This window comes from Corallococcus sp. bb12-1 (genome assembly GCF_026626765.1).
Taxonomy (GTDB): domain Bacteria; phylum Myxococcota; class Myxococcia; order Myxococcales; family Myxococcaceae; genus Corallococcus; species Corallococcus terminator.
This window is the reverse complement of the sequence record NZ_JAPNJZ010000007.1, coordinates 688029-743296: the sequence shown is the minus strand read 5'-3', so window position 1 is coordinate 743296 and position 55268 is coordinate 688029. Positions and strand designations below refer to the sequence as shown.

The 55268-nt window shown below is 69.3% G+C and carries 51 protein-coding genes and 1 tRNA gene (1 of these 52 only partly in view); 18 read left to right on the top strand and 34 right to left on the bottom strand.

The window, feature by feature from the left end:
* From OV208_RS13570 to OV208_RS13555, 4 genes are all read left to right on the top strand, one after another.
* Positions 1 to 711 carry the 3' portion of an AHH domain-containing protein gene (locus OV208_RS13570; protein ID WP_267574243.1) on the top strand. It extends 219 nt beyond the left edge of the window, so 711 of the gene's 930 nt are visible here — the last part of the coding sequence; the start codon falls outside the window, past its left edge; its stop codon occupies positions 709 to 711.
* Positions 708 to 1313, top strand: a complete 606-nt coding sequence (locus tag OV208_RS13565; RefSeq protein ID WP_267574242.1) for an imm11 family protein — start codon at positions 708 to 710, stop codon at positions 1311 to 1313. The genes OV208_RS13570 and OV208_RS13565 overlap by 4 nt, the downstream gene beginning before the upstream one ends.
* Positions 1314 to 1322: 9 nt before the next feature.
* Positions 1323 to 2108: an Imm49 family immunity protein gene (locus tag OV208_RS13560; RefSeq protein ID WP_267574241.1), complete on the top strand. Its 786-nt coding sequence runs from the start codon at positions 1323 to 1325 to the stop codon at positions 2106 to 2108.
* Between the two features lie 123 nt (positions 2109 to 2231).
* A complete protein-coding gene (locus tag OV208_RS13555) occupies positions 2232 to 3233 on the top strand; it encodes a hypothetical protein (RefSeq protein ID WP_267574240.1) in 1002 nt (333 codons plus the stop codon).
* Between the two features lie 47 nt (positions 3234 to 3280).
* Here the strand turns inward: OV208_RS13555 and OV208_RS13550 are convergent.
* Positions 3281 to 3356: transfer RNA gene (locus tag OV208_RS13550), tRNA-Thr, on the bottom strand.
* 301 nt (positions 3357 to 3657) lie between these two features.
* Between OV208_RS13550 and OV208_RS13545 the strand changes: the two genes are divergently transcribed.
* A complete protein-coding gene (locus OV208_RS13545; RefSeq protein WP_324291376.1) occupies positions 3658 to 5208 on the top strand; it encodes a Glu/Leu/Phe/Val dehydrogenase in 1551 nt (516 codons plus the stop codon).
* 85 nt (positions 5209 to 5293) lie between these two features.
* Here the strand turns inward: OV208_RS13545 and OV208_RS13540 are convergent, their stop codons facing one another.
* A complete protein-coding gene (locus tag OV208_RS13540; protein WP_120538204.1) occupies positions 5294 to 5653 on the bottom strand; it encodes a PilZ domain-containing protein in 360 nt (119 codons plus the stop codon).
* Positions 5654 to 5842: 189 nt separating this feature from the next.
* Here OV208_RS13540 and OV208_RS13535 point away from each other — a divergent pair, with 189 nt between their 5' ends.
* Complete coding sequence (locus tag OV208_RS13535; RefSeq protein WP_267574238.1) at positions 5843 to 6475, top strand: DUF6066 family protein; 633 nt, start codon at positions 5843 to 5845, stop codon at positions 6473 to 6475.
* 19 nt (positions 6476 to 6494) lie between these two features.
* On the opposite strand, the gene OV208_RS13530 is transcribed toward OV208_RS13535, so the two are convergent.
* The 6 genes from OV208_RS13530 to OV208_RS13505 form a co-directional block, all read right to left on the bottom strand.
* Positions 6495 to 8030 carry a trypsin-like peptidase domain-containing protein gene (locus tag OV208_RS13530; protein ID WP_267574237.1) on the bottom strand — a complete coding sequence of 512 codons (1536 nt, stop codon included), beginning with the start codon at positions 8028 to 8030 and terminating at the stop codon, positions 6495 to 6497.
* Positions 8031 to 8192: 162 nt separating this feature from the next.
* Positions 8193 to 8789 carry a nucleotide exchange factor GrpE gene (locus OV208_RS13525; RefSeq protein ID WP_267574236.1) on the bottom strand — a complete coding sequence of 199 codons (597 nt, stop codon included), beginning with the start codon at positions 8787 to 8789 and terminating at the stop codon, positions 8193 to 8195.
* Between the two features lie 84 nt (positions 8790 to 8873).
* Complete coding sequence (locus tag OV208_RS13520) at positions 8874 to 9122, bottom strand: RNA polymerase sigma factor region1.1 domain-containing protein (RefSeq protein ID WP_267574235.1); 249 nt, start codon at positions 9120 to 9122, stop codon at positions 8874 to 8876.
* Positions 9123 to 9224: 102 nt separating this feature from the next.
* Positions 9225 to 11270 carry an ATP-dependent zinc metalloprotease FtsH gene (gene ftsH, locus OV208_RS13515; protein ID WP_420715019.1) on the bottom strand — a complete coding sequence of 682 codons (2046 nt, stop codon included), beginning with the start codon at positions 11268 to 11270 and terminating at the stop codon, positions 9225 to 9227.
* A 149-nt stretch (positions 11271 to 11419) separates the two neighbouring features.
* On the bottom strand, positions 11420 to 12358 hold the full coding sequence (locus OV208_RS13510) for a hypothetical protein (RefSeq protein WP_267574234.1): 939 nt from the start codon (positions 12356 to 12358) through the stop codon (positions 11420 to 11422).
* A gap of 3 nt (positions 12359 to 12361) precedes the next feature.
* A complete protein-coding gene (locus tag OV208_RS13505) occupies positions 12362 to 12769 on the bottom strand; it encodes a (deoxy)nucleoside triphosphate pyrophosphohydrolase (protein WP_267574233.1) in 408 nt (135 codons plus the stop codon).
* Between the two features lie 375 nt (positions 12770 to 13144).
* Here OV208_RS13505 and OV208_RS13500 point away from each other — a divergent pair, with 375 nt between their 5' ends.
* Positions 13145 to 13381, top strand: coding sequence for a helix-turn-helix domain-containing protein (locus OV208_RS13500; protein ID WP_120533568.1), 237 nt, complete (start codon positions 13145 to 13147; stop codon positions 13379 to 13381).
* A gap of 45 nt (positions 13382 to 13426) precedes the next feature.
* Here OV208_RS13500 and OV208_RS13495 read toward each other — a convergent pair whose 3' ends face one another.
* The 4 genes from OV208_RS13495 to OV208_RS13480 all read right to left on the bottom strand — a co-directional run bounded on the left by OV208_RS13495 (position 13427) and on the right by OV208_RS13480 (position 20572).
* Positions 13427 to 14296 carry a MaoC family dehydratase gene (locus tag OV208_RS13495; RefSeq protein WP_267574232.1) on the bottom strand — a complete coding sequence of 290 codons (870 nt, stop codon included), beginning with the start codon at positions 14294 to 14296 and terminating at the stop codon, positions 13427 to 13429.
* Positions 14297 to 14388: 92 nt separating this feature from the next.
* Positions 14389 to 15576, bottom strand: a complete 1188-nt coding sequence (locus OV208_RS13490; RefSeq protein WP_267574231.1) for a sigma-54 interaction domain-containing protein — start codon at positions 15574 to 15576, stop codon at positions 14389 to 14391.
* Positions 15577 to 15932: 356 nt separating this feature from the next.
* Entirely contained in the window at positions 15933 to 18188 is a 2256-nt protein-coding gene (locus OV208_RS13485) for a hypothetical protein (RefSeq protein WP_267574230.1), read from the bottom strand.
* Positions 18185 to 20572: an FdhF/YdeP family oxidoreductase gene (locus tag OV208_RS13480; RefSeq protein WP_267574229.1), complete on the bottom strand. Its 2388-nt coding sequence runs from the start codon at positions 20570 to 20572 to the stop codon at positions 18185 to 18187. The genes OV208_RS13485 and OV208_RS13480 overlap by 4 nt, the downstream gene beginning before the upstream one ends.
* 204 nt (positions 20573 to 20776) lie before the next feature.
* On the opposite strand from OV208_RS13480, the gene OV208_RS13475 reads away from it, so the two are divergent.
* The 6 genes from OV208_RS13475 to OV208_RS13450 all read left to right on the top strand — a co-directional run bounded on the left by OV208_RS13475 (position 20777) and on the right by OV208_RS13450 (position 26484).
* Positions 20777 to 21205, top strand: a complete 429-nt coding sequence (locus OV208_RS13475; protein ID WP_267574228.1) for a hypothetical protein — start codon at positions 20777 to 20779, stop codon at positions 21203 to 21205.
* A gap of 115 nt (positions 21206 to 21320) precedes the next feature.
* Positions 21321 to 21746 carry a hypothetical protein gene (locus tag OV208_RS13470; RefSeq protein WP_267574227.1) on the top strand — a complete coding sequence of 142 codons (426 nt, stop codon included), beginning with the start codon at positions 21321 to 21323 and terminating at the stop codon, positions 21744 to 21746.
* A gap of 132 nt (positions 21747 to 21878) precedes the next feature.
* On the top strand, positions 21879 to 23534 hold the full coding sequence (hutU, locus tag OV208_RS13465) for a urocanate hydratase (protein WP_267574226.1): 1656 nt from the start codon (positions 21879 to 21881) through the stop codon (positions 23532 to 23534).
* A gap of 37 nt (positions 23535 to 23571) precedes the next feature.
* Positions 23572 to 24270 carry a hypothetical protein gene (locus OV208_RS13460; protein ID WP_267574225.1) on the top strand — a complete coding sequence of 233 codons (699 nt, stop codon included), beginning with the start codon at positions 23572 to 23574 and terminating at the stop codon, positions 24268 to 24270.
* Positions 24271 to 24273: 3 nt separating this feature from the next.
* The gene (gene hutI / locus OV208_RS13455; RefSeq protein ID WP_267574224.1) at positions 24274 to 25542 is read left to right on the top strand and encodes an imidazolonepropionase; all 1269 of its coding nucleotides are present in this window, start codon (positions 24274 to 24276) and stop codon (positions 25540 to 25542) included.
* An 87-nt stretch (positions 25543 to 25629) separates the two neighbouring features.
* Positions 25630 to 26484: a class II glutamine amidotransferase gene (locus OV208_RS13450; protein WP_267574223.1), complete on the top strand. Its 855-nt coding sequence runs from the start codon at positions 25630 to 25632 to the stop codon at positions 26482 to 26484.
* A 10-nt stretch (positions 26485 to 26494) separates the two neighbouring features.
* On the opposite strand, the gene tsaE is transcribed toward OV208_RS13450, so the two are convergent.
* The 8 genes from tsaE to tilS form a co-directional block, all read right to left on the bottom strand.
* Entirely contained in the window at positions 26495 to 26983 is a 489-nt protein-coding gene (gene tsaE, locus OV208_RS13445) for a tRNA (adenosine(37)-N6)-threonylcarbamoyltransferase complex ATPase subunit type 1 TsaE (RefSeq protein ID WP_267574222.1), read from the bottom strand.
* Positions 26980 to 28512, bottom strand: coding sequence for an NAD(P)H-hydrate dehydratase (locus tag OV208_RS13440; RefSeq protein ID WP_267574221.1), 1533 nt, complete (start codon positions 28510 to 28512; stop codon positions 26980 to 26982). The genes tsaE and OV208_RS13440 overlap by 4 nt, the downstream gene beginning before the upstream one ends.
* A 19-nt stretch (positions 28513 to 28531) precedes the next feature.
* Complete coding sequence (gene acpS / locus OV208_RS13435; protein WP_120533555.1) at positions 28532 to 28906, bottom strand: holo-ACP synthase; 375 nt, start codon at positions 28904 to 28906, stop codon at positions 28532 to 28534.
* 5 nt (positions 28907 to 28911) lie between these two features.
* Positions 28912 to 29637, bottom strand: a complete 726-nt coding sequence (locus OV208_RS13430) for a pyridoxine 5'-phosphate synthase (protein WP_120533554.1) — start codon at positions 29635 to 29637, stop codon at positions 28912 to 28914.
* 130 nt (positions 29638 to 29767) lie between these two features.
* Positions 29768 to 31162, bottom strand: coding sequence for a phosphoglucosamine mutase (gene glmM, locus OV208_RS13425; protein ID WP_267574220.1), 1395 nt, complete (start codon positions 31160 to 31162; stop codon positions 29768 to 29770).
* A gap of 168 nt (positions 31163 to 31330) precedes the next feature.
* Positions 31331 to 32551, bottom strand: a complete 1221-nt coding sequence (gene folP / locus OV208_RS13420) for a dihydropteroate synthase (RefSeq protein ID WP_324291378.1) — start codon at positions 32549 to 32551, stop codon at positions 31331 to 31333.
* A gap of 214 nt (positions 32552 to 32765) precedes the next feature.
* On the bottom strand, positions 32766 to 34682 hold the full coding sequence (gene ftsH, locus OV208_RS13415; RefSeq protein ID WP_267574218.1) for an ATP-dependent zinc metalloprotease FtsH: 1917 nt from the start codon (positions 34680 to 34682) through the stop codon (positions 32766 to 32768).
* 182 nt (positions 34683 to 34864) lie between these two features.
* Complete coding sequence (gene tilS / locus OV208_RS13410; RefSeq protein ID WP_267574217.1) at positions 34865 to 36220, bottom strand: tRNA lysidine(34) synthetase TilS; 1356 nt, start codon at positions 36218 to 36220, stop codon at positions 34865 to 34867.
* 470 nt (positions 36221 to 36690) lie between these two features.
* Between tilS and OV208_RS13405 the strand changes: the two genes are divergently transcribed.
* Together OV208_RS13405 and OV208_RS13400 are read left to right on the top strand one after the other, a co-directional pair.
* On the top strand, positions 36691 to 36894 hold the full coding sequence (locus OV208_RS13405) for a TIGR04563 family protein (protein WP_015350409.1): 204 nt from the start codon (positions 36691 to 36693) through the stop codon (positions 36892 to 36894).
* Positions 36895 to 36902: 8 nt separating this feature from the next.
* The gene (locus OV208_RS13400) at positions 36903 to 37184 is read left to right on the top strand and encodes a TIGR04563 family protein (protein ID WP_120544479.1); all 282 of its coding nucleotides are present in this window, start codon (positions 36903 to 36905) and stop codon (positions 37182 to 37184) included.
* A gap of 54 nt (positions 37185 to 37238) precedes the next feature.
* On the opposite strand, the gene OV208_RS13395 is transcribed toward OV208_RS13400, so the two are convergent.
* Both OV208_RS13395 and OV208_RS13390 read right to left on the bottom strand, forming a co-directional pair.
* Entirely contained in the window at positions 37239 to 38069 is an 831-nt protein-coding gene (locus OV208_RS13395) for a 5'-nucleotidase C-terminal domain-containing protein (RefSeq protein ID WP_267574216.1), read from the bottom strand.
* Positions 38069 to 41209 (bottom strand): TonB-dependent receptor domain-containing protein, encoded by a 3141-nt coding sequence (locus tag OV208_RS13390; RefSeq protein WP_420715016.1) that lies wholly within the window; start codon positions 41207 to 41209, stop codon positions 38069 to 38071. Before OV208_RS13390 ends, OV208_RS13395 begins: the two co-directional genes overlap by 1 nt.
* A gap of 104 nt (positions 41210 to 41313) precedes the next feature.
* Here OV208_RS13390 and OV208_RS13385 point away from each other — a divergent pair, with 104 nt between their 5' ends.
* Entirely contained in the window at positions 41314 to 42873 is a 1560-nt protein-coding gene (locus OV208_RS13385; RefSeq protein WP_267574215.1) for a ChaN family lipoprotein, read from the top strand.
* Between the two features lie 117 nt (positions 42874 to 42990).
* Here the strand turns inward: OV208_RS13385 and OV208_RS13380 are convergent, their stop codons facing one another.
* Both OV208_RS13380 and OV208_RS13375 read right to left on the bottom strand, forming a co-directional pair.
* Positions 42991 to 43386 carry a LysM peptidoglycan-binding domain-containing protein gene (locus OV208_RS13380; protein ID WP_267574214.1) on the bottom strand — a complete coding sequence of 132 codons (396 nt, stop codon included), beginning with the start codon at positions 43384 to 43386 and terminating at the stop codon, positions 42991 to 42993.
* 146 nt (positions 43387 to 43532) lie between these two features.
* On the bottom strand, positions 43533 to 44474 hold the full coding sequence (locus OV208_RS13375; protein WP_267574213.1) for a hypothetical protein: 942 nt from the start codon (positions 44472 to 44474) through the stop codon (positions 43533 to 43535).
* Positions 44475 to 44734: 260 nt separating this feature from the next.
* Here OV208_RS13375 and OV208_RS13370 point away from each other — a divergent pair, with 260 nt between their 5' ends.
* Positions 44735 to 45865, top strand: coding sequence for a hypothetical protein (locus OV208_RS13370; protein ID WP_267574212.1), 1131 nt, complete (start codon positions 44735 to 44737; stop codon positions 45863 to 45865).
* Positions 45866 to 45974: 109 nt separating this feature from the next.
* On the opposite strand, the gene OV208_RS13365 is transcribed toward OV208_RS13370, so the two are convergent.
* From OV208_RS13365 to OV208_RS13345, 5 genes are all read right to left on the bottom strand, one after another.
* Positions 45975 to 46379, bottom strand: a complete 405-nt coding sequence (locus tag OV208_RS13365; RefSeq protein ID WP_267574211.1) for a hypothetical protein — start codon at positions 46377 to 46379, stop codon at positions 45975 to 45977.
* A 127-nt stretch (positions 46380 to 46506) separates the two neighbouring features.
* Positions 46507 to 47058: a hypothetical protein gene (locus OV208_RS13360; protein ID WP_267574210.1), complete on the bottom strand. Its 552-nt coding sequence runs from the start codon at positions 47056 to 47058 to the stop codon at positions 46507 to 46509.
* A gap of 89 nt (positions 47059 to 47147) precedes the next feature.
* Complete coding sequence (locus OV208_RS13355; protein ID WP_267574209.1) at positions 47148 to 47942, bottom strand: class I SAM-dependent methyltransferase; 795 nt, start codon at positions 47940 to 47942, stop codon at positions 47148 to 47150.
* Positions 47932 to 48708 carry an SDR family NAD(P)-dependent oxidoreductase gene (locus OV208_RS13350; protein ID WP_267574291.1) on the bottom strand — a complete coding sequence of 259 codons (777 nt, stop codon included), beginning with the start codon at positions 48706 to 48708 and terminating at the stop codon, positions 47932 to 47934. The genes OV208_RS13355 and OV208_RS13350 overlap by 11 nt, the downstream gene beginning before the upstream one ends.
* Positions 48709 to 48944: 236 nt before the next feature.
* A complete protein-coding gene (locus tag OV208_RS13345; protein WP_267574208.1) occupies positions 48945 to 49571 on the bottom strand; it encodes a TetR/AcrR family transcriptional regulator C-terminal domain-containing protein in 627 nt (208 codons plus the stop codon).
* Positions 49572 to 49661: 90 nt separating this feature from the next.
* On the opposite strand from OV208_RS13345, the gene OV208_RS13340 reads away from it, so the two are divergent.
* Positions 49662 to 51125, top strand: a complete 1464-nt coding sequence (locus tag OV208_RS13340) for an FAD-dependent monooxygenase (protein ID WP_267574207.1) — start codon at positions 49662 to 49664, stop codon at positions 51123 to 51125.
* An 81-nt stretch (positions 51126 to 51206) separates the two neighbouring features.
* On the opposite strand, the gene OV208_RS13335 is transcribed toward OV208_RS13340, so the two are convergent.
* The 5 genes from OV208_RS13335 to OV208_RS13315 are packed head-to-tail and all read right to left on the bottom strand — an operon-like array spanning position 51207 to position 55242.
* Positions 51207 to 52034, bottom strand: coding sequence for a 3-keto-5-aminohexanoate cleavage protein (locus OV208_RS13335; RefSeq protein ID WP_267574206.1), 828 nt, complete (start codon positions 52032 to 52034; stop codon positions 51207 to 51209).
* Positions 52031 to 52417: a hotdog fold domain-containing protein gene (locus OV208_RS13330; protein WP_120544137.1), complete on the bottom strand. Its 387-nt coding sequence runs from the start codon at positions 52415 to 52417 to the stop codon at positions 52031 to 52033. Before OV208_RS13330 ends, OV208_RS13335 begins: the two co-directional genes overlap by 4 nt.
* A gap of 8 nt (positions 52418 to 52425) precedes the next feature.
* Positions 52426 to 53211 carry an OAM dimerization domain-containing protein gene (locus tag OV208_RS13325; protein ID WP_120535160.1) on the bottom strand — a complete coding sequence of 262 codons (786 nt, stop codon included), beginning with the start codon at positions 53209 to 53211 and terminating at the stop codon, positions 52426 to 52428.
* A 4-nt stretch (positions 53212 to 53215) separates the two neighbouring features.
* Positions 53216 to 53695, bottom strand: coding sequence for a hypothetical protein (locus OV208_RS13320; RefSeq protein WP_267574205.1), 480 nt, complete (start codon positions 53693 to 53695; stop codon positions 53216 to 53218).
* Positions 53692 to 55242, bottom strand: a complete 1551-nt coding sequence (locus OV208_RS13315; protein WP_267574204.1) for a lysine 5,6-aminomutase subunit alpha — start codon at positions 55240 to 55242, stop codon at positions 53692 to 53694. Before OV208_RS13315 ends, OV208_RS13320 begins: the two co-directional genes overlap by 4 nt.
* Positions 55243 to 55268: the final 26 nt, after the last annotated feature.

Genomic DNA, 55268 nt, shown 5'->3' with positions numbered 1-55268 from the left:
TACAAGCGGGACCATCGCCTCAAGGCGGGCTTCATTCCGACCTCAAGATATCCCACCAATGCCGGAGGTGTGTATCCAGAGGACCGGGACTACGGAGACAGACTCAAGGCGCCCCAACCCGGGGATTGGGATGTGGACGGCCCCAAGCGCGCGGGCGTCAAGGATGGCTCCGGAAAGACAATAGGCATCGGAAAGAACTTCACGGGTGCGTTCTGGCCATACTGGAACAACGCCCACCACATGATTCCGAAAGACACCCTGAATGCCCGCATCACGGCCGCCCACCCCGACGTCAAGATCGTAAACCTCATCCGAGCCGGCCTCCTCAAGGCCAAGTACAACGTCAATCACTACCTGAACATGATCCTGCTGCCGATGGACAAGGAGGTGGGCCGCCTCCTGAAACTACCCCGGCACCTCTCCTTGGAGGAGGGCTCGACCGAGTTCGACGACAACCCCAAGTTCGATCATGAGGCCTACAACTTCAAGGTGACGACCCGGCTCAAGCTCATCATGAAGGGGTTCGCGGAAGAGGCGACGACGACCCGGGCGAAGAAAAAATCCTGCAACATCGCCAAGATGGGCCCTTTATCAAAGAGCAAGCTCGAACTGCTCTCAAAGGACTGCTACGTCTCCATCAAGGTCTTTGGCGTCGCATCGCCTGGCGAGCCGCTCATTGATCTTCCCGGACTGAAGCTCAGAAGCCCATGAACTACTTCATCCTCAATCAGGCCCCCCTGGTCGACAAGACGTATTGCACGCTCGGGGATCTTCCAGCCAACCTCCAGGAACTGAGTCATTTGATGTCGTTTGGCTCGCCCGTGGGATCTGACTACCCCAAGGACGCCCAATGGCGCATGAGTGACGAATTTGGCGGCCTCAAGCTGCCGTCCCTCGTCGCCAACACGGACAGCACCCTCGTGGTCGAACGCAATCTGAAGGAAATCTTCGCTTCGACTGGCGCCCCCCTGGAGTGCCTGCCCTTCGCATTGCTCAACCACAAGGGACGGGTTGCGAGCCGGGACTATTTCATCATCAACCCGCTTGCCATCCTGGACTGCCTCAACCCGACGAAGAGCGAAATCGAGTGGGAGGGCGAAGATGTGGTCGAACTTCGGAAGGCCGTCTTGGATCCGGATAAGATGAAGGACGCCCCGCAGGTGTTTCGCATCAAGGAGGCGCGGGAGCAGATTGTCATCAGCCACTCCCTGGCGGATGCCCTGAAGAAAGCGGCACCCACCAACGTGTATTTGTTCGGTCTGGAACTGGCACCCTCAGGGCAGTCGGCGAAGTCCCGGAAGGCGAAGAACTGAGGCCCCGCCATGGATGTCCCGCTCTGGTTGATCCGGAAGGACCTGGGTATCTCGCTGCAGATGGGGCTTCCACGGGTGCTCGGGCGAAACGTGACGCTCCGGCAAATACTCATCTTCTGCGGCTACTACAGGAGGATGGGGATCGTTGAGCTCTTCTTGACGGGGCGGCCGGAGGGCTTCATCAAGAACCTTGCCAAGAGTGCCCGGGCATTTTCTTTCTACCTGGAGGGAACTCCAGAAGAGGCGAAGGCCACAAGCCAGGCGGAGCCATTCTTCGATGCGGTTGCCTGCGATGATCAGCAGGCGGCCATGACCATCGCTCGGAACTCGCGGGCGACCTGGAACCACCAGGAGGAATACGAGGAAGACTTCCTCTACGCCCGACTGCTGATGGACCTCTTCGGCGTAGGGGCAGAGAAGGACCACCTCCATCGACTCTTGAGCCGATACGAACAGGTCCTGGGGAATGCGGAGGACTCACGTCTGGAGATGTGCCGAGCGCTGATCGAGAAGGACCAGAAGCTCTTCGATGAAACCCTTGAGCGGATGCTGGGGGACCACCGACGCGCTGCGGAGAAGAAGCTGAATGCAGGTCAGATGTCTCCCAACGATGCGGCGACCGTCTCACACGTCTGGGTGGAACTGGTGGCCCTGCTGCGGTTCGCGGAGCAGGCGCGAATGAATCTGGCCCGGAATTACCCGTTGGCCCCCTCGTTGATCCGTCGGGCGAACCCCTCCTGGCTGCCTCCCGAGGAGTCCTGGAGGGACATCCCCTCCTACTTCGAGCTTGAGTAAGGACGCCCCATGCGCATGGCTGTCACAGGATTGGGAATGGTGACATCGCTCGGTTACGGCCGGACCGGGAGCAGTGCCGCCATCCGTGCCGGCCTCACTCGCGCACGCGAGCTGCCTGGGATCATGGTCCCCGATGGAGACGGCGAGGTCACGCCGGCCCGGGGGCATCCCATCGAGGGTTTCGCCGAGGGCTTCTTTCAGGCGGGAGCCTGGGTCCGGCTCGCATCGGGGGCGATGGAAGATCTGCTCTACGAGGGCGACACCCGAGCGCCCCTGCCGGGAGCCTGGCCGCGGACAGGCCTGATGGCGCTGATGCCACTGCTCGATCCAGCGCGCTTCATGTGGGCCATCGACCAGCAACCGGATTCGTTGGCCGAGTACTTCACCGAACCCCTCCGTCAGGTGCTCGGGCTTCCCATCCCCCCTGAAAACATCCGGGCCATCGCCTCGGGGCACACCAGTCTGGCGGAAGGGCTCCAGCGCGCGGAAGCACTGCTCGGCTCCCGTCAGGTGGATCGGGTGGTGCTTGTCGGCGCCGATTCGTATCTGGACGGGCTCACGTTGGACTGGCTTTCCCAGCACGGACGACTGAAGAGTGGGGAGGCCCCCACCGGGCTTCTTCCAGGTCAGGCGGGCGCATGCCTCATGGTGGAGCGAGGTGTGGACCGCGTCCCTGCGTCGGAGTCCGGGTGCCACATCCTCGCGAGTACGGTGAAGTCTCCGCCCCCGGGTGAGTTCCCGGGTGCGACCCAGCGGGGGCAGCTCCTGGCAGAAGCCATCCAGGAAGTCCTTTCGAGTGGCAGCCCCGGAACCTCCTTTCGCGGCGAGTTGGTCCTCGACCTCAACGGCGAGCAGTGGAAGGCCCACGCCTGGGGCCATGCGCAGGTCCTGCTCAGGCAACGGGTGGATTTTGACGGTTGCGGAACGCTGCTTCCCTGCGAGTCCATTGGCGAGGTGGGCGCGGCCAGTGGCCTTCTCGGGGCCGGTCTGGCGCTCACCAGCCTGCTGGATCCAGGGAGCGCCGCCGGAGAAGCCCTGATCTGCGGGCTCGCGGATTCAGGACAGGTGTCGGCGGTCCTGGTGCGTGGAGTGGCCAGGGCTCCGTTCATCGCCAAGCGATCGTGAAAAAGAAAAAGGCCGGCGGTCCCTGAGGACCACCGGCCTTCTTCTTTTGGAGCCGACATCCGGATTTGAACCGGAGACCTACTGATTACGAATCAGTTGCTCTACCAACTGAGCTATGTCGGCGCGACGGCTGAAAGCGGCGCGTAAGTACCATCCGGTTTCGGGCCCCGCAAGCAGAATCTCCACCCCCACCTGCCCACCCAAAGTCACCGCCGCTTCTCCCATCCAGAAGCCCTGACATCCATGACACGGCGCATCTGGCGAAGTGACACACCGCGTCGGCTAAGTGCGCGTCTTTTCTCCACTATTTGGAGAATTGACGAACTCCGCAGCGGTTGACCCCCTGTGGAGCCTGTGCACATAAGGGCCCCGCTTTCCCCTGCGGCCCCCATTCCGGGTGGGCCCTCAAGGAGCACATTCCGTCATGGCCAGCGAAGAGACTTTCATGCGCGCCCCGGCCCCTACGCCCAAGCGCACCATCTACACGGAGGCGATGGAGATCTTCCACTTCGCGGCGGATCTCATCGGCCTGGACAAGCGGGTGCGTCTGGAGCTCGAAGAGCCCGACTACGAGCACATCTTCTACGTCACCGCGAAGCTCAAGGACCGGCTCGTCCCCCTCATCCCCGAGGAGGCGAAGTCCTTCGCCGACCTGTCCGTCACCCAGGTGCGCAACACCGAAGGCCTGGAGCGTCTGGCCAACGGCAACATCATCCTCAACGGCCGCGCCCTGCTGGGCTCCGACGTCGCCATCCGCCACGGCCACCTGCGCCTGCCGGACGGGCTCGTCTACCAGTTGGTCCCCGGTGAGTCGCAGCGCTTCAAGGCCTACCGCGTCCAGCACAACCAGGCCCGTGGCCCCTACAAGGGCGGCCTGCGCTACCACCGCGAGGTGTCCCTGGACCTCTTCAAGGCGCTCGCCGCGGAGATGACCTGGAAGACCGCCATCGCGGAAGTCCCCTTCGGCGGCGGCAAGGGCGGCATCCAGTTGGATCCCCGCGAGTACGGCCGCGAGGAGATTGAAGCCATCACCCTGCGCTTCATGTACCGGCTCAAGAGCCTCATCGGGCCGAACATCGACATCCCGGCGCCGGACGTGGGCACGAACCCGGAGATCATGGCGCTGCTCTACCGCCAGTTCTCCGACGGTGAGCGCGAGCGCCACAACCTGCGCGGCATCGTCACCGGCAAGGACGTGCGCATCGGCGGTTCGGAAGGCCGCGGCAAGGCCACCGGCCAGGGCGTCGCGTTCTGCATCGAGGACTACTACGCCGACCGCGGCGAGAGCGTGAAGGGCAAGACGTTCGTCCTCCAGGGCTTCGGCAACGTGGGCAGCCACGCAGCCATCATCCTGGGCAACATGGGCGCGCGCCTGCTCGCGGTGAACGACGCCGACGGCTCCATCTTCAACGGCGACGGCATCGACGTGAACGCGCTGACCGCCTACGTTCAGGATCCCAAGAACCTCAAGCGCTCCGTCATCGGGTTCCCCGGCGCCCAGCGCATCGAGAAGAAGGACCTCTGGGACGTGCAGGCGGACATCCTCGTCCCCGCCGCCCTGGGTGGCGAAATCACCGCCGAGGTCGCCGAGCGCCTCAAGGTGAAGCTCATCGCCGAAGGCGCCAACGGCCCCACCACCCCGGAAGCCGACCGCGTCCTTCAGAAGCGCGGCATCGAGCTCATCCCGGACATCATCGCCAACGCCGGCGGCGTGACGGTCAGCTACTACGAGTGGATCCAGAACAAGCGCATGGAGCGCTGGAGCGAGGCGGAAGTCGATCAGCGCCTCGAGCGCGCCATGAAGCGCAACTACCGCATCATCCGGGACATCTCGCGCAACCAGCCGCGCAAGACGGAGATGCACGACAGCCGCCCGTACTGCATCGGCAAGAACGTGGACAGCCGCTGCGCCGCGATGATCCTCGCGCTCAAGCGCATCGAGGCCCACTACCTGCTCGAAGGCTTCTCGCAGTAGGCATCCGCTTCAAGCAACTTCGAGTCCCACGCCCGGGGCACGGTGTCTTCCCTCTCTCAGGGGAAGGGCCGTGCCCCGCGGTTTTTCAGTGCATCACCCGCTCGCGGTCCACCAGGAGCAGGGGCGCGTCGTCCATCGTCTCGTACGCCACGATGCGCAGGCCCACGCCGCGGCTGTTGCCCGGACGCCCGTCCTTGCGCCCGAAGGCCAGCGCCACCTGGTAGCGCACCTCGCACAGGCACGTCATCTCCGTGCCGTCCTCGCCCGCGAAAGTCACCTTCAGCTTCTCGCCCAGCCCCAGCGAGTCGCGCACTTCAATGAACATGCCCCGCGCGCTGATGTTGCGGCCAATGCCCCGCATCATCCCGTCCTGCGTGGACAGGTACACGGTGAAGATCTTGTCGAATCGGAGGTGGTTACGACGTTCCTGCGGCTGGGTGTTCATGGCGGGGATGGCCTCCGAAACAGGGGGTGACAGGGACAAACTACATGGTGGCTAGATGTAGGCAACTTATCCACTTACATCTACCCCGCCCCACCAAGCCCCACCCATGGGAAAGCCCTGCCCCCGGCGCGGCCGGAAGTGGCAGCATCCCTGGCGTCTTCATCCCCCCCTTCTTGGGAGTTCCCGCTCGTGAATCGCTTCCTGGCCGCCGCCTTTGCCCTCCTTGTGCCCACGCTCGCCCTGGCCGACGTGGACTCGCGCTTCGCGAAGCTGCGCGACGAGTCCGAGCCCCTGGGGGCGCTGGGGGCCTTCCTGGAGAAGTACGTGGGCGAGTGCGACGGGGCCTTCGTGGACCCTCAGTGCAAGGCCAACGCGGAGGCCTTCCGCAAGAAGTACACGGGCAAGCGCCTCTACATGATCATCACGGAGGACGACGCCACCATGCTGTCCGCGGGTGACTACAACCCGGGCAACAACGACTACACCATCAACATCACGCCCTTCTTCGGGGGCGGGAAGTACGCCCTCACCCACGGGGCGCCGAAGAAGACGGACGCCCAGGGCAACCCGGTGATGAACTACCTCACGGTGAGCGGCACGGCGCCGGACGGGTGGAATGGCGGCGTCTTCAGCCGCCTGTTCTCCACGCGGGGCGTGCGCGCGCAGGTCGTCTTCACGCCGCAGAGCGTGTGGTCGCTGCCCAAGAAGGGTGGCGGGAAGGTCTTCGGCGTCAATGCCCGCGTGGAGGCCGTGGTCCTCACCGAGGGCCGCAGCGGCGGACACATGGGCCTGTGGCTCAACGGCAAGGACGCCCCGAAGTAACCAGGCGCCCGCCCCCGCTTCAGCGGGCGATGGCGATGTACTGGAGCGCGTCGCCCCGCTGGACGCGCAGGAGGATGCTGGCCCCCGCGCTGCCCCGCTCCAGGGCGGCCTTCACCCCGGCGGAGTCCTTCACCCGGCGACGGTTCACCTCGGTGATGACGTCGCCGGCGCGCAGGCCGGACTGCTCCGCCGGGCTGCGCGGGACGACGCCGGACACCAGCGCGCCCAGGAAGGCTTCGTAGCCCAGGGGCGCGGCCACCTCCGGCGTCAAATCCCGGAGCACCAGCCCCAGGTCATTCGCGGTGCTGCCGCCCCGGTTGGACAGGCCCTCGGTGGCCTCCTGCGCCGGGCGCGCCACCAGCCGCACCGACACCTCCTGCGTGCCGCCTTCGCGCAGGAGCGTCAGCTTCGCCTCCGTGCCCGGCGCCAGCAGGGCCACCTTGCGCAAGAGCTGCAGGTAGCTGCCAATGGGCCGGCCATTCACCGCCACCAGCCGGTCTCCGGGGCGGATGTTGGCGGCGGCGGCGGGGCTGCCCCGGTAGACGTCCTTCACCACCGGCGCCGTGGTGGTGGCGGCCACGCCGTCCTCGTTGATGACGACACCCAGCCAGCCGCGCTCCAGCTTGCCGTTCTCCCGCAGGTTGGGCAGCAGGTCCTTCACCAGGTTGATGGGCACCGCGAAGCCGATGCCCTGGCCCTCGCTGATGATGGCGGTGTTCACGCCAATCACCTCGCCGCGCATGTTGAAGAGCGGGCCGCCGGAGTTGCCGGGGTTGATGAGCGCGTCCGTCTGGATGAAGTCGTCGAACTGGCCCACGCCCAGCACGCGCTCCTTCGCCGAAATCATCCCGTGCGCCACCGAGTGGTCCAGGCCGAACGGGTTGCCGATGGCCACCACCCAGTCGCCCACCTCCAACACGTCCGAGTCCCCCAGGTACACCGCCGGCAGGGTCCCCAGTCCCGCGCCGCTCAAGCGCAGGAGCGCCACGTCCGTGGACGCGTCGCGGCCCACCACCTCCGCGGGGAACTCGCGGCCGTCCGCCAGCCGCACGGAGACCTGCTGGAGGGGCACCTCACGCGGGCCGCCCTTGTCGGGGGTGACGCCGGAGCCGGACGGGTTCACCACCGGGCCCTGGGCGTTGGCCACCACGTGGTTGTTGGTGACGACGAGCCCGTCGGCCGTCAGCACGAAGCCGGAGCCTGTGGAGCGCTTCACCGCACCCGGCAGCGCTCCGGGGCCCACCGTGGTGATGTTCACCACGCCCGCCTCCACCGCGCGGATCAGCGGCGCCAGCGACGTGGGGGGCACGAAGTTCGCAACGCCCGCGCTGCCGGCCGGGCGCTCGCGCCACAGGGCGGACCCGCCGGCCGTGCCCTCGGACGCGGGCGACGATGGCGGCGGGGCGGCGAACCAGGCGGTGTGCTCGCGAACCCGGGCCTGGAGCCAGGGCTGGAGCGGATCCTCGGCGGCCCCAGCCACGGGGGCGAGCGTCACCGCGAAAAGAAGGCTGAACAGTCGGACGGACACGGGGCGGCAGCTTACACGGCGGGCCATGGCGTCAGGCCCCAACAGACCGCCCTGCTCCACCCTTCCCGGCGCATGAGAGGCCAGGAAGGGGGCCAGCCCCCGCCAGCCCCAGTCAGGCTCGCAGGGGCGTCAGGAGAAGCGGCGCCAGAGCTTCGCCAGCACTTGGCCCCAGCGCCTGGGGATACCCCTTCAGGCCTGCGCCGGGGCCACGTACCGGGCCACCTTCACCCGGGCCGGGCGGATGATGCGGTCCTTCAGGCGGTAGCCCGCGCGGAACTCGGCCACGACCTTCTGGTCGTCGTCCTGCACGGGGGTGATCTCCATGTCCACCGCCTCGGCGACGTTGGGATCATAGGGACGGCCCACCATCTGGATGCGCTCGATGCCGGTGGCCTGGGCCTTGGCGAGGAGGCTGTCGCGGATCATCCGCACGCCCTGGGCCAGCGGCGAGGTGTCCTGGTGGCTGGAGGCCAGCGCCAGGTCCAGCTCGTCGATGGCTTCCAGGAGCGTGCCGGCGACGTTGCCGCGCTCCACGTCGATCATCCGCTCCCGCTCGCGCGTCAACCGCTGCTTGAACTCCTCGCGGTCCTTGTTCAGGTCCTGGTACGCCCGGGCCAGCTCGTTCACCCGGCGGCGGGCCACCTCCAGTTCCGTCTGGAGCCGCGTCACTTCGCCGTCCGATGCGGCCTCGCGGTCCTCTGGAAGGTCGGTCGAAGGAGCCTCCCCCGCCTCGTTGGCGGGGGACTGCGTCTCCGGGGTCTCGTCGCTGCGGGGCTTACCGTCCATTGTCGAACCTGCGCCAGGGGGTTGAAAGAGCGGACCTTGATACGCGGCGCGAACCTAACCGCGAGGGCGCCCCTGTCAACGCGGCTAGTGGTTGGAAGGAGCAGCCGGTGGGGCCTCGGCCATGAAGCCGTGGTCCACCTGCCCTGTCACCTCATCGATGATCTCCACCTGAGCGGCCCGGAGCGAGTAGTAGAGGAGCCACCGCTCGGCGGCCGTCAGCGTCCCCGGAGGCAGCGCCTCCTCGATTTCCTGCACCGTGAGCCGGCCGTCCTTGAGGCCCTTGGCGAACAACGACTTCCGCGCGACGTAGCTCTTCCCAATGCGGTTCTCCACGGCGACGCCTCCTTGTCTGCCAAAAGTAATTTCGCCCACCGGCCACCGCAGGCTGGCGGTGGATCCGGTGGGCGAAGGTCTGCCCGGAGGGCAGGCAAGCACTCAGGAGTCGTACTTGCCCTGCGTGTGCTGCGTGGGCGGCACGACCGGTTCCGCTTCGTTGGCTCCCACCGGGTGCGCCGAAATCACGGTGCGCGCCTCCGGATGCAACAGGCCCCGCTGCGCCAGCACCTTGGGCCCCAGGATGGTCGTCATCGCTTCCTCCTCGATGACCTCCGTCGCCAGGAGCCGTGCGGCCAGGGCCTCCACCTTCTCGCGGTTCACGCTGAGGACCTCACGGGCGCGGTCGAGCGCCTCGGAGACCATCTTGCGGACCTCGTCGTCGATCATCCGGGCCGTCTGTTCGGAGTAGCTGCGCGACTCCGGCAGGCCCGCGCTCCTCAAGAAGCCCGGACCCTGGTCTCCGCTCAGCGCCACCGGACCCAGGCTGCTCATGCCGTAGTCGCGGACCATCATCTTGGCGATCTCCGTCGCCTGCTTGATGTCGTTGGAGGCGCCCGTGGACACCTCGCCGATGAAGAGCTCCTCCGCGGCACGTCCGCCCATCATCCCCGCCATCTTGTCGCGCAGCTCGTCCACGGACATGAGGTAGCGGTCTTCCAGGGGCAGCGACATCGTGTAGCCCAGCGCCGCCAGGCCTCGCGGGATGATGGACACCTTCGTCACCCGTTCGGCGTACGGCATCATCCAGCCCACCACCGCGTGGCCTGCCTCGTGGTGCGCGACGATCTCCTTCTCGCGCTCGTTCATGCGGCGGTTCTTCTTCTCCAGGCCCGCCACCACGCGCTCGATGGCCTCCTCGAAGTCCGCCCGCATCACCGCGTCGCGGTTCTTGCGCGCGGCCAGCAGCGCCGCTTCGTTCACCACGTTGGCCAGATCCGCGCCGGCGAAGCCCGGCGTGCGGGAGGCGATCTGCCTCAGGTCCACGTCGGTGCCCAGCTTGACGCCCTTGGCGTGGATCTCCAGCACCTGCTCACGGCCGCGCTTGTCCGGACGGTCCACCAGCACCTGCCGGTCGAAGCGGCCCGGGCGCATCAGCGCGCTGTCCAGGATCTCCGGGCGGTTGGTCGCCGCCAGGATGATGAGGCCCGCGCGGCTGTCGAAGCCGTCCATCTCCGCGAGCAACTGGTTCAGCGTCTGCTCACGCTCGTCGTGGCCGCCGGCCACCCCTGAGTTGCGGCTCTTGCCGATGGCGTCCAGCTCATCGATGAAGATGATGCACGGCGCCTTGGCGGTGGCCTGGGCGAAGAGGTCACGGACACGCGCCGCGCCCACGCCGACGAACATCTCCACGAACTCCGAACCGGAGAGGTTGAAGAACGGGACGCCCGCCTCACCGGCGACGGCCCGCGCCAGCAGCGTCTTGCCCGTGCCCGGAGGGCCGACGAGCAACACACCCTTGGGGATGCGGCCACCCAGACGGCGGAACTTCTCCGGCGTCTTGAGGAACTCGACGATTTCGCGCAGCTCGTCCACGGCCTCGTCGACGCCGGCCACGTCCTTGAAGCCCACGCCGGTGTCATTCTCCGCCTGGACCTTCGCGCGCGTCTTGCCAAAGCTCATGACGCTCTGCGGGCCCTGGCCCATGCCGCCGGACATCCGGCGCATCATGAAGCTCCAGAAGAGGATCAGCAGGCCCATGGGAATGAGCCAGATCCACAACACCTCGCTGAAGCTCGACTGCGGCACCGCCTCGAACTGGACGCCCTTCTGCTCCAGCAGCGGAACCAGCCCTTCGTCCCCGGGGACGCGGTAGGCCATCCACGGCAGGGCGCTGGGCTCGCTGCGCAGCGTGCCCTTCTCACCCGGAGGTGGCTGGGCGTTGTCCTTGAGGAAACCCTTCACCCATTCGTTGGAGATCTGCACCCGGCTGAACTGGCCGTTCTCCACCGCGTCGCGCAGCTGGCTGTACGACACCCGGCGAACACCCGCGTCCTGAAACACGTTCCGGAACAGCAGGAACCCCAGGACGAGCAGGAGGATGTAGCCCAGTGGTGAGCCGAACTTGAACCCACCTTTCGTGGGTGCTGGCTTGTCGCTCTTCTTTCCGCGCGGGCCCATCCCCGGCGGCAGGTCCTGTGGCTTCATCGTCGGCACGCTCGCCCTCCCCCTCCCCCGTACACACAGACGACATGTCGTGTGACGGTTCCCTTAGCCGGCCAAAGATGGTCACCCCCGCCAAGCCGTCAACCGCCGGGCGTGACAGGATGATGACTGAGGCGCGCCGAAGTGTTGGATCAGCGGCAATCCACGCGGACCAGGGGCTCCCCCGTGAACTCACTGCCCAGCAGGTAGCCGCGCCCGTCCTGTAGAAAGGTAATGGCTTCGGCCTGGGCCTGGCTCGCGCCGGGCACTTCCACCACCTGGGCGCCGACCAGATCCTCCAGGCGCTTCGCCCCCGGCTTGCGGACCTCCCAGACGCGCGTGTACGTGCGCACCAGCAACCGCTCGCCGGACGGGTGCAGCGAGGCGCCGGTGGCCAGCCGGTCCACGTCCTCCGGCACGCGCAGGCTGCCCAGCTTCGTGGCCCTGCCGGAGCCGCCCTGCTTGAGTCCCTCCACGACGTACAGGTCGCCCAGGGACGCGCGCGTCTTCGTCAGCACCGCGATGCGGCCGGAGCGGGCGTCGATGATCAGCGACTCGGTGTCGTGCGGGCCGTCCACATAGGTGAAGGGCAGCGCCTCCACCGGGAGCGTGGCGTTCGCGATGGACTCCGGCTCCGTCACGCGGAACAGGCGCACTTCCTTGCGACGCTCGAAGTTGTCGCCGGTGTCCGCCAGGAAGACGCAGGTGGCCTTCTGTCCCGGCTCGCACGGCCCCACCGCCACGTCCTCGATGTCGCGGGGATCCGCGCCGGTGAGCGTCAGCGTGGCCTTCACCGTGCCCGTCTCATCCAGGGCGAACAGTTCGAAGGCGTTGTTGGAGTCGTTGTGTCCCCAGAAGATGCCGGGGTGACGCTGGCTGGCGGCCAGGCCCGACAGCTCCGGCACCTGCCGGGGCACGGTGCCCGTCTTGCGGCCATCGGAATAGAGGACGCAGCCTTCCTGGCCCGTGGCGGGCACCTGCTGCATGCCCGCATCCGGGGCGGTGGAGGCGGAAGGGACGGGACGGGAGCTGGAGCAGGCGGACGCCAGCAGGAGGCCCGCGGCGGCGAACAGACACGAAGAGGGGCGCACGGGTCAGTGGTCCAGGTCCAGCAACCGGGCCAGCGTCTTCGCGTCCGCGTCGGGGAAGCGGTACTGCCCCATCTCCTCCAGCGCCACCCAGCGATGGTCATGCACACGCAGGTGGTGGATCTCCGCCCCGCTGTCGCTCAACTGGCAGCGGAACACGCGGAAGTCGATGTCGTAGGTGGGGTACTCGTGGTGGGTGTGCATCACCTGCTCCAGCACCACGATGCGGACGCCCATCTCTTCCTGGAGTTCGCGGGCGAGCGCCGCCGCGTCGTCCTCCCCCTCCTCCACCCGGCCGCCCGGAAACTCCCAGAGCAGGGGCAGCGACGCCTTGGGGGGCCGCTGGGTGATGAGGTAGCGACCCATCTCGTTCTGGAGCATCGCGCCGACGACTCGCACGTGACGACGGGTCATTCACTTCTCCTCAGTTGGTGTCCCAGGGACCCGGGGCAGGGAGCGGCGGCCTAACACAGGCCCTGACTGGCGCCAATGCCGCAGGGACCTTCCTCAAGGCAGCGTGCGCATGGCCCGGACGGGCGTCCACCCCGCCACATCCTTCCCGGAACGACCCGGCGCCCCGGGCCCTGCTCCTCGGGTCCATCTCCGGAGCCCCTCGGCGCAAGGCCGGGGGGAGGCGGCGGGCCGGGGGCGCTCCACCGGGCCCATGGGGGTGGCGTGTTGTTGGGGACTTCACGCCGGGGAGGACAGGTCCCCGGGCGGGCCACCGTCCGGAAGGGGTGCGTGTGGGATTCAAGTGACGGCAGGGCCGGATGGCGCCATGCTCGGGGAATGACACAGAGTCGGAGAGAGCGGGCCGAAGCGCTTGGCGCGGCGCTGAAGACGGCGCGGCAGCAGGCGGGGCTCTCCATGGAGGAAGTCGCCGAACATCTGGAGCTGGGGGTGGAAGTCCTGGCCCGTGTCGAGCGCGGCGTGATGGTGCCCACCATCCCGACGTTGAGCCGTTTGTGCGCCATGATGAAGCTGGATCCGGACAGCCTGCCCGACCTGCCGGAGCTGAGCGACTGACGGTGGGCCGCTCGCCCCCCGGCCCGACGGCAGGTCGCTCGGGCTTCAGTCCAGCCGCCCGAGCAGGTGCGGCTTCCCCTCTTCCGACAGCACGCGAAACGCCACGCCCCCGGACTCGCGGGCCGTCTGGAACGTCACGCGGGCCGGCAGGAGCAGGGGCTTCTTGAAGTCGCAGTCCAGGCGGAGCGCGTCCAGGTGGGCCGCCTCGCCCAGCTCCGCCACGCAGCGCGCGAGCGTCCACATGCCGTGCGCGATGGCGCGTGAGAAGCCGAAGGGCCGCGCCGTGAGGGGCGTGAGGTGGATGGGGTTGAAGTCGCCCGAAGCTCGCGCGTAGCGGCGGCCGGTGTCGGCGGGAACGGTCCACGGGGAAGGACGGCTCGCGGCGAAGCGCGCGTCATCCGGCGGCCGGTCCTTGCGCCCCGCGTCCTTGTCCTTCCGGTCCCCGTTGCGACGCAGCATGGTGGTGACGGCCTGCCAGAGCAGCTCGCCGCTCTCCTGGGCTTCGACGCGCGTGTGCAGGTCGAACTCCTGGCCCGCGGGCACGTCCCGCTGGCCGTCGAAGTGGCAGGACACGGTGAGCGGGGCCGCGTCCGCGATGCGGCGGTGCTGCTGGATGTGGTTGCGCACGTGCACGGTGCCCAGCACCGGGTACGGGAAGTCGGGCAGGCCCAGGAGGCCCAGGTGCAGTGGCGTCGCGAGCACCTGCGGATACGTCACCGGCAGGAAGCCGTCGGCATCGAAGCCGCACGCGGCCCGGTAGCGCGCCAGCAGCTCCGGAGAGGCGCGGCAGCCGTGCGCCCGCAGCGTCATCTCCGGCAGGGCCGTTCCGCGCGCCGTCCTGCGGGTGAAGGCCGCGCGCAGGAGCGCGGCGGGCATCGCGGGGAGCGTGTGCAGATCGAAGATGGTGGCGGACATGGGCGGGATTCTCCGCCAGCCGCCCCCATCCCGCGTGGGTTTTGTGAAGGCACCCCAGCTTCAGGCGACTTCAGGTCGGCTTCAGGCCGACTTCAGCTCTTGAGGCCATGCCGACGCAGGAGCCGATACAGGTACACGCGGTCCATGTCCGCGGCGGCGGCGGCCTGGGACACCTTGCCTCCGTGCAGCTTGAGGAGCGCTTCCACATAGTCGTGCTCGAAGGACTCCAGCGCCCGGCGCCGGGACTCCGCATACGTCACCGACGCATCCACCGCTCGGGAGGTCGCGGGCTGAAGGCCGGCCCCGGACACCCCGGGCGGCAGCGCGCTCTGGAAGACAAGGCAGCGCTCCAGGTGGTTGCGCAATTCGCGCACGTTACCCGGCCACGCGGACTTCTGGAGCTGCGCGAGGAAGCCCGGCGCGGTCAGTGACTCCACCTGCGCGGGCGTGGCGCCCAGCCCCGCGAGGATGCGCTCGACGATGAGCGGGATGTCCTCGGGCCGCTCGCGCAGGGAGGGAATCGGGATGCCCACCACCGCGAGCCGGAAGTACAGGTCCGCCCGGAAGCGGCCCGCCTGCACCTCCGCGCGCAGGTCGCGGTGCGTGGCCGCGATGACTCGCACGTTGACCGTTTGATGCGTGTTGGAGCCCAGGCGGCGGATCTCCCGGTTCTCCAGCACGCGCAAGAGCTTGGGCTGCAGCTCCGCGGGCAGTTCGCCAATCTCATCCAGGAAGATGGTGCCGCCGTCGGCCTCCTCGAAGGCCCCCACGCGGCGCTGGATGGCCCCGGTGAAGGCGCCCTTCTCGTGGCCGAACAGCTCGCTCTCCAGGAGGTTCGCCGGGAGCGCACCGCAGTCCACCACCAGGAAGGGAGCCACCGCACGGGGCCCCGCGCGGTGGATGGCGAGCGCGGCGCGGCTCTTCCCCGTGCCCGTCTCCCCTTCCAGCAACACCGTGGCGCTGCACGAGGCCGCGCGCGCCATCCGTTCAAAGCTGTCCCGGGCCGCGGCGGACCGGGCCACCAGCTCCCCGAAGGCCGCCCGCTCCGGAAGCGGTTGCGGATGCGCCAGCGCGACGTCCGCATCCCGCGCCTCGCACCGGGCGGAGAGGGACATCCCGCTGGCGCCGCTGCCTGCCCGTGTCCGCGCCTGCCGCCACCGGACCCCGTCCACGAAGGTTCCCGGACGCGCACCCGGAGCTCGCATGCGCGCCCCCTTGTGCTCCTTCTTCCTCCCGCAGTGGAAACGCGACACGGCGGCCCCCTGGTTCGACATCTTCATTGAGGACACACTCCTCCCCCGGCTCGGCTTCGTTCGACGAACTCCGACCCAACCCAACAGAGGCGCACGGGCCCTTCAGGCGCCCGGGCCCCCATCAGCGCCTGGACCCCATCCCGTGGCTCCAGCCACGAGTCCCCGGGTCCATCGATGCCGTGCTCTTCACCGTGAAGACCTTCACGCCCCTGGAGACACGGCGACGACACGCGCGTGGAGGCATGAACCCCATTCGGACGGACCCAACAGGTCCTCCCCTGCCCGAACAGAGTTTCAGCACCCCTCGTCAGCCATTACGCCGGGCCTTCTGGATATTCTCGGACAATTCCCCGGGCATTTCCGCCCCTCGGTGACGGGGGCTTTCAGCGCACGAGCAGGTCCACCACGAAGTCCGCGCCGGCGTCACCCTCACGCACCGCGTCCACCACTTCGGGCCGCTCGTCGCCCACCCACAGACCCAGCACGTCGTACACCAGCCACTGCGCCAGGGGCCGGGACACCGCCTGCGCGGCTTCACGGGGTACGCCGGCCAGGGCCCCCTGCGTCTCCATCAACGCCCGAGCCAGCCGCGCCGGCACCACCCAGCACTCGGCGCGCACGAAGGCGGGCACCAGGAAGAGGCAGAAGGCGGCCTCCGTGCGCGCGAGCAGGGCATCCAGTCGCTCGCGGCCCAGCCGGAACGTGGGCAGCCACTGGCCCTCGCCCCGCTGCTCCAGCTTCGCCACCGGCATCCGGACGACCCGGCGCGTGCGCACGAAGCCCTCGCGCTCCACCGAGACAACGAAGGCCACCTCCACGCCCCCGTCCCGCACGGGGAGCGGCGCGCGTTGGACGGTCATCGACAGGGACAGCGGGGAGGCGCGCCCCTGGGCCAGCAGCGAACCCAGGTCCGCCTGGATGCGCTCCAGCTCCGCGCGCAGGCCCTCCAGCAGTCCGGCGACCAGGTCCGCGGTCTCCTCGCGGAAGCGCTCCGGATGGCGCACGGCGATATCCGCCTCCACGCGCCCCACCGCGCCCACCAGCAGGTCCTCCAGGTCGCGGTCGCGCAGCCACGTGCGCCCGCCCACCGGCACTGAACGCGTCGCATGCAGGTGGCGCAGCGAGGCCGTCAGCGTCGCGGGCTCCGAGGCCTCCACCGGCGCCGGAGAGCGGCCCTGCCCCGCCCCGGCCTGGAGCCAGGACTGGAGCGAGCGCGCGCGGAAGCGGGCCTTGGGCGACGGGTGCTCCAGCATCTTGCGCACCAGCCGCCGGTCCGTGGCGGTGCGCACCAGCGCGATCACCGCAAGCTCCGCTTCGGAGGACGCCTCATCGGGCGCGCACCACAGGAGGAACTCGATGGCCGCCTTGCGCAGCACGGGCTTCTTGCCCATGCGCTGCGCCACCTCCGCGCGCCACGCCACCAGCCCGTCCAGGCCGGGCCGCGAGGGCGAGCGGAAGCGCGGCCACACCTCCGCGCACTCCTCCGCCAGCCACACCAGGTGCGCGAAGCCGGGCAATGACTCCAGCCGCGCGCGGGCCCGGGTGCGCCGCTCGAAGGCCTCCGGCACGCCCCTCCGCACGGCCGCGCGGAACAGCCGCTCCTCCAGCCACAGGAGCGCGAGCGCCAGCGCGGGCTCGTTCTTGCGCATCGTGCCGTGGCAGTGGTCCAGGACGAACCGCGCATGGCCCAGGTCCGCCGCCGCATCAAAGTCGCTCTGCACCAGCGCGCCCAGCGCCCCGCGCAGCCCGTCCACCGGGGGCGAGTCGAAGAGCGTGAGCAGGTCGCACAGGTTCTCCACCACCGCGGGCGGCCCACCCACCTCCACCGTGCGCGCAAGCAACAGGCCCGCGCGCGAACACCAGTCCGGCTCCTTGCGCCCGTTGGGGTAGCACGCGAGGAAGCCGCGCATGCCCATGCGACCCTCCGGGGACGTGGCCAGCGCGAACAGCCGCTCGCCCAGCACCTCGCGCGCCTCACGCCAGGGGACGCGCGCGGCGCGCGTGCGGATGAACTCGGCGAGCCGGTCGCGACCCTCCTCGCGCGTGTCGGGCAGCAGCGCGCGCAGTTGCTCCAGCAGCCCCACCGACTTCGGGCCCGCGCCCAGCACCAATTTCAGATCGACGTCCACCGCGTCCTGGAAGCGCAGCGCGCGGCCATCGAACGTGCACGGCACGCCCCGCACCAGCGCCTGCAACGCGTCCGGATGGCGCTTCAGGTAGCGCGTGAGCACGGTGGACAGCGACGCGTCCGTCTCACGTTGGATCCGCTCCGAGCCCTCCGCGTCCCCCGCTTCGCGCAGCGTGGCCACGGCTTCGCGCTGCCGGGCGAGGAGTTGTCCCAACAGGCCCGGGGGCGGCTCCGCGTAGGGCCAGAGCAGTTCGCTGCACGTGGACAACAGGAAGAGCACTTCGCCCGGACTGCGCTCGCCCGGGGACAGCCTTTCCCAGGCAGCGGCCTGCGCCCGCGTGCGCTCCTCCAACGAAGCACCGCGCACCCAGCGCGCGAAGTCCTCACGCCAGCCGGCGCTCAGGGCCACTGCCTCCTGGGGCAGCGCCGCCGCCACCTGCGCATGCAGCGGCTGGAGCGACTCCGGCCACCCGACCTCGGCCGACAGCGGCGTGGGAAGCGAGAGGCTCACCCGGGCCTCGCGACATCCGGAGTGCCGGACGGCAACAGGGGCACGGCGCCGGGACTCGGGGCCACGGTGATGACGATGGACTTCGACGTGGGCGTGCGGCTCTTCTCCGCGTGGCTGTCCACTGGCACGAGCACGTTCGCCTCGGGGAAGTACGTGGCCGCGCACGAGCGGGGGATGTTGTACGGCACCACCAGGAACTCCCGGGCCACGCGCGTCTCCCCCTGGAAGTGGCTGGTGAGGTCCACCTTCTGCCCCGCCGTCAGCCCGCGCGCCTTCACGTCCTCCGGGTGCAGGAACACCACGCGCCGGCCCTGCTTGATTCCCCGGTAGCGGTCGTCCAGGCCATACACGGTGGTGTTGTATTGATCATGCGAGCGCAGCGTCATCATCAGCAACTGCCCGGGCCCAAGCCTCAGGCGCGGCATGACATGCACCGTGAAGTGCGCCTTCCCATCCGGCGTGGGGAAGCGTCCCTCTCGCGGGCCGTTGGGCAGCGCGAATCCACCGGTCTCGCGCACGCGGCGGTTGAAGTCCTCGAAGCCCGGGATGCAGCGGGAGATGAGCTCGCGCACCCGGTCATAGTCCTCCACCAGGGACAGCCACGGCACCTTCGTGCGGGTCCCCAGCACCGCGTGCGCCAGGCGCGCGACGATGACGGGTTCGCTGAGCAGGTGCTCGGACGCGGGCGTCACCGCGCCGCGCGACGCGTGCACCATCCCCATCGAGTCCTCCACGGTGACGAACTGCCGCCCCGTGGCCTGCACGTCGTGTTCGGTGCGCCCCAGGCACGGGAGGATCAACGCGCGCTGGCCGTGCACCAGGTGCGCGCGGTTGAGCTTGGTGGACACGTGCACCGTGAGGCGAGCGCGCCGCAGGCCCTCCGCGGTGAACTCCGTGTCTGGCGTGGCCGACAGGAAGTTGCCGCCCAGCGCGAAGAACACCTTCACCCGGCCGTCGTGCAGGCCCTTCAGCGTGGCCACCGTGTCCAGGCCGGTGTGGCGCGGCGGAGCGAAGCCGAACTCGCGCTCCAGAGCATCGAGCAGCGCGGGCTGGGGATGCTCCCAGATGCCCATGGTGCGGTCGCCCTGAACGTTGCTGTGCCCGCGCACCGGACACACGCCCGCGCCCGGCTTGCCGATGCTCCCGCGAAGGAGCGTCAGGTTGACCACCTCCTGCACATTGCCCACGGCGTTTCGGTGCTGCGTGAGGCCCATGGCCCAGCAGAAGATGGTGCGCTCGGAGCGCGCCAGGATGTCCGCCGCGGACTCGATCTGTTCGCGGGGCACGCCGCTCTCTTCCACGACGTCGTCCCACGACACCTTGCCCAGGTGCGCGGCATACACGTCAAAGCCCGCCGTCCTGTCTTCGACGAACGCCCGGTCCACCACGGTGCCCGGCGCCTTCGCCTCGCGCTCCAAGAGCGCCTTGCCCAACCCCTGGAGGAGCGCGACGTCGCCGTTGATGCGCACCTGGAGGAAGAGCTTGTTGAGCGCGGTGCCAGGACCGAACAGGTGCAGCACCTCCTGCGGGTGCTTGAAGCGGTTGAGCCCGGTCTCCGGCAGCGGGTTGACGCTGACGATTTCACAGCCCCGGCGCGCGGCGGCCTGGAGCGCCGACAGCATGCGCGGGTGGTTCGTCCCCGGGTTCTGGCCGATGACGAAGATGGCCTGCGCGTGGTCGAAGTCCTCCAGCGTGACGGAGCCCTTGCCAATGCCAATCGTCTCGGAGAGGCCCGTGCCGCTCGACTCGTGGCACATGTTCGAGCAGTCCGGCAGGTTGTTGGTGCCGAACTGCCGCACGAACAACTGGTACAGGAACGCGGCCTCGTTGCTCGTCCGGCCTGACGTGTAGAAACACGCCTCATCCGGTGAGCCCAGCGCGTTCAACTCCTCTGCAACCAGCGCGAACGCGTCGTCCCAGGACAGGGGTTCGTAGTGCGTGGCGCCTTCGCGCAGCACCATCGGGTGCGTGAGCCGGCCCGCCTTGCCCAGCCACAGGTCAGACTGCTCGGCGAGCCGCGCCACGCTCCACTCGCGGAAGAACTCCGGCGTCACCCGCTCGCGCGTCCCCTCCTCCGCCACCGCCTTCGCGCCGTTCTCGCAGTACTCGTTCACCGACCGGTGCGTCGGGTCCGGCCACGCGCACCCTGGGCAGTCGAAGCCATCCGACTGGTTGATCTTCCAGAGCAGCTTGCCGCCGCGCCACGGCCCCGCTTCGCCCAGCACGTGCTTGAACGCGTGCAGCACCGCGGGCAGACCACCCGCCACCGTCTTCACCGCGCCCACGTCCGGAGGCCGGACCTCCAGCGGAGTCTGGGCCGCCGGCACCGCCAGGGCCGCCGCCTTTACGTCCGCGTCCTCCCCCTGTCGTGGTGCCTCGGCCATGTCCCACCTTCGTCCCGGGTATGCCCTCGCCGGGGCCGCGACTCTACCCCGCTCCTGCCTTCCCGACAGGTCGGGGGTTGATCAGGACTCTCGGGAACTAAGGACAAGCCCTAATTTTCAAGTCTTGCGGCCTTCATGCAGGATTGGGTTCACGCGGAGTGTCCCCCGACACCGCGTTTCATCCCGCTCTTGGAGGTTCCCCCCATGAAGTCCTTGCGCTCCCTCGTCGTCGCCGCGCTGTTCCTGTCCGTCCCCGCCCTGGCCGCGGACGTCCACAGCATCTGGTCCAGCAAGGGCCTGTTCGTGAAGGACAACACCGCGGGCTCGCTCCAGGTCACGAGCTCGAACGCGGTGGTGAGCTGGAATGTGGCCACCCGCGCCGCGTTCGTGAACTTCCACGGCTTCGCGGGCGGCAACGAGTACGACTTCGAGCTCGTTGGCTCTCCGGCCACCACGACCATCTATGAAATCACGGGGCTCTGGAACGTGCGCCGCAATGGCGTGCTGGTCTGCGGCGGCTGCACCGGCCACGCGTACGAGCTGACCGCGGCGGTGGGCAACTACTTCAAGGTCTACACGACCGGTGAGGTCTACGGCTTCGGCTCCTACGTGACGACGCGCAAGGACTACTGAAACACGGCTTCCACCAACTAAACTCGTCTTTCATGTATCACCGGTCTCATGCAGGATGGGTTTCACGCGGGGTGCTTCACGGCACTCCGCGTTTCCCCCCAGCAGGAGCCATTTCATGAAGGCCATCGCTTCCGCCGTCACCGCCGCCGCGTTGTTCATGTCCGTCCCCGCCCTGGCCGGCCACAGCATCCAGTCCACCCACGGCCTGTCCATTGTCGACAACGGCGCGTCGTCTCCGGCGACGGGCGTCAACATGACGATCACCTGGAACGAGAGCACGTTCGCCGCCTCCGCGAGCTTCAGCGGCATCGCGAACGGCAACTCCTACGCCTTCAACCTGGTCGGCTCGTCCGTCACGGCCGTCACGTCCTCCAACATCACCGGCCTGTGGAACATCCACCGCAACGGCGTGCTCATCTGTGGGGGCTGCACCGGCAGCGCCTACGGACTGACGGCCCCGGTGGGCTGGGGCATCAAGTTCTACACGAGCGGTGAGACCTACGGCTTCAGCGCCTACGTGGACTCGCGCCAGGACTACTGACGCACGGCGTCCAGGCGGTCCGGGTTCGCGAGGGCACACGGCCTGCACGGCGTCCCCCCGCGACGTGGGAGGTTCGGTTAGGGTGCCCGCCCGGGCGTCCTCTTCCGCGCCACCTTTCCAGGAGCCTTCCGCATGTCCCGCATCATCCGCGCCTCTCGCGGCACCACCCTCTCCTGCAAGGGCTGGGTGCAGGAGGCCGCGCTCCGGATGCTGATGAACAACCTCGACCCGGACGTGGCCGAGCAGCCCGGAGACCTCGTCGTCTACGGCGGCACCGGCAAGGCCGCCCGCGACTGGCCGTCGTTCGACCGCATCGTCGCGAGCCTCCAGAGCCTCACCGACGACGAGACGCTGCTCGTGCAGTCCGGCAAGCCCGTGGGCATCCTGCGCACGCACCCGGACGCGCCGCGCGTGCTCATCGCCAACTCCAACCTCGTGGGCCACTGGGCCAACTGGGAGCACTTCCACGAGCTGGAGAAGAAGGGCCTGATGATGTACGGCCAGATGACGGCCGGCTCGTGGATCTACATCGGCACGCAGGGCATCCTGCAGGGCACCTACGAGACCTTCGCCGCCGCGGGCCGCTTCCACTTCGGCAGCGAGGACCTGGCCGGCCGCCTCATCCTCTCCGGCGGCCTGGGTGGCATGGGCGGCGCGCAGCCGCTGGCCGCGACCATGAACAACGCCGTGTTCCTGGGCGTCGAAATCGATCCGCACCGCGCCCAGCGCCGCGTGGAGACGCGCTACCTGGACGTGGTGGCCAAGGACATCGACGAAGCGCTGGCCCTGGCGAAGGATGCGCAGGCCAAGCGCGTGGGCCGCTCCATCGCCATCATCGGCAACGCGGCGTCGGTGTTCCGCGAACTGTACAAGCGCGGCATCAAGCCGGACCTCGTGACGGACCAGACGAGCGCGCATGATCCGCTCAACGGCTACATCCCCACGGACCTGTCGCTGGAGGCCGCGGCGGAGCTGCGCAAGCGCGACCCCGAGGGCTACGTGAAGCGCGCGCGAGAGTCGATGATCATGCACGTGCAGGCGATGAACGACTTCCAGGCCGCCGGCAGCCACGTGTTCGACTACGGCAACAACCTGCGCGGCCAGGCGAAGGTGGGCGGCATGCAGAATGCCTTCGAGTTCCCCGGCTTCGTGCCCGCGTACATCCGCCCGCTGTTCTGCGAGGGCATGGGGCCGTTCCGCTGGGTGGCGCTGTCCGGAGACCCGGAGGACATCCGTCGCACGGACCGCGCGGTGCGCGAGCTGTTCCCGCACAAGGCGTCGCTCAACCGCTGGCTGGACATGGCCCAGGAGCGCGTGGCGTTCCAGGGCCTGCCCGCGCGCATCTGCTGGCTGGGCTATGGCGAGCGCGCCAAGGCGGGCCTCGCGTTCAACGAGCTGGTGCGCAAGGGCGAGGTGAAGGCGCCCATCGTGATTGGCCGCGACCACCTGGACTGCGGCAGCGTGGCGTCCCCCAACCGCGAGACGGAGGCCATGAAGGACGGCTCGGACGCGGTGGCGGACTGGCCCATCCTGAACGCGCTGGTGAACGCGGTGAACGGCGCGTCGTGGGTGTCCTTCCACCACGGCGGCGGCGTGGGCATGGGCTACTCGCTGCACGCGGGCCAGGTCATCGTCGCGGACGGAACCCCGGAGGCCGCGCGCCGCATCGAGCGCGTGCTCACCTCCGACCCGGCCATGGGCGTGCTGCGCCACGCGGACGCCGGCTACACGGAGGCCACCGACGTCGCGAAGGAGCGGGGCGTGCGCATCCCGGGCCTCACCGCCTAGAGTGCGCCGGATGCCAAGCCGGATCCGCGCAATCTTGATGACGGGGGTGTTGGCCGTGCTCGCGGCCTGCACGCCCACCACCACGGGGCCCATGGTGATGCGCATGGGTCCGGGCATGTCCAACGAGCGCTTCTATCAAATCGGATTCCGCTCCGGCCCCCGCCTCAACGCCCCGCAGCTGTCCGAGCGCGGGGAGCTGGACGGCGCCTTCCAGGGCGACGCGAAGCCCTTCAACAGCGAGCAGTGGGGAATCGCCTTCGACGGCGCGGTGACGCTGCCGCTGGATGAGCGGCTGTCCCTGCACGTGGGGCTCCAGGGGGAGTTCTTCCTCGCGCCGGTGCCGGGCTACGGCCTGTACTCGGGCCTGTCGTACTACATCGGTTCGCAGACGGTGGGCCTGGCCCCGGCGTTCGCGGTGCGGGGCGCGTCGGACTTCGGCCTGGGCGACACGGACAGCACCAGCAGCCTGTTCGGCATGGAGGGCACCTGCGCCTTCACCGTGCATCCGGAGCCCGGCATGTCGCTGGGGCTGGTGCCGTTCTTTGGGGTGAACCAGTCCCTGGTGAACCCCGGCTCGCAGGTGACGAGCGTGTATTACGGCGCCGTGGTGGCCGCGCAGATTTCGTTGGGCGAGGCAGGCAAGTCGAAGCTGGAAGTGTCCGGCGGTTATGGCCGGGCCCGCGCGAACGGCAGCAGTTGGAACGTGCCCATCGCCGGGGTGCGTGGAGGACGCTGACACATGACGGAAGCGCTCGACCTGTGGGTTCGCAACACCTCCGAGGTGCTCACCGTGGAGGGCACGCACCGCGAGCCCGCCGAAGTGGCCCTCACTCCGCGCCCCGCCGCCTGCGTGGGCATCCGCCAGGGCCGCGTGGCCTTCGTGGGGAAGGAAGCGGACCTGCCCAGGGGCGCGCTCACGGACGCGACGGAGATTGTCGACGCCGAGGGCGGCTTCGTGGGTCCGGGCTTCGTGGATCCGCACACGCACCTGGTCTTCGCGGGCGAGCGCTCCGCTGAGTTCGACCTGCGCAACCAGGGCGCCACGTACCTGGAGATCGCCAAGGCGGGCGGCGGCATCGTCAACACGGTGGGCGCCACCCGCGCCGCCAGCGAGGAGGAGCTGGCCCGGCTCGCCCTGCCCCGCCTGGAGCGCCTGCTCGCGCAGGGCGTGACGACCGCCGAGGTGAAGAGCGGCTACGGCCTGTCACTGGCGGACGAACTGAAGATGCTGCGCGCGGTGCGCAGGCTGGGCACGCTGTCCCCGCTGGAGCTGGTGCCCACGCTCTTGTGCGCACACGCGGTGCCGGCGGAGTACCAGGGCCGCCGTGGCGACTACCTGGACCTGTGCATCAACGAGATCCTCCCCGCCGTGGCCCGCGAAGGACTGGCGCGCTTCTGTGACGTCTTCACGGAGGAGAGCGCCTTCACCGTGGACGAGTCACGCCGCCTGCTGCTCGCGGGCAAGGCGCTGGGCCTCACGCCGCGCCTGCACGCGGATCAGCTCACCGCCTGCGGGGCCTCCGCGCTCGCCGCGGAAGTGGGTGCCAGCAGCGCGGACCACCTGGAGCAGGTGACGGACGAAGGCATCCGCGCGCTCGCCGCCGCGAACGTCACCGCCGTGCTCGTGCCCACCTCCACCCTCTTCCTGCGCATGCGCCCCTACGCACCCGGCCGGAAGCTGCGCGACGCGGGCGTCAACATTGCTTTGGGTTCCAACGTGAACCCCGGTTCTTCCATGACGGAAAACCTGGCGCTGGTGCTGGGGCTCGCCTGCCTGGAGAACGGGCTGACGGCCGCCGAGGCGTACTGGGCCGCGACACGGGGCGCCGCGCAATGCTTGGGGTTGCAACGGCAGGGGCGCCTGGCCGTGGGTGATGCGGGCGACCTGGTTGTCTTCGGGTGTCGCAGCTACCGGCACCTGCCTTATCATCTGGGTATCAGCCACGCGCGGGTGGTGGTGAAGAGCGGACAGGTGGTGGGCCGCGCGCGGATGGATTGCTGTCCCTGAGTGGGTGCCGCTGAACAACGGGCATCGTCCGAGGGGGCAGGTGGAACTTCCCTCGTGGGCCGGCCGTTGTAGAGATCAGCTGCCACCATGTGCCGACTATTTGGATTCAGATCCGCGGTTCCCGCTGCTGTCCACACCGCCCTGGTGACGGAGAGGAATTCGCTCCTCATCCAGTCGCGTGAGCACAAGGACGGTTGGGGCATCGCTTCGTACGGGCAGGAGTGCTCTCCGCTCGTGGCGCATGGTGTGGGTCCCGCGCACAGCGACCCTGACTTCGAGCGGGTGTCCAGCCAGGTGTCCGCGCGCACCGTGGTCGCGCACATCCGGCTCGCGAGTGTGGGCGCGGTGGAGATCCGCAACTCGCACCCGTTCCACTTCGGCCGCTGGTCCTTCGTGCACAACGGCACGCTGCGCGAGTTCGCGAAGCACAAGGCCGCCGTGGAAGCGCTCATCCACCCGGAGCTGCGCGTCAACATCAAGGGCACCACGGACAGCGAGCGCTGCTTCTATCTGTTCCTGTCGCGGCTCGGGGTGCGGGGTCCGCTCGACGGGTCGGTGCCGGTGGAGTCGATGGCTCGGGCGCTCGCGGAGACGATGACGCTCGTGTCCGCGATGACGGACGTGCCGGGAAGCCGCGAGCCGAAGGAGCGCTCCGCGATGAACTTCCTCGTCACGGACGGCGAGGCGATGGTGGCCACGCGCCGCAACCGCACCCTCTTCATCTCCTCCGGCATCGGCGGCTGCCCGGAAGCACTGCGCTCGCCGAACACGGACGTGCCGCTCCAGCAGTTCCTCGTCGCCAGTGAGTCGCTGTGCGGCGGTCCCCACTGGGCGCCGGTGGATGAAGAGGACGTGGTGGGCGTGGACGCGCGGCTCGTCTTCCGCCGCTGGAAGGTGCAGACGCTCGCCGAAAGCGTGCTGAACCCGAGCAGCGCGGCCTGACGGCGCTGTTTCAGCCGAGCCACGCCTCCAGCAGTGCCGCGGGACGCGCGCCGAAGGCCTCCGCCTCCAGGCTCCGCGCGGCCTCCCCTTCATGGCGCAGCGTGACGCGCAGGAACTCGCGCGGCGCCGCCTGGGGGATGCGGTCCAACCACTCCACCAGCATCGCGCGGTCGTTGTCCGCGACCATGTCCACGAAGCCGGTGGCGTACAGCTCCTCGTAGTCGGCCAGGCGGTACAGGTCCGCGTGGTACAGCGGGATGCGGCCCTCGTACGGATACACGATGGCGAACGTGGGACTCGCGACCTCGGACTTCGCCACGCCCGCGCCTTCCGCCACGCCGCGCACCAGGTGCGTCTTGCCCGCGCCCAGCTCGCCCACGAGGCCCACGAAGTCCCCGGGCTCCAACAGCGTGCCCAGCTTCACGCCCAGCGCATGCGTCTGCTCGGGGGATGGTGACACGAGGCGCCGCGTGCGCACAGGGCCGGCCGCCTCGCTCATCGTCCCCACCGCACCCAGACCGCACCCAGGTCCTCCAGGAGGTCCGTGGCGATGAGGCCCATCAAGCCCCGCCGCTTCGCCGCGAGGTCGCCCGCGAGCCCGTGCGCGTACACCGCCGTCCACGCCGCCTTGGGCAGCTTGATGCCCTGCGCGAGCAGCGCGCCGCACACGCCCGACAGCACGTCGCCGGTGCCGCCGGTGGCCATGCCCGCGTTGCCCGTGGGGTTGATGAACACGCGCCCCCCCGGCTCCGCGATGAGCGTGCGCGAGCCCTTGAGCACCACGGTGACGTTGAGCGACGTGGCCATGTTCAGGGCCACGCCCACGCGGTGCTGCTGCACGTCCTTCGTCGTCCGTCCCCACAGCCGGGCCATCTCGCCCGGGTGCGGCGTGAGCAGCACGGGGCCCTTCGCCCGGCGCAGCACGGTCAGGTCCTCCGCCACGGCGTTGAGGGCGTCCGCGTCCAGCACCGCGGGCACATCCACCGCCGCCAGCAGGTCGCCAATCAACGCGCCCGTCTCCGGCCCCCGGGGGATGCCCGGCCCCATCACCAGCGCGTCCTTGCCCTCCAACGCGCTCTTGAGCGCCTCCAGGTCGCCCTTCCCCAGCGGCCCCTCTCCCGGAAGAGCGATGCCCATGATCTCCGGCGAGTGCGCCATCACCCACGGCAGCGCCTCCGCGCGCGTGGCCACCGTGACGAGCCCCACCCCGCTGCGCAGCGCCGACAGGGCCACCATCGCCGCCGCGCCCGTCTTGCCCGGGCTGCCCGCAACCACCAGCACGTGGCCGTAGGTGCCCTTGTGCGTATCCGCGCGGCGCGCCGGGATCACCTCGCGCGCGTCCTGCTCCTCCACCCGCAGCAGCTCCGCGCCCGACACCGCCCGGGCCGACTCACCGCCCAGGCCGATGTCCACGCGCCGCACGTCCCCGCACAGCGACGCGCCGGGCTCCAGCTCATGCGCGGGCTTCAGGAACCCGAAGGCCACCGTGACGTCCGCCTCCACGCACAGTGGAAAGGGCTCCGCGGTGTCACTCTGGAGGCCCGACGGCACGTCCGCCGCCACCACCTTCGCCCCCGAGCGCCGCCACCGCGCCACGGTGCCAATCGCATCCGCGAAGGCCCCTTCCGGCGCGCGGCGCAGGCCGGTGCCGAAGAGCGCGTCCACAATCACATCGCCCGCGCCCGACTCCGGCAGCGCTTCGAAGGCGCGCGGCGATTCACCGAAGCCCTCCAGCGCCTGGAGGTTGCGCTTCGACTCCTGGGTGAGCTTCGCCGGGTCCCCCACCAGCGACACCACCACGCGCGCCCCGCCTTCGAGCAGGAAGCGCGCGGCGACGAGCCCGTCCCCGCCGTTGTTGCCGGGGCCGCAGAGCACGGTGAAGCGCCCGCCGGGGCCCGCGACGCTCCGGGCGGCGTCCGCGAGCGCGCGGCCCGCGTTCTCCATCAACAACCCGGAGGGCATCCCGTGACGTTCCTGGGCGGCCGCTTCGGCTTCACGCATCTGGACGGCGGTGAGCACGCGCTGCATGGCTTCAGTCCTTCCTGCTTCACTTCGTCTGGAGCACCACCGTGGCCGCGGCCACGCCGGCATCATGGGTGAGCGCGAGCATCGCCTCCCACCCTCGCGCTTCCATCACTTCACGGGCCACGCCGGAGAGCACGAAGCGCGGCGGACCGCCCTCGCGCACCACCTCCATGTCCTTCCAGTGCACCCCGGGCGGCACGCCCATCGCCTTCACCAGCGCCTCCTTCGCCGCGAACCTCGCCGCGAAGGCACTGGCCGCGTCGTGGCGGGGCGCGCAGTAGGCGCGCTCGCCCTCGGTGTACACGCGCGCCAGGAACGCATCCTTGCGCGGACCGTCGAGGATGCGCTGGATGCGCTCGATGGAGCAGAGGTCCAACCCCAGGCCGACGATGGACATGGCGGCTACCCCGGGTCGCGCATCAGTTCCAACATCTCTCGCACCGCGCGCTCGAAGCCCACCAGCACCGCGCGCCCGACGATGGCGTGCCCGATGTTGAGCTCGTCGATCTCCTGGATGCGCGCGATGGCCTGCACGTTGTCGTAGTTGAGCCCGTGGCCCGCCGCCACGCCCATGCCCAGCTTCGCGCTCGCCTTGGCCGCGTCCACGATGCGCGCCAGCTCCCGCGCGCGCTCCTTGTCGTTGCGCGCCTCGCAGTAGCGCCCCGTGTGCAGCTCCACCCGGTCCGCGTTCACCTTGTGCGACGCGCGCACCTGGTCCAGGTCCGGGTCGATGAACAGCGAGACGGCGATCTCCCCGTCCTTCAGGTTCTTGATGATCTTCGCGATGGTTTCGCGCTGGCCCGCGACCTCCAGGCCGCCCTCGGTGGTGAGCTCCTCGCGCCGCTCGGGGACGAGCGTCACCACGTCCGGCTTGTACTCGTAGGCGATCTTCACCATCTCCGCGGTGGCGGCCATCTCCAGGTTCAGGAGCGTCTGCACCGTGTCGCGGAGGATGCGCAGATCCCTGTCCTGGATGTGGCGCCGGTCCTCGCGCAGGTGGATGGTGATCTGCCGGGCGCCGGCCAGCTCCGCCATCGCCGCCGCCGTCACCGGATCCGGATACACGGTGCGCCGCGCCTGCCGCAGCGTCGCCACGTGATCCACGTTGACACCCAGTCGCTGTCCCATCGACCGCTCCTCACCTGGCGCGAGGTGCGGGATTGTCCGGGGCCCGGGCCCGCGCCGGCCCCTCTATTCGTGGCCGGCGTCCGGAAGTCAACCGTCCTGCGAGGGACGCAGGACGGAAGACCCCTTGCGGCTAGCCGTTGAGCGCCTTGGAAAGCGCTTCGACGATTTCGCGGGCGTAGGCCTCGTTGCGCGTCGCGTCCTCGCCTTCGATGAGGACGCGGGCCTTGGGCTCCGTGCCGGAGAAGCGCACCAGCACGCGGCCGGAGGAGCCCAGCTTCTGCTCCACGTTCTTGATGGCCTTCATCACCGTGGGCAGCTCGCCCAGCTCCCGGCGCTGCTTCACCACCACGTTGAGCAGCGTCTGGGGCACCGGCTGGAAGATGGAGGCCAGCTCGCTCAGGGGCTTGCCCTGACGGCACATCACCGCCAGCAGCTGGAGCGCCGCGAGCGTGCCGTCACCGGTGGTGGTGTGGTTCAGGAAGATGAGGTGGCCGCTCTGCTCGCCGCCCAGGCTGTAGCCATTGCGGCGCATCTCGTCGACGACGTGGCGGTCGCCCACGCGGGTGCGCGCGACCTTCACGCCCCACTGCGCCACCGCGCGCTCCAGGCCGATGTTGCTCATCACCGTGGCGACGAGCGTCTTCTTCTTCAGCTCCTTGCGCGCGACGAGCTCACCCGTACAGATGGCCATGATGGCATCGCCGTCCACGACGTTGCCCTTCTCGTCCACGACGATGAGGCGGTCCGCGTCGCCGTCCAGCGCCACGCCCAGGTGGGCGCCGTGCTTCACCACCGCCTTGGCCAGGCCCTCCGGGTGGAGCGCGCCGCACTTGTGGTTGATGTTCTTGCCGTCCGGCGACACGCCCAGCGCGATGACCTTCGCGCCCAGCTCCTCCAGCACCGAGGGCGCCGTCTTGTAGGCCGCGCCATTGGCGCAATCCACCACGATGGTCATCCCCTCCAGCGTCAGCTCGCGAGGGAAGGTGGCCTTCAGGTAGACGATGTAGCGGCCCCGCGCGTCTTCCAAACGGATGGCGCGGCCAATCTTGGTGGCCGTGGGGCGGATGTTGTCGATTTCGCCGCTGGAGACCAGCTCTTCAATCTTCGCTTCCGTCTCATCCGGCAGCTTGAAGCCGTCGCGCCAGAAGAACTTGATGCCGTTGTCCTGGTAGGGATTGTGGGACGCGGAGATGACCGCGCCCGCGTCCGCGCGCATGGACGTGGTGAGGTTGGAGATGCCGGGCGTGGGCAGCGGGCCCACCTGCTCCACGTCGACGCCCATGGAGATGAGGCCGGCGGACAGCGCCTGCTCCAGCATGTAGCCGGACAGTCGCGTGTCCTTGCCCACGATGACGCGGTGCCGGTGCGGACCGTTGCGGATGAGGTACGCGAGCGCGCGGCCGAGCTTCATCGCGACCTCGGCCGTCATCGGATAGACGTTGGCGACGCCGCGCACGCCGTCGGTGCCGAACAGCCGCTCCGTCTTCTGCGCTTCCTTGGGGGGCATGTTCATCCTGTACGCCATGTGTCCCGCTCCACCTTTCCCACGCCGGAAGGACTCCGGCCACGCTCACACGTCCCGGGGCTTATACCCCTTCCGACACGCGGGCTCGAACGTAGGGATGGGGCGAGCACCAGGCAAGCACCCAGGCATGCCCGCCTGGCCTCTTTATGACGGTCAGGCTTGCGTGCGTCAGGCGCCGTACAGGTCACCGCCACCCCGGGCGTGGCGAATGGCATCCGCCACCGCCAGCGCGTCGCGCGCTTCCGTCACGTCGTGCACCCGGACCACGTCCGCGCCGCCCATCACCGCCATCGCCGCCACCGACCCCAGCGTGGCCGCCAGCCGCTCGGTGGGGCCCCTGCCTCCCGTGAGCGTCCCGAGGAAGGACTTGCGGCTGGTGCCCACGAGCAGCGGCTGACCCAACCCGCGCAGCTCCTCCAGCCTTCGCAGCAGGAAGAGGTTGTGCTCCAGCGTCTTGCCGAACCCGATGCCGGGGTCCAACAGGATGCGCTCGCGAGGGATGCCCGCCACCATCGCCAGGAGCAGCCCCTCCTCCAGGTAGTCCATCACCTCGCCCACCACGTCCTCGTAGTGGGGCGTCTGCTGCATCGTCCGGGGCATGCCCTGGGTGTGCATCAGGCAACACGCGCCGCCCGCGGCCGCCACCACGCCGGGCAGCACCGGGTCGAAGTGGAAGCCGGTGACGTCGTTGATGAGGTGGGCTCCGGCCTTGAGCACCTCGGTCGCCACCGACGCCTTCATCGTGTCCACGGAGATGGGCACCGACGTGCGCGCCCGCAGGCCCTCCACCACCTGGAGCACGCGCGCCAGCTCCTCCTCCGCGGGCACCGGGAGCGACCCCGGCCGCGTGGACTCCCCGCCAACGTCGAGGATGTCCGCGCCGGCCTCCGCCAGGGCAACGCCGTGCTCCACCGCGCTGGCCGCGTCCGGGAACCGGCCGCCGTCGGAGAAGCTGTCCGGCGTCACGTTCACCACGCCCATGACGTACGTGCGCGTGCCCCACTCGAACCTGCGCCCGCCCAGCTCCAGCACGGGCGTCACCTGGAGTTCGAGCACGGCCTCCAGCGCGCGCGCCAACGCGTCCGTGCGGGGCGACCTGCGGGCCAGGGCGATGAGCCGCTCGAACTGCTTGCGGCTGCCGGACAGGAGCGCGTCCCCGGCGCGGTCGCTGGCCTTGCCCGACACCCAGGTCGGGAACTGCTCGCGCTCCCGGGTTCCGTATTCAGGCAGCAGCTCCTCCTCGTAGGAGGGCCGGCCTCCCGTGACGAGCACCTGCGCGTGGCCCAGCTCGCGCGTCAACTGCTGGCAGGAGCGCACGGACAGGTTCAGGCGGCGCAGCGCCACCATCAGGTCGTCGGGACGGTCACGGGAGATGAGACGGGCACGCATCACGGTCGGGGCACCTCGGAAGCATGGGCTCTGGCGAACGCCCAGTGTCGCCGCTTCCTTGCGCCCACGGAAGGCCGGACGGCTCCCTCGTGCGGGCGCGGAGGTCCGCGTCCTCCGGATTCCGCGCGGGGCCCGGCACCTCCTGGCAAAGCGAAAGGCCCTCCCCGACAGTCGCGGGAAGGGCCTTCGTCACTTCAGGAGGTGCCGCGAGGCCTTACGCCTTCTTCGGCTCCATGTTCGGCAGGCCCTCGAGCGCGTCGAGGATCTTCCGCTTGTCCTTCTTCTCCGTCGGCTTCGGGGAGGAGTTGACGCGCGGGGGCGGACGCTCACGGGTGAGCTGGCCGCCCTGCAGGATGATGTTCACGTCCTCGGCGTCGAGCGTCTCGTACTCCACCAGGGCGTCGGACACGCGCAGCAGCACGTCCATCTTGGCGGTGAGCAGCTGCTTGCCGTGCGTGTAGCAGCCCACGACGATGCTGCGCACTTCCGCGTCGATCTGCCGGGCGGTGTCCTCGGAGTAGTCCTTGGACGAGTTGAAGTCGCGGCCCAGGAACACCTCACCGTCGCTCTTGCCGAACGCCAGCGGGCCCATCTTCTCGCTCATGCCCCAGCGGCACACCATGGCGCGCGCCGTTTCGGTCGCCCGCTCGATGTCGTTCGCCGCGCCGCTGCTCATCTCGTCGAACATGATCTCCTCGGCGATGCGGCCACCCATCGCCATGGTGATCTGATCGAGGAACTGCTTGCGGTAGCCGTTCACCTTGTCCTCGGTGGGCAGGCTCCAGGTGACGCCCAGGGCCTGACCGCGCGGGATGATGGTGACCTTGTGCAGCGGGTCGCAGCCCGGCAGCAGCTTGGCGAGGAGCGCGTGGCCGGCCTCGTGGACGGCCGTGTTCCGCTTCTCCTTGTCGGTCATGATCATGGACCGGCGCTCCGGGCCCATGAAGACCTTGTCCTTGGCCTGCTCGAAGTCCGTCAGGTCCACGCGCTCCTTGTTCTGGCGCGCGGCCATCAGGGCCGACTCGTTGACCAGGTTCTCCAGGTCCGCGCCCGTCATGCCGGGAGTTCCGCGGGCGATGACTTCCAGCTCCACTTCCGGCGCCAGCGGCACGCGGCGGGTGTGCACCTTCAGCACGCCCAGGCGGCCCTTGAGGTCCGGACGGGGAACGATGATGCGACGGTCGAAGCGGCCCGGGCGCTGGAGCGCCGGGTCCAACACGTCCGGACGGTTCGTGGCGGCGATGAGGATGACGCCATCGTTGGACTCGAAGCCGTCCATCTCCACCAGCAGCTGGTTGAGCGTCTGCTCGCGCTCGTCGTGACCGCCGCCCAGGCCCGCGCCACGGTGGCGGCCCACAGCGTCGATCTCGTCGATGAAGATGATGCAGGGGGCGTTCTTCTTGCCCTGCTCGAACAGGTCGCGCACGCGGCTGGCGCCGACGCCCACGAACATCTCCACGAAGTCCGAACCGGAGATGGAGAAGAACGGGACGCCCGCTTCACCGGCCACCGCGCGGGCGAGCAGCGTCTTGCCCGTGCCCGGAGGCCCCATCATCAGGACGCCCTTGGGGATGCGGCCGCCCAGCTTGGTGAACTTCTTGGGGTCCTTGAGGAAGGCGACGATCTCCTCCAGCTCCTCCTTGCACTCGTCCACGCCCGCCACGTCCGCGAACGTGACCTTGTTGTGGCTCTCGCTCAGGAGCTTCGCCTTGGACTTCCCGAACGTCATCGCCTTGCCGCTGCCGCCCTGGAGCTGGCGCATGAAGAAGATGAAGAACAGGAACAGGAAGACGACGGGCATCCACTGCCCGAGGATGGTGAGCCAGAGGCTGTTCTGCTCCTCGCGCTCGTACTTCACATCCACGCCGGCGGCGCGGAGCTGGTTGAGCACGGCCACGTCCGGCGGCGGTCCCGTGGTCCGGAACTTGTCGGTCGAATCGTTGAACGTGCCGGAGTAGGTGTTCCCCTTGACGGAGACGGCACGGACCTTCTTCTCCTCCACCTTGGTCAGAAGCTGGGTGAAGGTCGGTTCCTGCACCTGCTCGTTGCCTTGCGAGAAGAAATTGTAGAAGGCGACGAAGAGGACGATCAGGATGACCCAGAGCCCGATGGTCTTGTAGGTCGAACGCACGTTTCAGCTGCCCTTTCGGTACTCGGCGGGATGAGGGCCGTGCCGGGAAGAACCCCGGCGATGTTCGTCAGTTGCCCGGCGCCCGCCAGTGTGCAGGCCAGCGACGGACCGTATCAGCAACAGTAAAAAGCCCTCAACTATTTAGGGGTCCGCGACCATCCCCCCGTTTCGAGGCATCGACTCTATAACCGACGCCTCTCGCGTTCGCTTGAGACCGGAGGCGACGCCCACAGGGAGTGTCGGGAAGCCACCGCGCGCCGGTCCGTGACGGAAGCCAGGACCCCCGGAAGCCACAACACCCCCCCGCCCGCGTCCACCACCACCGGTTGCGCGTCGCGCGCCTCCGCCGGAACACGGGCATCCACCAGCACGTCCTGCACCTTGCGGTGGCCCGAGCGCGTGCGGACGCGGTCCCCGGCCTTCCGAGAGCGCACTGTGAGCGGCCACGCGGTCTCCTTCCCCAGCGCGAACTCCAACACGCCCGGAGGCACGGATCCTTCCGCCACCTGGAAATGCCACGCGCCGAACCCACCCGCCGCGCCCGGTCCCGGGAGCACCAACGCCCCGGGAGCCCCTTCCGGATGGGGGCCCACGCAGCGCACGCGCCCTCCGCTGGCCTTCAGCGAAATTCCGCCACTGAGGGGCGTGGTGCCTCCACGGCGCACCGCGTCCAACACCCGCTCCAGCGTCCCCTGGTCCACCCGGGCCCCCGCCGCCTCCAGCAGTCGGGCGAGCACCCGGCGCCGCAGCGGGCCTTCCAGCGCGCCCACCCCCACCGCGTCCAGTCCGCCTCCGGGCAGCGTCAGCCGCTCCCACGACGCGTCCGCCAGACGCCCCAGCAGGGCTTCATCCTCCGAGGCGAGCCGGGCGAAGTTCGCCAGGTGTGCGAGGGTGCTGAACCCCGCCGCGCCGTCCAACGCGGGCAACGCATCCATGCGCACGCGGGTGCGGAAGAGCGAGGGGTCGGTGTTCATCGGGTCGCGGACGTAGGCCCGTCCCTCGGCGTGCAGGAAGGCGAGCACGTCGTCGCGCGAGCACTCCAGCAGGGGGCGGATGAGCGTGGGTGACTCCGCGTGGATGCCCCGCGCGCCCCGGAGCGCGGTGCCTCGCGCCAGCCGCATCAGGAGGGTCTCCGCCTGGTCGTTCATCGTGTGGCCGGTGGCGATCGCCGTCAGGTCGCGCCCTTCGCGCAGCACCTCCAGGGTCGCGTACCTCGCCTCACGGGCCCGGGCCTCCATCCCGGCGCCCGGCGACAGCGCGAGCGAGCGGACGTGGCAGACGAGTCCCAGGCGGGCGGACAGGGCCGCGACGGAGGCCACCTCCTGCGCGGCCTCCTCGCGAAGGCCATGGTCGAAGGTGGCCACCTCCACGCGCAGGCCCAGGGCTTCGCGCACGCGGGCCGTTCCTACGAGGAGCGCGGTGGAGTCCGCGCCCCCGGAGACGGCCAGCAGCACCGAGCGCGCGGCGAGGCCATGGTCGGCGTAGGAGCGGGCGAGCAGGGCCGCCAGCGGTGGGAGTCCAGGAGACGCGCGGGGCATGGCGGCGACGAAGGAATGGAGCCGTGGGTGGCCGGGTTACAGAGTCGCGGTGGAAGGATGGTGTGGGGCGCGGTTGGCATGATCCCCACAACCGGTGGTCGCAGGGGCGGAAATAGAACAGCGCCCCGTGGATGTTGGTCGGACGTTCTGGACTTCATGGTGTTGGGCCTAGGGGTCCCCCCCCTCCCCCTCTGGGCCCACGGGGCCGCTTGGAGATTCGCTCCTGGCGGTCCCTCTTTCCGAAACGCCCCGGCTTCCTTCGTGGAGGCCGGGGCGTTTCCTTTTTTTCGTGCCACGCTTCTTTTGCGGCCGGGCGCTCCCGGGGGGGCCGCGCACTGTCGGAAGCGGAGCGTTCAGCGCCCGCGGGCACACACGAGTGCTCCGAAACCGTTGACCCTTCAGGGAGTCTGTCGGATAACCGCTCCGGTGTGTTCAGGTCGTCACCTCGAATCCGCCCCGGAGACCCAGGTATGGCAGGCACCGACAAGCGCAAGCAGTCGCTGTACTTCCCCGAGGAGATGCTGAAGGAGATCCAGGAGGAGGCGAACAGGCAGGACCGTTCCCTCTCATGGGTGGTGCAGCAGGCCTGGAAGATCGCCCGCGAGCGCATCAAGTCATTCCCTGCCGTCAACGACGTCACTGGCGACGAACGCCAGGACCCTCGCGAGGAGTAGCCCCGGCAATGGCCACCACGGATCATCGCAAGCAGTCGCTCTACTTCCCCGAGGAGATGCTGGAAGAGATCCAGCGCGAGGCGAACCGGCAGGACCGTTCCCTCTCGTGGATCGTCCAGCAGGCGTGGAAGGTGGCCCGCGCCGACATCCGTCGCATGCCCTCGATGAACGACGTGCTCGGCCCCCTGCCCCCGCGGCAGGTGGCCGCCGTGGCCCAGGCCCCCGCTGCCGCTCCCGCGGCGGTGGTGGCCAGTGCCCCGGCCTCCTCGGACGAGCCCTCCAAGACGTAAGGGAAGGCTTTCGTCCCCTTGCCCCGGCCCTGAGGTCCCGTCCGCGCTGATGCGTCAGCGCGAGGCGGGTCTGGCGGGCCGGGCGCAGTTCTCGAAGACGACGCGCGGGGCTTCCTTCAGCGCCTGGACCGGGCTGGGGTACGTGCTCTTCATGTACGCCGCCGTGAGGTTGGTGTCCGTGCCTCCCAGCCTTCGCGCCTGCACCGGGTTGCGGTCGGGGTCCTGCCCCGCGTTGCCCAGGATGCTGCCGTAGCCGTCCCCTCCCTCCAGCACGAACGCGGACATCGCCACGCGGTAGCGGATGGATTCATCGTCACGCGCGGGCACGGTCACCGCGCGGCCGCGCACGCGCAGCTCCTTCACGCGCTGGCCCGCGGGCCGGGCGCAGTCCACGCGCAGGGTGGTGCCGTCGGACACCTGGAGGAACGCGCCCGAGGGCGACACGATGGCCTGCCCTTCCAGGGCCAGGGTCGCCACGGAGTGCTCGAACAGGGCCACGAGCTGCTTCTCCGTGAGGTCCACCGTCACGACGAGGTTCTCGAAGAGCATCACCTCGTGGAGCACGCCGTTGCTGAGCGGCCCCGTGCGCACGGACGTGCGGGTGACGCACAGCCCTTCGTCGCGCAGGGAGCCTCCGTTGATGATGCCCAGCTCGGTGGGCTTCGCCGCGCCGTCCTCGGCGTGGAGGAAGGCGTCCGCGGCCAGTTGCCCCAGCGCGTTGTTGTCGTGACGGGTGAAGGTCTTGTCCAGCAAGACCTCCTCGCCCACGTAGCCGACGATGGCGTCGGGGTCGTCCACCAGCGGGGCGCAGGAGTCGTTGTACGCAAGACATCCGGGCAACAGCGTGAGCCCGGCGAGCGCGGCGGCGAGGAAGCGGCGGTCCATCAGTAGAAGGCCCTCAGGGTGAGGTAGCCGGACACGCCCTCGCGCGGCAGCAGGCCGCTGATGCGGTCCGGACGGGGCACGTCGTCGCGCAGGTCGTGGTCGAAGAGGTTCTGCGCGAAGAGCGTCACCTCGAAGTGCTCCATGATGGGCTCGGAGCGCAGCTGCGCGGTGATGAGGCTGTAGGCGGGGATCTTGTAGCGGCGGATGAGCTCCAGCGTGGAGCGGCTGTTGTTGCGGCGCTCGGCGCCGGAGCGCACCACCACGTCCAGGTTCACCCAGTCACCCAGGGGCATGGACACGCCCGCGTTGAAGCGGGCCTGGGGCACGTCGGTGAGCAGGCGGGACTGGCCGGGCAGCTCCAGGTCCTGCGCGCGCGACAGGCTGGCGTTGACCCACGCGGCGGCGCGTTTGGACGCCTCCAGCCGGGCCTCCGCCTCCACGCCGTACACGCGCACGCCCAGCTCGCGGTTGCGCAGGGGGACGATGTTGCCGCTCGTGTCCACCGGGGTGATGGGCGAGGAGAAGTTCTGCAGGAAGGCATTGCCGCGCACGCGCACGCGGGTGTCTCCGGCGGCCTGGATGAGGTCCGCGCCCAGTTCGAAGGTGTCCACGGTGGCGGGCTGCAGGAGCGGGTTTCCTTCGAAGCGGCCCTGGTTGTAGTCGGTGTCGGGGATGCGCTCGACCAGTTCCTGGGGCGTGGGCGGACGGAAGGCGCGGCCGTAGAGGGCCTTGAGCACCAGCGCGTCCGACGCGGCGATGACCAGGCCCACGCGCGGGTTGACGCGCACCACCGTCCGGCGGCCGTCCAGCGCTCCGGCCGCGTCCACGTCGGGGAGCTGGGTGGCGTCCACGCGCAGGCCGAAGGTGAGCGTCAGCCCGGAGAGCACGGTCCACTGGTCCTGCGCGGACACGCCCAGGTTGAGGCGGCGGGAGGCCGCGCCGTCCGCGAGCTCGGTCAGGTCCACGAGCCCTTCGGGCGCGGTGGGGCTGGGGCGCAGGCGGCCGTCGAGCGTGTAGTTCGTCGTGTACGCGTAGTTCGACAGCGACTGCTGTTCGACGACGAAGCCCAGGGTGAGGTGGTTCTCCTTCGCGAGCGCGAGGTCCGCGTCCACCGACGCCGTCACGGTGCGCACGGTGACGCGCGTCTCCTCCTGGAGGCCGTCCGGGAAGCGCTGATCCAGGGCGTCGCCGGTGCGGAAGTCGGAGGGCGTGAGCTGGAAGCGGCGGTCGGTGGCCTGTTGGTCGAACCCCAGCCGCGCGCGGATCTGGCCCCCGTCGCCCAGGGGACGGTCCCAGGTGAGGTCGGCGAGCAGCACGTTCCAGGACAGCTGCGAGTCCTCGCCCACGGTATCGAACAGGCCCACCAGGGCATCTCGCTGCTCCGCCAGGTAGCGCGCGGACACGCCCACGCGGCCGGCGCTGTCCAGGCCGTAGGAGATGCCTCCGCCCGCGTTGACGAAGAAGCGTCCGTCGCGCGTGCGGCCCGCGGGGTCCTCGATGTTGCGCAGGCCCTGGTCCACGGACTCGGCGTCCAGCGCATCGTGGTCGATGACGAGCGAGTCACCGTCCTGGGTCCACAGGTCCACGTCCGCGAACAGGCGCAGGTCGCCCGTGGTGTGCGCGACGGACAGGTGGCCGTCCGTGGCGAGCGCGAGCCGGCCGTCGTCACGGGGAACGCCGCCCGTGGTGACCGCGCCCCGGACGCCGTCGGCGTGATTCGTGACGAGGTTGACCACGCCCAGGAAGGCACCCGCGCCGTAGATGGCGGAGCCCGGCCCGCGGATGACCTCGATGCGCTCCAGGTTCTCCACCGGCAGGTTCATCAGCGCCTTGCCGTCGAAGAAGTTGTTGAGGCGGTGGCCATCCAGGAGGAAGAGGACCTCCGCGTCGTTGCGAAGCCCCCGGACGGCGGTGCGGTGGAAGCCCTGCACGTCGCGGCTGACGGACACGCCCGGCACCACGTCCAGCACGTCCGCCACCGTGCGGGCACCCAGCGCGATCATCTGCGCGCGGTTGAACGACGCGCCAATGGCCGGGACGGTGCGCACCGCCTCCTCCTGGAGCGTCGTCACCGCGAGCACGTCCTCCGCGCTGTAGAGCGCCAGGTCGTCGTCCATCGAGCTGCGGCTGGAGGCTCCGGGTTCGCGGGAGCCAGCGGCGGTGCCGGAACGGGAGGTGCTCCCGCGCGAATCGGGGGGAAGGTCCGCGGTGAGCGCGGCCATCGCGTCGTCTTCCGCGGGACGCGACGAGGACCGGGCCTCGGTGCCCGCCGTGCGCGAAGAGGTCCGCGAGTCGGAGCCGTCCGGACGCGACGTGCCGCGTGCGTCCGTGCTGCTCGTGCGCGAAGCGCTCCGCGAGTCAGTGCCCTCCGGGCGGGCCGGGGACTTCGGATCGACAGTGCCGGGTTGAGCGGCAGCACGCGAATCGGTCGCGTCCGTACGCGTACGGTTGTTTGTGGCACGCGGGTCGGAAGCCTCCGGGCGCGTCGAAGCGCGTGCGTCCGGGGCAGCGGTCCCCCGCGTCACCTCCGGGGCCGTGCTCACCGTCCGCGGATCCACCGTGCCTCCCCGCGACGTGGGAGCAGGCGTCACCGTGCCCGGCCGGGACGTGCCTCGCGCATCGGCCGGCGCGGCGGAATCCCCGTCGTCATCACCCCCGGAGGGCGGCGAGAACGCGTCGATGTTCGGCGCGGACCGTGGGGCGTCCCCTCGGGGGCCCGGCCTGGCAGGAGCCGACACCACCGGTGCCACGGGCTGCTCTCCCACCTTGACGCGAGCGGGCCGGAGCGCGGTCATGAACAGGGGCGTGCGCGCCCCGTCCACCATCGCGGCCTCGACGTAGTACTCCACGCCGGGCGCCACCATGTGTGCGGCGGGGATCTCCGCGCGGTACAGGTCTCCGTACTGCCGCTCCATCGGGACCTGGATGTACGGCTCACCGGGGCCGCGGTAGCGGACGAAGACCTCCAGCACCTTGCCGCCATCCACCAGCGTCGCATCCAACTGGAGAGGCTGACGGACCTCCGCTCGCGGCGGCGAGGCGTGCAGCAGCGCGGGCTCCTGCGCGTGGACGGGGGCCGCGACGAACACCACGGCGCAGAGGATGAGCGTGCGAGGAAGGACGGTCAGCAAGATTGCCAAGGATGGTCCGTTGCAGGGCCATTCGAGTCAAGCAAGCCACCTGCGTCCTTCCCGCTGATTTTTTGCCGCCCCCGGAAGCGCGTGCGACGTTGCCTCAGCTCTCCATGCGCGCGTCGCTAGCCCTTCACCTCGCCCTCTTCCGCCGCCAACGCGCCCAGATTGCACGGGTGGTGGAAGGCCGCACCGACGCCTTCCGTGCCTACGAGGCGCGCTATCGGCGTCGCACGAGCACCTACCAGCGCGTCGTGCCCGTCTCCCACGTGCACCAGCGCATCGCGGCCTCCGACCTCGTCTACGTCGGCGACTACCACACGCTGCCCCTGGCCCAGCAGACGTACCTGGACCTCGCCGAGCGCGCGCTCGCCTCCGGGCGTCGCGTCGTGCTGGCGCTCGAATGCGTGGAAGGTCGTCATCAGGCGGCGTTGGACGCGTACCTCGCGGGACGCCTGCCGGAGCGCACCCTCCTGTCCCGGCTGGGCCACGGCCCCACCACCGGCTTCGGTCCGGGCGCAGGCATCCGCGCCGTGCTCCACTTCGCGAAGCGCCACAAGCTGTCGGTGGCGGCCATCGACCGGCGGGCCCAGGGGGAGCGTTCGCTCGCGCTGCGGGACGCCTTCGCCGCCGAACGCATCGCCCGCGTGGCCCGCGCCGAGGATGTCCCGCTCGTCATGGTGCTGGTGGGCCAGTTCCACGCCGCGCCCTGCCACCTGCCCGCGCAGGTGGAGCGCGCCCTTGGAGAAGACCACCCGCGCCGGGGACTCGTCGTGTACCAGAACGCCGAAGGCCTCTGGTGGCGCCTCGCCCGCGAGGGCCGGCTGGGCTCCGCGGAGGCAGTGGAGCTGGCGGACGGCGCGCTGTGCCTGATGAACGCCTCGCCCGTCCTCTGCCAGCAGAGCTTCCTGGACTACCTGGAGGCCGAAGGCGACGACGCCCCGCTGATGGACCGCAGCGCCGCGGAGCGCTTCCGGGAGATGGCGGAGCTCATCGGTCGGCTCGCGGGTGTGCCGGTGGGTCGGGCGCTGGACTCCGTGGAGGTGACGACGGCGGCGGACGGCGACGTGCTCGCCCGCATCCGGCAGCGCGGCCGGTTCACCCAGGCGGAGGTGTCCCAGCTGCGCAAGCACATCCTGTCGCGCGAGAGCGGCTACATCCCCCGCGCGCGCACGGCCTACCTCGCGTCGCTGTCGCTCAACCACGCCGCCGAAGAGGCCGCCCACTTCGTGCGCCACTGCGCCGTGGGTGACGCCATGGACGCCCCGCGCGGCGCGTCCGAGGCCTTCTACGCCCGCTGCCTGGAAGAGGCGCTGGGCTTCTTCGGCTCCAAGCTCATCAACCCGCGCCGCACGTGCCCCAACGTGTCGGAGTGGGCGAAGCGCTTCGGCGAAGCCCGGGGCCTGGAGCGGCAGATCGCCGCCTTCGTCCTGGCCCACAAGGCCACGGAGGGCGAAGCGCCCGAGGAGGCCGTGAAGCTGCTGCCCCTGCGCCGCGACCGCCTCTTCCACGGCGTCAGCCATGCGCTCGGCTACCTGCTGGGCGACAGCCTCTACCGCGCCTTCGACTCCGGCCAGGTGGACACCGCCGACATCCGCGCCCTCTTCCGCGACCCACTCGACGATCCCCGGAAGGCCTACTTCGCCTGGGCCGAGCGGCTGCGCGGAGCCTGAGCTTCCCCACTTCCGCCGGGAGCTCTCCCCGGCGTGAAGCAGGTCCCCGGTGCCGACGGTCGCCTTTCCGCGAAGCCGCGAAGAAGGCCACCGCCGGCCAGGGAAACAGCGGCGTGACTACGCCACGTTGACGATCGTCTTCGGCGGCAGCTTGAGCTTCTGGCCCACCTGGATCTTGTCCGGGTCCTTGAGCTGGTCCTTGTTGAGTTCGAAGATCTTCGGGTACAGCTTCGCGTCGCCGTAGATGTCGCGGGCCAGCTTGCCCAGCGTGTCGCCCGACTTCACGGTGTGGATGCCGTAGGGCTCCGCGTGGGTCACGGTCAGGTTGACCATGATCTCCTCGCTCCACTTCGGGTGCTTCGCCTTGATCTGATCCCACATGCGATCGCGGTCGAAGGCGTGCTCCACCGTGCCCTTGATAATGAGCTTGCCGCCTTCCTCACGGGTCTCGACCTTGGCGCCCACGTTCTTCGCCACGTCCAGCACGTCCTGGTAGTCGTTCTGCAAGGCCATCACGTCCTCCTATCGGGTGTCCGTGGACGCACGCCACGCGCCTGCGTCCACATGAGGCGGAGCACTCTAGGCACTCCCCACCCACACGCGACGGGACCCGGGCGACAGGGATGGTCGAAGCTCAACAGTGCGGCGCCGGGCGCTGTTCAGAGCACCACGCCCGCGCCCTCTTCGTCCTTCGGGGGCACCAGGGATTCGGGGGGCGCGAAGGTGCCGTCCGAACGCAGCTCCCGGAGGACCTCCTCGCGGCTCAGGCGCACCGCGCGGATGGTGCCGTCGGGGGACAGCGCGTAGATGCAGTCCTGGTCCGACACGCCCACGAACAGGCCCCCCAGCACCGGATAGAGCATCACCAGCGCGAGCTCCGTCTCCATGGGCCCTGGGAAGAGCACGTGCGCGTGCGCGGAGAAGGCCGGCCGCTCCCCGTCGCCATCCGGCGCGATGGACACGGGGATGAGGCCCTGGTGCAGGGGCAGCTCCTGGAGCTTCTGGCGGCCGTCCTTGCTGAAGCGGAAGCGGAAGTCGCCGCCCAGCAGGTACAGGCTCGAGCTGTCGAAGCCCTGGAGCACGTACACGGTGAGGGCGCCGTCCTCCTCCACCACGACGGGGTTGAGCTGCTTGCGGCCGTGCACCTCGTAGACGCGCTCGCAGGCGGCACTCACGGCCCGCGCCACGGCCTCCATGCCCTCGGGCAGCGACTCCACCGGGAAGTCCTCCATCTCGGAGGAGAACTCGATGGGCGCCCGGTACGCGTAGGCCGGGACGAACACGTCCTGCGGGTTGAAGCGCCCGAAGACGGTGTACCAGGCGTTGCCGCGCGGCACGGTGAAGAACCAGTTCATCCGCGTGCGGTCCAGGTCCGTCCGCTTCAGCAGCAGGTCCGTGGCGCGGATGGAGCCCTGCTCCGAGGCGACGATGTAGCGGGCGCGCTTCTGCACGCGCAGCAGCTCTTCGTCCGCCACCAGCGTCACCGGCTTGTCCGCCTCGGCGGGAGGCGCGACCGGCGGCCCGCTCTCTGGCACCGCGGCCGAATGCGCACGGCAACCACCGGTCAGCAGCACCACCACGACAAGGAGACAGCGAACCATGGGGACTCCCGGCGACAGGCGGCCCCGTCAGTCTGCGCCAACCGGTCCCAGCGGTCACGTCCCCTGGCACATCCAGATGGCGCGGCTCCTCACGGCCGAGGCCCTGACACGTCAGGGGCCCCCTGACACGTCAACGCGAGTCGCATGACGCGTCGGGGTGGGCCCGGCACCCCACCCTTTCGATGAAGGGCTGTCAGGAACGGAACGTGCAAACCCCTCGCGGCGGACCTTCGCGGCACGGCACGAAAAGGGACATCCCAATGGCAGACTTCGACAACCTGAAGACGGTCTCCGACAACTTCAATCTCGACAATGCCATCATCGGAAAAACAGCCCAGCAGGCCTGCATCGTCAGGGTGGAGGACTGGGTGAGCGCGAAGCCGATCGGCGCGGGAGGAAAGCTGTACCCGGCGTTCACCAAGCCGATCGGCGCCCTGCTCGAGTACATCTCGCAGCGATACATCCCGGATGGAACCAGCAGCTCCCACACGTTCGAAAAGAAGAAGGGCTATTCGTCCGAGACGTCCGTCTCCACGGAAGTGAAGGCTTCGGTGGGCGTCAACATCCTGGGCTGCGACGCGTCCATGGAGGTCACGACGGGCTTCACCTACACGCAGGGAATCTCGTCCGAAACCACCGAGTCCTGGACGGACACCGTCACGGGGCCCGCCACCTTCTACGTGTACCAGGCCGTGCTCGTGTACTGCACGCGGGTCACCGCCAACAACGACACACGGGCCGCGCTGTCTGTCGGAAACACTTCGTACGTGGAGAGGAACGGAGAGTTCTTCTTCCTCGCGTTGGTGTTCAAGGATTCGCCGGAGACCCTGGATGAGAGCATCCAGCCCGTCAATGAGCAGGACTTCAACGCCTACCTGCTGAACGCCGGTTGGGGCCGGTGGTACACCGACCTCGTCATCAAGGGGAAGGGCCACCTGCGGCACGCCGGCTCGGACAAGTATGCCGTGGCGAAGGACTCCACGGGAGGCGGGGGCAATGGCAATCCCCTCGTCCTGTGGGATGGCTATGGCTCACAGGCTCCGTCAGGCAACGACTACAACACGTTCGTCCTGGCCAACGATGGTCATCTCTACCATCAGGGGAGCGGCAAATACGTCGTGGCGGATGACTCCACGGGCGGCGGGGGAAATGGCAATACCCTCGTCCTGTGGGACAGCTATGGCTCCCAGGCCCCGTCAGGCGACGACTACAACAAATTCGTCCTGACCCAGGATGGCCATCTGTATCACCAGGGGTCCGGCAAGTACGTGGTGGCGAAGAACTCCACGGGCGGCGGGGGCAATGGCAATCCCCTCGTCCTGTGGGATGGCTACGGTTCGCAGACCGCCCTGGGTGACGCCTACAACGAATTCCGCTTCGACGGCGCTTGAGCCCTACCGGCACGGCGAGCCGACGCACCCAGGGGACTCCCGGCGACAGGGGGCCCGGTCGGTCCGCGCCAACCGGTCCCCTCGTCACGCGCCCCCATCACCTCGAGCCTCAGGCGCCCTGCTGCGTGGGCGCCAGCGCGGCCTTGATCTTCTCCTTCAGCGCGCGGCGGCGCTCCTTGAACTGCGAGCGCTGGGCTTCATCCACCTGGCCGTTGGCGGCGGCGCGGGCGGCGTTCATCTCCTCGTGCAGCGCCTTGGCTTCGGCCTTGAAGCCGTCGGCCTGGGTCTGGGAGAGGCGACCTTCGGCGACCTGCTTGTCCAGCCGGTGCTCCATGCGGCCGAACTTGTGACCACCCCCGTGCTTGCCACCCCCGTGCTTGCCACGGCCGCCCTTCTCGCACTGGCCGGACTTCTGGGGCGCGGACTCGGACGTCGGGGCGGTCTGGGCGAACACGGGCACGGCGAACAGCAGCGTGGCGACGGCGGTACCGCGAAGAATGGACTTCAGCGACATGGTGGTGGACTCCAGGTTCGGGTCGGAAGCGCGGCGGAAGCAGCCGTGCAGGCCCGCTTCCGTCGTGCTCTGACAGTTGAAACCCCGGAGCCGGCGAAAGGTTAAATCCCGCTCCGGACGGCCGGGATTACTGGCAGTCCGCCAGCGTGTAGGTGAAGTCCTTGCGCGGCGTCTGGCCCGGGTCCTGGTTGATGGCCGCGATGCTCAGCTCCGAGTACGACACCGTCTGCGTCCCGCCGATGACCATCTGCGTCTTCTGCACGCGCGTGGTGGACAGCACCACCTTGCCCGTCGTGCCGTTGGGCTCGATGCGGAAGCAGTTCAGGATGCGCGGGTCCACCGTGGAGCGGTTGCAGCGGGTGTACTGCCCCAGCACCACGCGATTCAGGTACGTACAGCGGCAGTCCCACGGGTCGTACGCCTCCGTCACCGTGGCCGCCTCGTAGCCCGTCGCCGTCTGCACGACCTCCAGGTATGAACCGTCCTGCGGCTGTGTACAGCGCAGGAACGTGTCGCCCACCGCGCCCTGCTCCACCTGCGCGAATTGAGGCTCCACGGACACCGGCGCGCCCGCTTCGATGGTGTTCAGCGGATCACGCGCGCCCGAGCCTTCACAGCCCAGACCGAGAACGGAAACGCCGGCGAGCAACAGCGCGGAGAGACGCAGGGACAGCTTCATGGGTGACTCCTACAAGGGGGAATGTCCGGAGAAACCCGGACTCCGCCCCTGTAGGCTTTTTCAACTCCGGAGCGCAACCCACATCCGCGTCACGGACGCAGGGGTGGCTTCACCGCGCGCGTGGCCATGAACGAGGGCAGGAACGTGGAGAGCAGGTCCTTCTCTTCGTACTTGTCCTCGAAGAGGTGGGTGAGCACGAAGCCCGCGGCAAGCTGTCCGCCCAGTTGATCCTCCAGCGAGTGCCCCACGACCATGGGCTCGGCCTTGTCGGTGTAGCGGCGGCGCTCCTCGTCGGTGAGGCTGGTGAAGTCCGAGTACGGCATCGTGTACTTGAGCCGCATCACGCCCTGCTCTTCCTGCGCCGGGTCGAAGAGGTAGCGGACCGGGTTGCAGATGCCCGCCAGGAGCACGCCGCCGGGACGCAGCACGCGGAAGGCCTCGCGCCACACCGGGAGGATGGCGTCCACGAAGCAGTTGGAGCACGGGTGGAAGATGAGGTCGAAGCTCGCGTCGGCGAAGGCGGACAGGTCCTTCATGTCGCCCTCCACGAGCTTCAGCGTCAGGCCCTCGCGTTCGGCCACCAGGCGGTCCTGCCCGAGCTGCGCGGGCGAGTTGTCGAACACGGTGACGTTCGCGCCCGCCGCCGCGAGCACCGGACACTGCTGACCGCCCGCGCTCGCGAGCCCCAGCACGTCCTTGCCGGCCAGCTCCCCGAACCACGCGCGCGGCACGGGCTTCGTCGGCGTGAGCACCAGGCTCCATTCGCCCTGGCGCGCGGCGGCGATGACCTCCGGGGACACCGGCAGGGTCCACTTGTTGCCCCGGCCCACTTCGCCGTTCCACGCCTCGCGGTTGTACGCCCGCACGTCCACTTCAGCCTTCATGCAGCACCCTGCCTTCCATGCCCCCCGCCACGGTGACGACCTCTCCCGTCACGTGTCCGGAGATGCGGTCCGACGCGAGCGTCACCACCACCCGCGCCACGTCTTCTGGCTGCCCCACCTTGCGCAGCGGCATCGTCCGCGTGACGCGGTCGACGAACTTCGGATCGGTCAGCTTGTCGCGGTTGCGGTCCACCGCCGTCCAGCCCGGACACACCACGTTGACGCGGCCCATGGGCGCGATGCGGTGCAGTTCGTTCTTCAGGCTCCTGACGAAGCCGCTCGCGAGCGCGCCCTTCGCCGCCGCGTAGTCCGCGTGGCCCGCTTCGCCGAACAGGCCCGCCGTGGAGCTGATGATGACGATGTTGCCCGTGCCCGTGGTCTCCACGTGGCGCAGGAACGCGCGGCAGCTCAGGAACACGCTGTCCAGGTTCTCCGCCAGCGTGCGGCGCCAGCGTTCCAGCGACATCTTCCACACCGGCTCATCCGGCGCGGGCCACACGCCGGTGTTGCACACCAGCACGTCCAGCCGGCCCAGGTCCTTCACCGCCGAGGGCACCAGCGCGTCCACGTCCGCCTCCACCGTGAGGTCCGCGCGCACCGACGTGCCCCCCACTTCACGGGCGAGCACCGCCGCCTTCTCCTGGCTCCGGTGGTAGTGCACCGCCACCCTGGCGCCCTCGCCCGCGAACGCCCGCACCAGCGCCGAGCCGATGCCGCCCGCGCCCCCCGTCACCAGCACACCCTTGCCTTGCAGCTCCGTGTCCATCGCCGGGGACTCCTCGTGGGCTCCCGTCAGGCCGGGAGCGATGCGCGGCATGATGCCCGAGCCGTAATGCATGGACAGCGGCGACAACGGGCGGAGGTGTCGGGGGACGGCTGAGTGACGGGCAGCGGGACGAAATGGGAGCACCGTTCCTGACGGGGCACTCCACTCCGGAGCCGACATCCGAACGCGAAGCCCCGCGAAGCGCGGCATGGCACGGGCAGTCAGGGAGCTTCCCGCTACGCAGCCTGCATCCGGGCGCGAAGTCCTGCGACGAGCAGGTCCAGGCCGAAGTCAAAGCGACGGTCGAAGTCGCGGTCCAGGATGGCGTCCAACGCGCCGGCCGCATGGGGATAACGCGCCGAGGCCAACTCCCGCAGGGCTCCTGCGCGCTCCGTTGTCTCGGACGCCTGAGCAGTGAAGCCCTGCTCCTCGATGGTGAAGCCCAGCACGTAGTCGAGCACGGTGAACGTCGCCCAGCCCGCATCGCGCGGCCCCAGCCCCGCCCCGCCCAGGGAGCCGATGAGGGTGTCGCTGACGCGCAGCGTGTGCTCGGACACCACGAAGGTGCCCGCATAGACGCGAGCCCCGTCCCGGTGCTGGAGGAACGCGCGCCGCAGGTCCCCCGCGAGGGTGCGCACCACCGTCTCCCAGGGCGAGTCCGCCGTCAGCGTCCGCGCCACGTCCTGGAGCAGCGTGTCCGCCATCGCATCCAGCAGGGCCTGCTTGCCCGGGAAGTGCCAGTACAGCGACGGGGCCTGGATGGAGAGCGCCTTCGCCAGCACGCGCATCGTCAGGCCCTCCAGGCCGGCCTCATCCAGCAGCGCCCACGCCGCCGCCACCACCTGCTCCCGCTGGATTCGCATGCCCCGGTCGTCCCTCGCTGACTTGACAAACTAACACCGTTAGTCGATCCCTAACAACGTTAGTTTGAGCCTTCGGGCAGGAGGTCGGTCATGGCGGAAGTCCTTGATGTCGCCGTGGTGGGAGGCGGTCCCACCGGGCTGATGCTGGCGTGCGAGCTGGCGCTGGCGGGGGTCCGGGTCCAGATGTTCGAACGGCGCGCGGAGCCTGTGCGCGAGTCACGGGCGCTGACGCTGCACCCGCGTTCGCTGGAGGTGCTGGCGCTGCGCGGCCTGGAGGGACGGTTCCTGGAGCGCGGACGGCCACTGCCCACCGGGCACTTCGCTATGTTGGACACGCGGTTGGACTTCAGCGTGCTGGACACGCGCTTCCCCTACACGCTGTTCATCCCGCAGGCCGTGACGGAGGCGCTCCTGGAAGCGCGGGCCCGGGAGTTGGGCGTGGCGGTGCATCGGGGACACACCGTGGAGGTGCTGCGCCAGGATGTGGAAGGGGTGGAGCTGGAGGGTACGTCGGAAGCGGGAGCGTTCCGGGTCCGAGCTCGCTTCGTGGTGGGAGCGGATGGGGCTCGGAGCGCGGTGCGAAGGCTCGCGGGCATCGCGTTTCCGGGGACGGACGTGACGCGCACGGCGGTGCTCGGGGACGTGACGCTCGCGGCGCCGCCTTCGCAGCCCGCCATCGGCATCACGAACACGCGGGGCGGAGTGATGGTGGTGCCCATGGCACCGGGCGTTCATCGCATCGTCGTCAATGATCCGCTCCGCGAACAGGTGCCGCTGCGCGAGCCCGTCACACTCGATGAACTGCGGGAGAGCGTCACGCGCATCGCTGGCACGGACTTCGGGATGAAGGAGCCCCGGTGGCTGTCGCGCTTCGGCAATGAGACGCGGCTCGCGGAGCGGTATCGCGACGGACGCGTGCTGCTCGCAGGGGATGCCGCGCACATCCATTTTCCGGCGGGAGGCCAGGGGCTCAACGTCGGTCTCCAGGACGCAATGAACCTGGGATGGAAGCTCGCGGCGGTGGTGAAGGACGGCGCGCCGGACGTGCTGCTGGACAGCTACCAGGGCGAGCGCCGGCCCGTGGGCGATGCGCTCATCCGCAACACGCTCGCGCAGACCGCGCTCATAGGCGCCACGCAGGAGACCCTCGCCCTGCGCACGCTGATGAGCGACCTGCTGCGGGCCCCGAAGCTCAACCGGGAGTTCGCTGACTCCATCAGCGCGCTCGACGTGGGCTACGCGGCGCTGGATGTTCCCTCGCCCCAGGTGGACACACCGCTGTTGCCTGAGTGGAGCGGACGCAGGCTGGGCGACCTGGAGCTTCGCGGGGAGGACGGCACGGACGTGCCGCTCTACTCGGCGCTGCACCCGGGGCGGTGGTTGTTGCTGGGACTGGGCGATGACTCACGTGCCCTGCCCCGCTGGGAACCGGGGTGGCCGTCGAACGTCACGCACCTGCGAGCACGAGCCCCCGCCGGGCGCGATGAACTCCAGAACGTGGGCGGAATGCTGGTGCGGCCCGACGGCCACGTGGGCTGGGCGTGGGCTGCATGAGCCTCGTTGAGAAAGCCCCCTAGAAACACGAAGGCCCGGGGCGTTCACCGCACCCGGGCCGCTCGTTCACATCGAACCGGCTCAGCCCAGGCGCAGGAGCTGCCGGGCCTGTTCGGGCGTCGCGAGTTCACGGCCGTGGGCACGGGCGCGCTTCGCGGCCTCGGCCACCAGCTCATGGTTGCCCTTCGCGAGCACGCCCTTGGACAGGTAGATGTTGTCCTCCAGGCCCACGCGCGCGTTGCCGCCGCGCTTCGCGGCCTCGTCCACGAACGCAAGCTGCTGACGCCCCACGCCCGCCACCGTCCAGGTGCAGCCCTCCGGCAACGAGGCGATCATGAAGTCCAGCACCTCCGGCCGCGCCTGCAACGTGCCCGGCACGCCCAGCACGAAGTCGAAGTGCGCCGGCATCTCCACCAGGCCCTCCTTCGCCAGGTAGCGCGCCTCGTCGATCATCCCCACGTCGAAGCACTCCAGCTCCGGACGCAAGCCAATCGCACGGATGCGCTTTGCGATGTCGCGCACCAGCGGCCTCGGGTTCCAGAACACCTCTTCCCCGAAGTTCACCGTGCCCGTGGTGAGCGTGGCCATGTCCGGCTTGTCCGCGCCGGTGAGCGTCAGCGCGCCGCAGCGCTCGTCCACGCCCATGCCCACCGCGCCGCCCGTGGACGTCTGGATGAGCACATCCGTGCGCTTGCGGATGGCCCGGATGGCCGCTCGGAACAGCTCCGCGTCCTGAGACGGCTTGCCGTCCGCCGTGCGAACGTGCAGGTGCACCATCGCGGCGCCGGCCTCACGGCACTTCACCGCGTCCTCCGCGATCTCCTCCGCGGTGATGGGCAGGTACGGCGTCTGCTCGCGCGTCGTCTCCGCGCCCACCATGGCCGCGGTGATCAGCATGGGCGTGCTCATTTCTGCCCCCGCTGCTTGTCCTTGGGAACGACGCACGTGCCCGTCGCGCGGCACACCACGACGGCCTCCGGCAGCACGTCCGCCGCGGAGTCGTTCACGTCCGGACGCGGACGGATGACCTTGCGCGCCTCGAAGCGCATCTTGCGCGACGTGTTGCCCACGCTGACGATTTCACCCTCCGCTTCGATGAAGTCGCCCGCGTACACCGGCGCCAGGAACTCCACGGCGTCGTAGGCGCGGAACAGGCCCTCGTCCCCGTCGGAGCGGATGCACAGCTCCGTGGCCACGTCGCCGAACAGGCCGAGCATCCTCGCCCCGTCCACCAGGTTGCCGCCGTAGTGCGCGTCATGGCTGCCCATGCGCAGCCGCAGTACCGCCTTCACGCCCGTGCTCACGTGGGTTCCCCCTGGTAGTGGGAGTCCTGGGACTCCTTGCCCTCTTTCTTCAACACCGCGTGCACGATGTAGTTCGCCACGTCGGACGGCTTCGTGCCCGCCCCGAAGCCCGCGTCGAAGCCCAGCTCCAGCGCCAGCTTGTGATCCACGCGCGGCCCGCCCAAGAGCAGCAGCGTCTTGCCGTGGATGCCCGCGGCCTTCGCCGCGTCGATGAACTGGCGCGAGTTGTCCTTGTGCACGTCGCGCTGCGTGACGACCTGGGACACCAGGATGGCGTCCGCGTGCTTCGCCATGGAGCGTTTGATCAGGTCCTCGTTCGGCACCTGGCTGCCCAGGTTGAACGCCTCGAACCCGGGGTAGCGCTCCAGGCCGTAGTCGCCCGCGTAGCCCTTCATGTTCAGGATGGCGTCGATGCCCACCGTGTGCGTGTCCGTGCCGGTGCACGCACCGAAGACGACGATGCGGCGGCCCACCTTCTCCTTGATGAGCGCGTTGAGGTCGTTGAACCCCATCTTGCGCACCACCACTTCCGGCACGTCGATCTCCGCGTAGTCCAGCGACACGGCGGAGCGCGCGTAGACGACGAAGAACGTGTACTGGTCCGCCGCGCGTTCGGCGGCCGCCACCTTCACGTCGGTGAAGCCCATCTGCTTCGTGAACTGGGCGGCGGCCTCCTTCGCCTTCTCCGACAGCGGCACGGGCAGCGTGAACGACAGCTGCACCATGCCGTCGTCGCGCCGGTCGCCGTAGGGGCGGATGATCTGCTTGCTCGGCTTCACCATCGGCTTACTTTCCCTTGGGCGGGGTGAACGTCACGCTGGTGCCCACCTTCTCGGCCACCGCGGCGAAACGGTCCTTCTTGCCCTGCTCCATGTAGAAGACGACGGACCACGTGGTCTTCCCGTTGCAGCCCACGTACGTCACCGTGTCCACGTTGCCGCTGCCGTCCGGAGCGGCGTCCGTGTCCGACTTGAAGGCCGCCGGCTGACCGCCCACCTTCACCATCGTCCAACTGGTGCCGCCGATGCTCGCGAGGATCTTCTGGCGACAGACCTCCGCCTTCATGCCCGCGGTCTGCACCGCGCCCACGTCCACCAGGAAGTAGGCGTCACCCGAAGGCGCCAGGAACTTCTCCGAGCCCTCGGTGTTCGAGCGAGTCCACGCCGCCGGGGCCTTCAGCGACACGTTCTTCACCGACACGTTCGTCAGCGCATCCGCGGAACCGCCCGCGGCCAACATCACAGTCAGGAAGGTACTGACGATCATGACGCCTCCAGCATTTCAAGGAACGGGTTGAAGTAATCCGGAGCCTTCGGCACCACGCCGTCCAGGCCCTTGCCACCGGTCTCCTCGCGCTTGACGTCGCCAAAGCGGCCCTTGCCGATGGCGGCCACCATGCCCTCGGCATGGCACTCGCGCAGCAGCTGCTCCGCGTTGGCGAACACCTCACGCGCCCGGTTGGCGATCTTCCCGTCCTCGCGGACGGTGAACTCCTCGTCGATGCCGCGCGCCGCACGGTGGATGTACGACGCGGACTTGAGTGCCACGTACCGGTCCGCGAGCAGCGGCGTGTGCATGGCCTCCGTCATCATCCCCAACAGCTGGATGCCCTGCCGCGTCCAGATGGCCACCAGGTCCGCCATCACGTCGTACGCGTGGCTGAAGAAGATGTCCGTCTCCTTGTGCTTGGTGGGCGGCATGTACTTGAGCGGCGCGTCCGGGAAGCAGCGGCGCACCAGCATCGCCTGCGACAGCTCCAGCAGGAGCGTGTCGTCGCGATACGGATCGATTTCGTACGAGTGCCCGATGCCCAACTGCCAGTCCTTCAGGCCCGCGCGCTTGGCGAAGCACTCGTTGATGAACTGGCTGGCGATGACCGTGTGGGCCGCGTCGTACGCGTCCGCCGTGGTGATGTAGTTGTCCTCGCCGGTGTTGATGATGATGCCGGCCAGGGCGCAGATGCGGCGGCTGAAGTACTGGTCGATGAACGTGCGGCGCATGTTGATGTCGCGGAACAGGATTCCGTACATCGCGTCGTTGAGCAGCATGTCCAACCGCTCGTAGGCCGCGCAGAAGGCGATCTCCGACATGCACAGGCCGGAGGAGTAGTTGGTCAACTGGATGTAGCGCTTGAGCTTGCGGCTCTCGTCGTCCAGGGCCTCGCGCATCACGCGGAAGTTCTCCTGGGTGGCGTAGGTGCCGCCGTAGCCCTCCGTCGTCGCGCCGTGCGGCACGTAGTCCAGCAGCGACTGCGCCGTGGAGCGGATGACCGCGATGACGTCCGCGCCCGCCTGCGCCGCGGCACGGGCCTGATCCACGTCGTCGTAGATGTTGCCCGTGGCGACGATGACGTACTTGTGCGGCGCGGGTGACATGGGGAACTGCTCACGAAGCGCGTTGCGCTGGGCGATGCGCGCCTTCAACTCCTCCATCGCCGCGCGGGCCTCCGAGCGCACCTCGTCGCGCAGGTTGGCCTCCATCTCTGGAGACAGCACGCCCATCTTGTCCGTGGGCAGCGCGGTGAGTCGCTCCACTGCTTCCAGCGGGCTCTTGGCCCCCAGTTGCAGCGCGCGGCCATACCAGTACGCGGCCCCCCGGTTGAGCACGCCCGCGGCCTTCAGCTTGTCCACCATGAGGTTGGCGAGCGGCACGCCGCGCGCCCCCGCCCCGGAGAGGCCGAAGAAGCGCAGCACGGTGCGCTCGTTGGAGACAGTGGTGTTGTGTTGGATGAGGTCGAAGATCGGGTTGACGATCTCGTCCGCCAGCTTCCGCGCCTCAGCAATCCGCGCGTCGTCGATAAACGGGCCTGACATGCGCGCACCCTACCCGAGCAAAGCGC

What these genes read in the sequence shown, in the direction of transcription:
- OV208_RS13470 (WP_267574227.1), top strand. Translation starts at nt 21,321, where the DNA reads ATGAAGGCCATCGCTTCCGCCGTCACCGCCGCCGCGTTGTTCATGTCC.
- OV208_RS13490 (WP_267574231.1), bottom strand. Translation starts at nt 15,576, where the DNA reads ATGAAGATGTCGAACCAGGGGGCCGCCGTGTCGCGTTTCCACTGCGGG.
- OV208_RS13340 (WP_267574207.1), top strand. Translation starts at nt 49,662, where the DNA reads ATGGCGGAAGTCCTTGATGTCGCCGTGGTGGGAGGCGGTCCCACCGGG.
- OV208_RS13350 (WP_267574291.1), bottom strand. Translation starts at nt 48,708, where the DNA reads ATGGACACGGAGCTGCAAGGCAAGGGTGTGCTGGTGACGGGGGGCGCG.
- OV208_RS13380 (WP_267574214.1), bottom strand. Translation starts at nt 43,386, where the DNA reads ATGGCCTTGCAGAACGACTACCAGGACGTGCTGGACGTGGCGAAGAAC.
- OV208_RS13540 (WP_120538204.1), bottom strand. Translation starts at nt 5,653, where the DNA reads ATGAACACCCAGCCGCAGGAACGTCGTAACCACCTCCGATTCGACAAG.
- OV208_RS13395 (WP_267574216.1), bottom strand. Translation starts at nt 38,069, where the DNA reads ATGGACCGCCGCTTCCTCGCCGCCGCGCTCGCCGGGCTCACGCTGTTG.
- OV208_RS13500 (WP_120533568.1), top strand. Translation starts at nt 13,145, where the DNA reads ATGACACAGAGTCGGAGAGAGCGGGCCGAAGCGCTTGGCGCGGCGCTG.
- OV208_RS13545 (WP_324291376.1), top strand. Translation starts at nt 3,658, where the DNA reads ATGGCCAGCGAAGAGACTTTCATGCGCGCCCCGGCCCCTACGCCCAAG.
- glmM (WP_267574220.1), bottom strand. Translation starts at nt 31,162, where the DNA reads ATGGCGTACAGGATGAACATGCCCCCCAAGGAAGCGCAGAAGACGGAG.
- acpS (WP_120533555.1), bottom strand. Translation starts at nt 28,906, where the DNA reads ATGTCCATCGTCGGCCTGGGGTTGGACCTCTGCTCCATCGAGCGCATC.
- OV208_RS13440 (WP_267574221.1), bottom strand. Translation starts at nt 28,512, where the DNA reads ATGCAGCGCGTGCTCACCGCCGTCCAGATGCGTGAAGCCGAAGCGGCC.
- OV208_RS13365 (WP_267574211.1), bottom strand. Translation starts at nt 46,379, where the DNA reads ATGTCGCTGAAGTCCATTCTTCGCGGTACCGCCGTCGCCACGCTGCTG.
- OV208_RS13495 (WP_267574232.1), bottom strand. Translation starts at nt 14,296, where the DNA reads ATGTCCGCCACCATCTTCGATCTGCACACGCTCCCCGCGATGCCCGCC.
- OV208_RS13460 (WP_267574225.1), top strand. Translation starts at nt 23,572, where the DNA reads ATGACGGGGGTGTTGGCCGTGCTCGCGGCCTGCACGCCCACCACCACG.
- OV208_RS13530 (WP_267574237.1), bottom strand. Translation starts at nt 8,030, where the DNA reads ATGGCCCGCCGTGTAAGCTGCCGCCCCGTGTCCGTCCGACTGTTCAGC.
- OV208_RS13385 (WP_267574215.1), top strand. Translation starts at nt 41,314, where the DNA reads ATGCGCGCGTCGCTAGCCCTTCACCTCGCCCTCTTCCGCCGCCAACGC.
- OV208_RS13480 (WP_267574229.1), bottom strand. Translation starts at nt 20,572, where the DNA reads ATGGCCGAGGCACCACGACAGGGGGAGGACGCGGACGTAAAGGCGGCG.
- OV208_RS13565 (WP_267574242.1), top strand. Translation starts at nt 708, where the DNA reads ATGAACTACTTCATCCTCAATCAGGCCCCCCTGGTCGACAAGACGTAT.
- hutI (WP_267574224.1), top strand. Translation starts at nt 24,274, where the DNA reads ATGACGGAAGCGCTCGACCTGTGGGTTCGCAACACCTCCGAGGTGCTC.
- OV208_RS13325 (WP_120535160.1), bottom strand. Translation starts at nt 53,211, where the DNA reads ATGGTGAAGCCGAGCAAGCAGATCATCCGCCCCTACGGCGACCGGCGC.
- folP (WP_324291378.1), bottom strand. Translation starts at nt 32,551, where the DNA reads ATGCGTGCCCGTCTCATCTCCCGTGACCGTCCCGACGACCTGATGGTG.
- OV208_RS13315 (WP_267574204.1), bottom strand. Translation starts at nt 55,242, where the DNA reads ATGTCAGGCCCGTTTATCGACGACGCGCGGATTGCTGAGGCGCGGAAG.
- hutU (WP_267574226.1), top strand. Translation starts at nt 21,879, where the DNA reads ATGTCCCGCATCATCCGCGCCTCTCGCGGCACCACCCTCTCCTGCAAG.
- OV208_RS13320 (WP_267574205.1), bottom strand. Translation starts at nt 53,695, where the DNA reads ATGATCGTCAGTACCTTCCTGACTGTGATGTTGGCCGCGGGCGGTTCC.
- ftsH (WP_420715019.1), bottom strand. Translation starts at nt 11,270, where the DNA reads ATGAAGCCACAGGACCTGCCGCCGGGGATGGGCCCGCGCGGAAAGAAG.
- OV208_RS13430 (WP_120533554.1), bottom strand. Translation starts at nt 29,637, where the DNA reads ATGGGACAGCGACTGGGTGTCAACGTGGATCACGTGGCGACGCTGCGG.
- OV208_RS13560 (WP_267574241.1), top strand. Translation starts at nt 1,323, where the DNA reads ATGGATGTCCCGCTCTGGTTGATCCGGAAGGACCTGGGTATCTCGCTG.
- OV208_RS13475 (WP_267574228.1), top strand. Translation starts at nt 20,777, where the DNA reads ATGAAGTCCTTGCGCTCCCTCGTCGTCGCCGCGCTGTTCCTGTCCGTC.
- OV208_RS13375 (WP_267574213.1), bottom strand. Translation starts at nt 44,474, where the DNA reads ATGGTTCGCTGTCTCCTTGTCGTGGTGGTGCTGCTGACCGGTGGTTGC.
- OV208_RS13400 (WP_120544479.1), top strand. Translation starts at nt 36,903, where the DNA reads ATGGCCACCACGGATCATCGCAAGCAGTCGCTCTACTTCCCCGAGGAG.
- OV208_RS13555 (WP_267574240.1), top strand. Translation starts at nt 2,232, where the DNA reads ATGGTCCCCGATGGAGACGGCGAGGTCACGCCGGCCCGGGGGCATCCC.
- tsaE (WP_267574222.1), bottom strand. Translation starts at nt 26,983, where the DNA reads ATGAGCGAGGCGGCCGGCCCTGTGCGCACGCGGCGCCTCGTGTCACCA.
- OV208_RS13405 (WP_015350409.1), top strand. Translation starts at nt 36,691, where the DNA reads ATGGCAGGCACCGACAAGCGCAAGCAGTCGCTGTACTTCCCCGAGGAG.
- tilS (WP_267574217.1), bottom strand. Translation starts at nt 36,220, where the DNA reads ATGCCCCGCGCGTCTCCTGGACTCCCACCGCTGGCGGCCCTGCTCGCC.
- OV208_RS13450 (WP_267574223.1), top strand. Translation starts at nt 25,630, where the DNA reads ATGTGCCGACTATTTGGATTCAGATCCGCGGTTCCCGCTGCTGTCCAC.
- OV208_RS13345 (WP_267574208.1), bottom strand. Translation starts at nt 49,571, where the DNA reads ATGCGAATCCAGCGGGAGCAGGTGGTGGCGGCGGCGTGGGCGCTGCTG.
- OV208_RS13370 (WP_267574212.1), top strand. Translation starts at nt 44,735, where the DNA reads ATGGCAGACTTCGACAACCTGAAGACGGTCTCCGACAACTTCAATCTC.
- OV208_RS13360 (WP_267574210.1), bottom strand. Translation starts at nt 47,058, where the DNA reads ATGAAGCTGTCCCTGCGTCTCTCCGCGCTGTTGCTCGCCGGCGTTTCC.
- OV208_RS13505 (WP_267574233.1), bottom strand. Translation starts at nt 12,769, where the DNA reads ATGACCCGTCGTCACGTGCGAGTCGTCGGCGCGATGCTCCAGAACGAG.
- OV208_RS13335 (WP_267574206.1), bottom strand. Translation starts at nt 52,034, where the DNA reads ATGAGCACGCCCATGCTGATCACCGCGGCCATGGTGGGCGCGGAGACG.
- OV208_RS13355 (WP_267574209.1), bottom strand. Translation starts at nt 47,942, where the DNA reads ATGAAGGCTGAAGTGGACGTGCGGGCGTACAACCGCGAGGCGTGGAAC.
- OV208_RS13525 (WP_267574236.1), bottom strand. Translation starts at nt 8,789, where the DNA reads ATGGACGGTAAGCCCCGCAGCGACGAGACCCCGGAGACGCAGTCCCCC.